Raw genomic sequence first — 57,671 nt, 5'->3', positions numbered from 1 at the left:
GTTGATGTGACGTCGCAGGAGGGCAGCACCGAACTTTTCGAGTGTCTTCCGGGCACGGTCAGAGTAAGCGATAAGGCGGCTTTGATGTTCCGCCTGAGCCAGTCCGCGGGCCCGTTCGCCGTATGCGCGATCGCGAGCGGCCATGAGCCGCTCCCGGTCACGTCCGTGCGTCTCATGCACCTCTTCAGCGGAACGCAGCTGATTCTCCAGCTCGCTCACCGTCTTGCGGGCAGCTTCCTGCTCCTTTAATAGCGTCGCAATCGCCTCCTCAGCCGGGACCCCTGCTAGGTGGCGGTCGAGCACGCCGATCTGCTCACGAAGACTTGCGGCTCCCGCGAGAAGTTCACGTGCACGGACAAGCTCGTCTTGAAGCACTTGATCAAGGGAGTACAACTGTTGAAGCCCAGCCTGTGACATCTGTAGGAACCGCGGAGTCGCAGCATCCGCTGCGCGGGTGTCCCGGTCGAGTGCCAGGAACTGCGTGAGATCCGTCAGGCCTTCCTCGGCTCCAAGCTTTCGAAGCAGGTCAAGAATCTGCTGGTCGCGATCGCTAAGGACAGCCACTACCTGCTCAGCTCGGGCTGCCTCCTCCTCTCGGTCAGCTTGCTCTCGCAGGGCATCGAGCTGCGCCTGCAACAGAAGGAGAGGCAGAGGACCCGCTGCCACTGTATTGGCCAGAACCTCGTTCGCCGCCTCCAGTTGCTTTTCCGCCTGTTTCTTCTCCGCTTCCAGCTCTGCGCGCCGGCGGAAGAGATCGCCACCTTCCTTGACGAAGGCTGTCTCGATCTTCTTCAGCTCCATCCGTGCACGCATTAGCTGAGGCCGGAGAGACGCAACCAGCTGGAGTGCCTCCGCTCGGGCTACCTCATTCTGCTCTAGCTGCTGTTCGATCGACGTGATCTGCTCCAGGGCGGCTTTATCCTCGTCTGAGATCTTCTGCCGTCGTTGGAGCACTAGGAGATCAGTACGAAGTTGTTCAACGGTGTTGACGCCGAGGAGCGACTGGATAGCCGATTCGATGACCGGAGCGGCCCGCTCGGGGTCCGCCAGTGACTCGATCTTCTCTCCATCGAAGAAAAAGAGTGACGCGACTTCGAGCGGGAGCAGGTCTTCGATGTGGTCTGCCCAACCCTCACTGATGACCTTGTCAAACTCACCGTCGATGAAGACTGCGAGTGACTCGCGAACGCTCTTACCGGCCACCTGCCACGATCTCTCGATCCGATAGTGGCGTTCGTTGCCTTCAACGGTGGTCGAGAACCAAAGCTTGAGGCCGGCCCTCTTCGGGTTCGCCTGCCGGTTAACGCTGTCGCGCAGGTAAGCGTCGTACGAACGGGTACCGCGACCGCTACAGCGTGCCCGCGGCCCGTACAGGGCCAGTTGGATCGCGTCCAGGAGGGTCGTCTTCCCGCATCCGTTGAGGCCACCGATCAAGATGATCGGCTTTCTGGGCTTTGGAGCTAGGTGTAGAACCTGCCGGTCCTTGTAGGCACCGAAGTTCTCAAGGGTTATCTCATGCAGGAGCATCTGTGCTCTCTTCGTCCAGAAGCGAGAGGGCGGGGGCAATCTTGCTGTCGCGAAGCTTGCGAGCGTGCTCTAGCGCGTCATCTTTATCCGCGTAGTACCCACGCTTGATCGTGTTCTCCAGGGCTTCGAACAGCCCAGAGCGTCGTGTCATCGTGCGGTACTTACGCTCCACGGCCAGCAGCTCTCGCATAGTCGTGAAGTGAAGGTCATCGCCGTCGCAGACCTCACGGAGCAGATCCACTTCGTCGGCTGCCACAGCCAGATGCTCGTCCAGTGGGCCGCCGGGAAAGTCCTCCCCCGTCTCCTCTTTATAGATCCTGGGAAGCGAGTCCTCGACCTCGTGCTTCTCGAACACCCAGAGACGCCGGATCTCGTGAAGCTCGTCCATTGTGATGAGCTCGATACCGCGCACATGCTCGGGGGCGTTCTGCCTGATCCAGGTCTGCGCGTTCAGCAACTTCCGCAGCCACTCCTGGCGCGATTTTTGGGTGTACGGGCCGTGGACGACGCGGTCGTTGAAAAGCTGGATGTTGCCGTTCATCTTGCGGAAATCGCGAAGGTGGGTGTCGTCCGCGACATCAAGCTCATCGCGCAGCTCAAGGAGCGGAAGCATCCACTCCTTCTCTTCATCGTTCTGGATCATCGCTGACATCGACTTGTCCTTGTCAACGAGGGTGCACGTCCAGCAGCCGAATCGGCTGTCCCCGCACGAGGGCGTCGTGTTGTCGACAACCAGTGGGCACTCGCCATCGCTGGAAGCACCCTGGTACATCGTCAGCAAGTCCTTGTTCGGGTGGCCCCACGGGTTGGACCGCTGCATGAGGAAGGTCCAGACCTCGTCATTGCTCCAGTCTTCAATGGGGCTGTAGACGAGCGAGTTGGGGAGGTTCCCATTAGGAGAGAGACGATCTCGCACGCGGCGCTTCTCGTGTCTCTCCATGACGCGCGCCCGAGCCTGGCTCTCTGCCTTGCGGATGCCGAGGACCAGAATCGCCTCTCCGTGGTCCCGGACGACATCTCGAATGAAGGAGTTGGAAGGCTTGATCTTTAACCGTTCGGTACACCAGCGGAACTTCGGCCGTGGTGCCGGGTAGCCCTTGCCGATCAGCCCTACCCAAAAGGTATCTTCGGTCTTGGGAGTGAGCCGGTTGGGCTTGATTGGCAACTGCTGCTCTTCGGCAGCCTTGCGCATCGTTTCCAACGATTGCGTCACCCAGGCCGCGACGACCGGGTTCTCGACGAGAGTGTCGGTGCTGATGACGTAGACCGGCTTCGTACGCTGCTCTCCTGGCAGGTCCTGGAGCGCCAGCCAGACGAGCTGGAGGACAGCGGTCGAATCCTTGCCTCCGCTGTAACCGACAACCCAGGGAACCTCGTCGGCTAAGTAGAGTTCGCGGATCTCGGAGGTCAGCTCGTTGACGACGGCCGCAAGACCGCCGCGGCTGTCGAACGGGACAACCCGCCGCGTGGGCGTGTTCAACGCCACGGCTGGCCGCGCAGGGATGTTCATCGCTCTCCTCGGAGGTAGGCTTCCTCAGCCTGCTGCTCTTCGGCACTCAGTTCGAGACCGAGGTGCTGACGTAGATAGTTCACGGTGAGACCGACATTTTGGTGGCTCTTAGAGACGCGCCCGCCGATGATCGCCCGGCCTTCCCAGGCGCTGTTACTCCGTGCCCAATCGATTTGTCCTAAAGGGTCAAGTTTTGGGCGCCACGCTTCGGGATCAAGCGAGTCGTGGAGGAGCGTGTTCCCCAGGCGCCCGAGGGCGTGCAGGGCGACCCCGTGCGTATGCAGGTACTGCCGCCGGACCTCAGATGCCGAGAGTTTTCGTTTACGAACGAGCCCCCACTCAGGGATCAAGACGTCTATGGCCTCCCAGAAGCCTGACGCCAGCTCATAGCCCTGCCGCTCGTCATCGATGCCCAGCCCCTGTAGCAGGGCGCTGGTCGCGCTATACAGAGCGCTCAACGTGAAGAGCTTGCCTGACCTGGCGGAGAGGGTACTGGTCTCCATCTCCACAAAACCGCGCAACACGGGAGACTTCAGGGCCAGCAAGCGGGTCAGCTTGGAGAGCTCGTCACGATGATCGTAGAGCACGCCGATGGACTTGGCCGGCCGTACGGCATGCCGGTTGAGATCGGCGAACATCTGCTGGCTGCGTTCCAGGCCCGCATCGTGGAAGAAAACCACCGCGATCGTCTCATCGCCAAGCGCCGGGTTTTCGCGCAGCGCTGCTTCGATCGCCGCGCGGCGATGCTGGCCATCGTTGAGCAGCACCCGGGAGGCCATCGGGACATGCAACTGACCGACGCGCATACCAGGGCCCCGATCAGAGACTCCGACGAAGCGCATGGTGCCGTCCACCGAAGCCGTGAGGGCGCTGAAGACGTAATCGTCCGGGTTGTCGAGGATGTACCGGACCATGGCAGGGATGCGCCCCTTGTTCAAGATTCGTTGAGCCCGAACCTCTGGCGCCAGCTCCTCCTCGTCAAAGAGGAAGATCTTGGGAATCAGACTGAGCGGGCACATCGTGACGTAGTATTCACGTCCCGCCTGAACTCCCCTGATCGAAGGGAAGATGTACTCGAAGCCTGCAGCGGTCGAGTCACCAGCTAGTCGCGTTAGTCCACCTGTTCCCACGCGCACCTACGCTAGCATGCGGTACGTGAGTTGTTTAACGTACTCACGTGAAATCAGTAGGCAGAACGGTACTGCGGAGGGCTAGTGGTCGCCTATCTGGATGCTGCAGCAACCACCCGAGTGAGCCCACAGGTTGCCGAGGTGGTCCTACACTGGATGATCGAGGATTTCGGCAACTCAGGCAGCCGCACCCACGAGTACGGCGCCCGTGCCAAGAGGGCGGTCGCCCGCGCTCGCGAGAGCCTCGCCCACCACCTATCTGCGCGTCCCGACGAGCTGATCTTCACGAGCGGCGCCACCGAGAGCAACAACCTCGCGCTGCTCGGGCTTGCGCCGTACGGTGAGAAGCAGAATCGCCGGCACATCATCAGCTCTGCGATCGAACACAAAGCCGTCCTTGAACCACTTGAGCATCTTAGCTCACGCGGGTTTGAAGTTGATCTCATAGAGCCGGGCCCTTCCGGGCGCGTAAGCGTGGAAGCAGTGCTTGAGCGCCTGCGTCCAGACACCCTGATGGTGTCCTTGATGCATGTGAACAACGAGACCGGAGTCATCCAGCCGGTGGCCGAGCTGGCCGAGCAGCTCCGAACCACCTCCACCTACCTCCATGTGGACGCGGCCCAGGGATTCGGCAAGCTTCCCGATGACCTCCGGGCACCGATCGATCTGGTCAGCTTCAGCGGTCACAAAATCGGAGCTCCCAAGGGCGTCGGAGGGCTGCTAATCCGCCGCCGGGGCCGCGACACTGTTCCGTTGACCCCTCTGATGTACGGCGGGGGCCAGGAGCGGAAGCTTCGACCCGGCACTCTCCCGGTCCCGCTTATCGTCGGCTTGGCCAAGGCTGTCGAGGTGTTCGAGAGCGAGCGGACCAAGTGGCTCGCGGAGGCCGCAGAGTTCCGCAACCGGCTTCTGAAGGCGCTTGAGAAGACCCGCTTCAGGCTGAACGGCGATCAGGAGCATGTGGTCCCGCACATCCTGAACCTCTCCTTCGAAGGGGTCGACGCGGAGGCCCTGATTCTCCAGCTCAAGGACTATGCGGCGCTGGCGACCGGCTCGGCCTGCACCAGTGCGTCGTATACGCCTAGCCACGTCCTCTCAGCTATGGGAATCCCAGAGGCGGACGCGAGCAATGGCCTGCGCCTCTCATGGTTCCCAGATCAGGCGAACGAGCTGGATATCGAGGACTTCGGCAATGTGATCGCCAACTACCAGGCCGGCATTCGCACCTAGCCTCGCCTCACGAGGCGATGCCCACGTAGGTCACGACCGCATCGGCGGAGCTCAGCCTCCCACCCCTGCTCAGTGCCGATGAGGTGTGGGTTCTCGTAGAGCCCTGCACGGATCTCGCTCTCGGTCAGCCTGCGGTACTTGGGCACGTCGGGATCGTCCGGCGCGAGGAACTCGTGCTTGCGATGAAGCAGCGGCCGGTTGGTCGAGTCCTCGTACGACGTGAATGACGTTTTCAAGGTGCTGAGTTCGACCATGTACGAAGTCTTCAACCGGGGGTGTGGGTCGGAATCGAACTCCGGATAGTCGAGCCAGCTCACGCCCCTGCCCTGGTGGCGCAGTTTTACCACCGTCCAGTCCGCTGGGCGCCCGGCTGCGATGGAAGCGCAGTGCTCGTACAGTCTGAGCACCACAGGCATGAGATCCACCGCTCTCCTATGCACGTACAGAGCGGTCGGCGTCAGCTTTCCGACCTTGGAGCTACTCATCGCACCCCGGATGTACGAGTCGTCGCGCAACTTCAGTAGCAACCGGTCAGCGCGCGCACATGCTTCCTTATAGGAGCTGAAGAAAGCGCGAACATCGAGCTGCACGGATAAGGGCAGACAGCTGAAGGGTCCCCGGCCGTTGAACAACTCCACCCCCAGGAACAGCAGCGTCGCAAGAGTCGAGCGCTTGACCCCTTCAGCCACCTTCTCCGGATCGGCAGAAGTTCGGACCAGACGCTGGAGCTGCGATGCACTCAGATGCGCCAACAGCTCGGTCATCTGTCCTGGCATCTCCTCCAGACGGGGGATCCTGCCACGCTGCTCGGTCTGGTCGACAACGGCAGCGATCGCCGAACCCGCATCGTCGGACTCAAGCCAGGCGAAAGCTGGGTTGATTCGGCGGGCGAGAAAGCTCAGTCGGTGCTCATCCCGCTTGAAGGCGTAGACGATTCCCGGTGCCGCGGACACGCAACGCACCCCGGTTACGTCCTCCACATAGGCCCGCAGTTCGCTGGCTCCGAAGAGGTGCTGGAAAGTTCGCCGGCTGGTCAGCACGCCGTCACCGAACTCCGCGCCTTTGACCTTCGACCTCTCCCAGCTGAGGCGGGTAGAGGCGACCAGAACATTCTGCGCGAGGTTCCACGCCGCATCGAGTGCATGGCGACGCTCTTCAGGATCCTCGATGATGTTGAGGACATAGGTGAGCAGGACGACATCGGCCGGTTCGAGCGCTCCATCGGGGTGGAAGTGTGGATCCCAGCCGGAGGCTCTGACGTCCATCCCGGTGAGCGCGGTGACATCGCCTCCGCGCCCACACCCGTAGTCCAGGACCGAGGTCTCGAACGTGATCTGCTGATCTACGAGGGCCTGCCTGGCCGGGGCGGACAACCCGGCCCGAGCAATGGCCGTGAGGCGGCGCTCGCTCTGCCAAACGCCGCTCTGCTGCTCTTTGACGGTCACACCCCCATGATGGAGGCTCAGAACTCAGGCGGCGTGAAGAATGCGCCGAGCTCAGGGGGGAGATCGTCCGGTTTCTTCTGAGTCTCACTGGCTCGACGAACCATCTCCAGCAACACGTCCATGACGCGGGACTTGCTCGCGTTGATCTGCCCCTGAATGTAGCTGAGACCCCCGTTCGCGTATTCCTCAAAGACGGCGATCCGTTCTCCGAGCCGCTCTTCGCTCATGATGGAGGCGTCGCCGGGGTACTCAAGCACTCCCAGGGAGTCGATGAACGCTACTGCAGTAGGAGAGTGCCGAAGAAAGACCTCGTACCTGATCGGCTCCTCAGACTCGCTGAACTTTTCGCGTCGGCTTCTGACATAACCAACCGAAGCGGCAAAGAGAAGAGTCGAGGCCATATTCTTGAACGGCCCCTCTTCCTCCCTTCCCAGCTGTTGGATCAGCGTCTTGTGTGCCTTAGGACGCCGGACTCGCGGCTCGCTGAAACTGGTCATCACTCCGCCACCTCCGTGAATTCCGCGCCGTCAAAGGAAGAGCCCAACACCTGGTAGGGATAGTCGCGCCCGTTCACAGTGATCTTCTCCGTGGCGTCAGCCAGATCGCTCTTGGTCGTATGCGTTGTGATCACATACTGCCTGCCGACACGTGAGTGCAGCGAATCTTCGGCAACCCCATCAGCCTGGGCCTTGCTCGAAAGCACCACAACCTGGGAGGTCATCTCGGGAAGGAATTTGGCAACCTGACGGCGATAGTCGTCATCGAGATTTCCGAACACCGCATCCATGACGATTGGGTACTCGCCGTTGACCCCACCGAAAAAGGGGTTCGGGTTCTGCGCGGCGTCGCGGCACTCCTGGGCGACCGCTCCGACGAAGGAGAGCGAGAGCAGCATGTTCTCACCTGTCGACTTGGGCGCAGGCATGACCTCGTTGCCAACGCGCTCCCAATATTCCAGCTGGAAATCGGTGGTGAGCTCCGGCTCATAGTTCTTCAGGGACGCCTGCTTGAACAGGGTGCGGATGCGCATATCGAGACGACGGCGGATGCTATCGGACAGCAGATCAAGAATCTGACGTAGAGCGGTCTCAGTTTCTTTGATCACCGCGATTCGGCGCTGGATGCGCTGGTTGTTCTCGTCCTTGACCTGGAGCTTGTCGGCCTGTTCCTCTTTCTGCACCTTCTCGGCGTCGAGCATTTCCAGGTTCTCATCAAGCTTACCGAGGCGCTTTATGGTTTCCTCCAGCCTGGCAACCATCTTCGTCCGGCTGAGCTCGATCGAGCTTACGTCCTCCCGAGGTAGCTTCTGAATCTCCAGGGAGACTTCGTTGATCTGCTCGATCAGAGCGCGCTCTTTGTCCGACACCTCACCGATCATGCGATCCGCTTCAAGCAGGTGCTCAATCGAACCGGTCCGCCTCTCGGCGAGTCCGGAGACAGCACCGTGGAGGTGGTTCCACGACGCTTCGACCTCGGCGAGTCCGGCGCGGGCGCGCCAGTCTTCCAGAGCCGCGCGCTCGCTCGAACCTTCCGACAGGTGAGCCCCACAGATACACTCACCCTTTTCAAGCAAATCCTCAATGAAGGTCCGCTTCAGGGGTGCGGGTAGCTCGCCACGTTCCCTCAGTGCATCGCAGGCCGCTACCACCTTCCCCGGCAATTCGGGCAGAAAAGCGAGGTAGCCGGAATCCCCCAGCACTCGGGCCCGCTCCTCCTCAAGCTTGCGAAGCGATTCATGTGAGGCATCACGCTCAAGTTCCAGCCGCTCTCGTTCCATCTGGAGCTGCTTTGCTCCATCCAGCGACTTGAGACGCGCCGAAAGCAGCTCGATCTCGTCCTTGAGGTGCTGGACCTCACTGTTCAGCGAGTCCTTCTCCTGCTTCTTCTCTTCGATCTCCTTGTAGATAGCGTCGATCCGCAGAGTCAGTTGCTCGGCCAGTTCGATATTGGCGCCCTCGGACTTCAGCTGGTGACGAAGCTTGTTGGCCGCGGTGGGTAAATGTTTGAGGGCACGCTCAAGCTGTTCGAGACCGAGAAGGGTCTTGATCGCATGCTGGATCTCGGCGTAGGCCTCTTTGCGCACCAGCTGCTCGATGCGCTCGCCATTGACGAAGAAGAACTTGCTAAGCCTCTGGGGAAGAACCTTGTCAATGTATGCCTGGGCACGGTCGAGTTTCTTGCTGAAGCCCCTGTCGTCCCTCTCGTAGAGCACAAGTTGGGGCTTGGGCAGTCGCTGCTCCGCCCCCTGCTTCTCGGCCGTCAGATGCCGCCTGGCGGTGATGGTGCGTCCCTCATGCTCGAACTCGACGGACACCGACATCTCGATCACATCGCCAACGCGGGCCTCCTGCCAGACACGGTTGTTGATCAAGCGGTCCTGTTGCTCGACATCCGCGCTGAGGTGCCCATAGAGAGCCCAGGTGAAGGCATTGAGAAGGGTAGTCTTACCGCCACCGTTGGTGCCATACACGAGGGTGACGTTGTGTCCGGGCTCCTGGGCGAAGGAGATGCTGTGCCGCCCGCCGTATGGCCTGAAGTTCTCGAGCTCGATCGACAGCAGCTTCACTTGATGATGCCCTCAACCTTCCGGATGATCTGGTCGCTCGCGTTCCTGGTGAGGCCATTGGTGTCACCCAGATGTAGGTTCTCCTTCTCGAGCTTCAGCACCTCGACGACGAGCATTTTGGCTTCGTCGCTCAGGTCAGCCCAAATCCGAGAGACCGTCTCACGCTCGGTTTGGTCACTCATCTACTCTCCACCCTTCACACGTCGAGGAGCTGGTAGTAATCACGCAGGTCCCTAAGTTTGGCTAGCGCCTCGCCGTAATTCTCCGCATGTCCGGCGAATTCTACGCATCTTGCCAACTCTCTACGGAAGAGGCGACGCTCGATTTCGAACAGCGTCGGATCTTGCGGAGGCACCACCACGAAGTCGATCACTTCGGCTAGGCTCTTGCCAGGCGCACGACGCAGGATCCGGCCCCGTCGCTGGATGAACTGCCGTGGATTGGTACTGCTCGCAAGCATGTAGGCGACGCGGGCATCCGGGAGGTCAACGCCTTCATCAAGGCAGCGCATCGACACGAGAACCTGCAGGTCGCGCCCCGTTGCGAAGGCTTGGAGTAGGTCCTTGCGCTGCCTTTTGTCCTCACGTGAGGTGAAGGTATGGGCCCGGAATTCCAATTCCTTGCCTACCAACTCGAGGACCTCGTCCACCTGCCGGCGACCTGTTCCGCCTTCAGGCAACGGCACGCCTCCTTCGGCGCAGTAAACAAGCTGGAAGGCGCTGCCCTTGCGACGTTCCAGTTCTTCTCGAAGTGCCGGGATCTTCGCTCGTGCGTGGCCAAGGACCTTGGCTCGTTTGCCGAGGAGCATCCCCAGTGGCGATTTGTCGTCGTCTCCAGTGGACTCGGGCTCCGTGGACCTTATGAGCGCTCCGATCTTCACCGTTAGCTCGGTGTACTGCTCCGCCTCATCATCACTGAGGGGAACCAGGATCGGGTAATAGCGGTAACGAGTAAGCGTGCCAAGATCGATGGCTTCCTTCAGGCCAAGCTCAATGAGGACCTTACCGAAGTAGTCCTTGAGCGCGTCTGTCCCCTCAGGGTCAAACCACCGTTCTGGTGTCGCCGAGAGGGCAAGGCGGAACGCAGCCCGCTCTGGTAGTGAGGTACACAGATGCTCAGCCCCGAGATGGTGCGCCTCGTCAGCGATGATCAGCATGGGAAGATCCACCGCATCGAGAAGGCGCTGGAAGGTCGGCGCGCGGAAGGTCGCGTTGGTTACCACCAGGGTGACGCTGCCCTGGCCCCGTGCTCGAAGCCCTGCGATCGCGTTCCTCGCGGCGGGTTCCCAGCTCCTCGAAGCGTCGCGACACTTGATCGGCACGACTCCGAAATCGCGGAGCTCTCCCGTCCACTGCTCAACGAGATCCAACAAAGGCACGACCACGACGGTTACCAACGGCAGGTTCCGCGCATGAAGCTGCCTTCCGACTTGGTCAAGCGCGGCAAGCGCGGTGATGGTCTTGCCGGTTCCGGTGGCCATCTGAAACATTCCTCGGCCGCTGGCCGCCAGCCACTTCGCTACGGCGGTCTTCTGGTAGTCCCTCAGCTGGATGTCTCGAGGGGTCCGTGCCCACCCTAGGTCGGTGAGATCCGTGGACACCGAGAGTAGCTTCGGGTCCTTCGCGGTCGTCGGGAGCTCTGCTGCTCGTTTCCTCAGAGCTACGAAACGCTCCTTCGCGACCTCCGGGAAGTCCAGGATTTCAAGACGGGGGGTGCGCCCTGCCCAGAGCTCGTCAAAGTCGGCGCGGATGCTGTCAACGCGGTTCTTGTCGTGGTCCTGCCATGACTTGAAGACGTGTATGGACTCGAAGTTCTCCAGGAAGGCTGATGCAGTCTCGTTCATGGAGCCGGTGAACGCGACGGCATCTCCGTACTTGTCGGAAATCAGGCCGATCTTCTCATGGTAGAGAGCGAGCCCCTCTCGCCCGTGCACGATAGCGATCTTCACGTCGAGCATGTCTTGGGCGATGAGCCGACCCAGAAGCCCGAGGCCAATGAGCTCACGCGGCGAGCACTCGGCCTCCGGGTCGATCTCACGAAGTACCGCCTTCTCGATGACCTCGCGATATAGATATCCATCACGGATGTCCTCGATATCGCTCTCGGTCAGGTACGGACTCGCGATCAGTCGGATGCGCCCTCCGTTGCGCTCAAAGCTCTTCAGACCACGTGCAACCGCTAACAGGGACTTGCTGGTGAAGTAACCGACAGCACGGTCGTAGCGGTTTGCCACCGAGAGACACGGCACGTAGAACTCGCTGACCACATTGTTGCGGTCGCTGCGATAACTATCCTCAATCCCGAGGCTACGGAGCATCTGGGTCATTACGAACCACCCAGGGCAGCAAGGAAGTCACCGAGGTCCGGGACAGTTGCCACGGCCCGGGCGGCATCACTCAGTACGTAGCCCTCCACCGTCTCAGCCAAATCGAGATCGCCACGCGATCGGAATGCCACCACGAGGGAATTCCATGAAGTCTCCGCAGGCAGCTCCAGCGCACTCGCCAGAGCAACTCGCAGGTCGTTGCCGTGTATCCCGCGTCGGAGGCCGGCACGGAGTGCGATCTCGTCACCATCGCTCCGGCTCCACGCGCGTACTAGCCGCGCCCGGATGGACCCCTCTCCCATCGGGGAAAGCCACAGCACGTCCCCAGGCTTGGCCGCAAGTTGCGTGACGAGGTGACGGACGCTACCGAAATGCGGCTGAAGGCCTGTCCAAGAGATCCGGATGTCCTGGCCGGCTGCTCCGAAGGTACGCTCCGTACCCTCGGCAACCTGGAACAGACTCATCACGCCCAGCGGTACAGGAAAGCCTGATCCACGGAGGGTGTCCCTAGTGATGTCGACCCGCAACCACCATTGCTCTTTCAGAAAGAAGCAGCGGCGGGTCTCCCGAGGAGTAGGCAGTTTGCGAGAGGTATGTCCAGTGTTCGCATCCCCGTTCGCCAGAGTAATCCAGCCATCTCGGCGAGCGAACTCACGACGCGAAGCGTAGGCCCGGACGCTGGCGGGCGATACGGCGAACTGTTCGACGAGCTCTTCGACGACGTCGGACAGCCATGCCCGCCCGCCGCCACGCTCAATGCGCTGGACTATCTCCTCACGGATACCTTCGTATGTCTCAAGATTCCATTCCGGAAGCCCGTACGAGTTCGGCCCGACCCTCACGATACGGTCGTCGTCCTGAAGTCTGTTACGGAGGGAGCGAATCGCGTCAACCTGGATTTGCTCCGCGATCTCCTCCGCGCTCAAGGGGCGCCCGGCAGCTCCCAGAACGGCCACTGCCAGCTCGGGCTGGGATGCGCCCTTCGGGACGATCACGTCGTTCAAAGCGCGCAGTCCGCAATAACCCAGCCAATCGGCCCACTCGGACTCGGCCATCCCGAACCCGTCGCGGATCCGGTCGAGGCTTTCACCGCTCGCCCCCAGAGCGGCGCGGAAGGATCGATCACGCAGATCGGATAGCGAGGTCGTCGCCAGCCAAGGCTCATCGATGTCGAGGTCGGGCAGCAACACTCCCAGGACCGTGCGGAACTTAATCTGGAGCGAAGGGACCTTTTCGGACAGTTCCGAGAACTGCTCCGAGACGGCGTCCAAAGTGGTCAGAGGTGATCCACCGCTACGGATGAGGGCGTCAAGGTCCGCGATCCGATCGGCCGCCGGGGCAGACGTCCGCCAGCTATTGAAGTTCTCTATCAGCTTCTTCTCAAGCTGACGCACTCGCTCACGCGTGACGCTCAGCTCGTGGCCGAGATCCTCCAGGTTCCGGTCTCGGCGAACAATCCGGTGACGGAAAATGAGTCTCTGCCGGTCACTGAGCGTGTAAGCCCAGTCCTCAAAAAGATCCAGCAACGTGGCGTCAAGATCCACCCCGTCCTCTGCTTCGTCGGATGCATCGCCTTCCACCGCTGAGATCAGGAGGGCAACCAAGATATCGGCGAGGGACAGCTGACCGCAGTTTCGCAGGTCACGCAGGTCTGGAACCGTGACCTGTAGAAGCTCGTGTAGATCGCGGAGTCCGTTACTGATCAGGATGTTACGCGCCCGCACAGTGGCGCAGCGTCCGGACACGTCTACCGCTTCCGCCTGCCCTATCCGGAGGAGCTGCGCGAGCGATTCGCCTCCAGCATGCGTCGCCAGCTGACTTGCGTAGGTGGTCGCCAACGCAAAACGCGTCTCAGGGGAGGCAGCATTCAGTGCTTCCACCATGCCTCTGAAGGCCATAACCTACCTCCTCATACGGACGACCGGCATGACGGCAGGTCTAACAGAGCGCACCGACAGGTGGGGGCTGAGGCGTCCTCCGGAGCGGGGAGCGGCTCCGCACGAAGCCGCTCCTTACCTCACCATAAGCTTACGTTGACCCTCGCGCCTATTGATCTCTCAGACCATACTATTTTCATAGACCATTCGGGTGCTCGTCGCAGCCCACCTGCCCACCGTCCCTGTCCTCACGCCCAACCTGCCAATGTCCCTGCGCCGGGCTCATTGCTGGCAGCGACCGGGAAGCAGGTCGACATCCAGAAGCAGTATTGCTGGCCCTCACCCGGTTGATCCACCCCTCAATCGCTGAGATCCGCGTGTCCGAGTAAGCCTCGATCTTTCGCGCCCATCCGGTGGCTGGCTGAGCGGTTCGGCTGGAGTGTGAAATCGCGGCCGTGGTCAGCGTGGTGGCCCGGCTGTCGCACCGGGAGGGCGGGGTTCCACGGGCCCGAAGATTGTCCTTTCCTGGTCGTAGGGGCGGCTTGGTGCTGGTCAGGTCGGTGCCGGGAACGTCTGAAGCCGGGTGATGGCGGCCACCAGTTGGCCGGCCCAGGGCCAGGATGCGGCGATGCCTAGGCGGAGACGCCGTCCGCCGCGGACCAGGCGGGCGGCGACGGCGAACAGGCGAAGCCGTAGCCGTTTCGGCTCATAACGGCAGGCCGGTCCATCGAAGGCGAGCATCTGCATCCAGGTGATGAGCTCGCAGGCCAGCGCGACGATCTCCGTCCAGATCTGGTTCTGGGCGAAGTCGTGCAGCGGCAGGTTGCGCAGCCCGGTGTCCTTGGCGGCGCGGATGCGGTCTTCGCAGCGGGCGCGGCGGCGGTGGCGTAGTTCCAGGTCGGCGAGCTGGCCCCGCGTGGTGTTGGTGACAAAGCACGTGAAGCGGTGCCCATCGATATCGGTGAAGCGCAACTGGGCGCCCGGGTGCGGGCGCTCCTTGCGCACGATCAGGCGCATCCCCTTCGGCCAGCCCTCCAGCCTGGCCAGGCCGGTCAGCTCGGCCACCCAGGCACCGGGGCGTACCTTGCCCTCGGCGTCGTAGGCGGGCGTCCACGCCTGCGCGGGCAAGACCCCGATCGCGGCCTGGACCTCCTCGGTGAGGGTGAACCCGATCGAGTACGACAGCCGCCGCCCGGGCCGGGACAGCCAGGACAGGAACTCGTGGGTGCCGCCGCCGGAGTCGGTGCGGATCAGCACCTGGCGACGGTGGTGCTTGGGGAGCTGGGCCAGCGCCAGGCGGGTCGCGGTGATGTGGTCGGCGGCGGTGTTGGACCCGGCGTTGCCGGGCCGCAGCACGATCGCCAGCGGTTCCCCGCCACCTGCGAGGCCGTGGTCGGCGAAGACCGTCATCGGGTGGAACCCGAAGGTCTTCTTCCAGGTCGGCGCGGCCTGTTGCTTGTCGGCGTGGGCGATGACGATGGTCGCGTCGATGTCGAGGGGGATCAGCTCACCGTCCGAGCCGGGGGCGTGGTTGCCGGCCGGCGTCCAGGCCCGCTGCCGGGCGGCGGCCCGGGCCACGCGGATCGCCTTCAACGCGCGGACGGGGTCGGCGGCCAGGCGGTCGATCAGCCGGGACACGGTCGGGTCGGAGGCGATCGGGCCGAACACCTCGGGCTGGGCTCGGAGCATCGCGATGTCGGCCAGGCAGTCCCCGCCCAACGCCAAAGTGAGGGCCAAATCGGCGATGACCTTGCCGGGATCGTGCACGGCCCGGGACGGACGCCACCGCTCCAACTGCGCCGATAGTTCCCTGCCCAGGCCGGTGACTCGCAACGTCTCCAGCAACAGCAGCCCACCGGTCTGCGAGACGAGTCCCGGACCGTCTGCAGACACCACGATCTTGCGCTGCGACGCGATAGGCTTCACTCGGAAAGTGCCTTCTGAACTGGTGCGAACAGGACCTTAGACAAGCCCCATCCTCCCAGCTCAAAGGCACTTTTCTCATGTAAACGATCAAGCCCGCTCAAATTCGCCGCGAAAGCCCGAGGTAAGTGTTGCTTCCCGCCGCCAGCCTTCACCGGCCTGTCCCAGTTCCACAGGGACCTCCGGCCCTGGCGCTGTCAGGTACTTCCTGCGATGCGAGGCACCCACCGATCTACAGAGTGGGACCGAGAACCGGGATAAATGATCTTCAAGCCCCGGCGATTGGTTAAGAAACCATAAAAAAACCATAAGAGTCGGGTGAAGGCCTTCATGGTTGTTCCCTTGCCACTTGTATCCCTCAAGCCTCGCCTCCGCCGCCAGCACTTGGCCAGGCAGTGCGCTACGAGGCTGTGGACAAGCCACAGGTAGCACGTGGCGAGTTGTCTGATTCTCGTGTATGCCTCATGTATCACGTTGGAACATTGCGATTCAGGAGTGTCCGTGGCACATGGAGTGGAGATTCGACAGCGAGTGACGCGGCTGTACGACTATCTCAGCTCGTTGGCCCAGGAGGTCCACGCCAAGCCCGTCCGCCACGTGGCCGATCACGACATCGTCGCCGCTCCTCAGGACGTCCCCATCCATCCGGCAGTCCGCGTGGGCCTTGCCGCTGGCGACGCCTGGCTGCGCGTTCCAAAGATCTCCAAGCCGATCGCGCCGGCGCTCCCCCCATACATAAGCTGGGCTGAAGAGCTGGAAAACCGCGACAACCCTCTCCGGCGGCCCGTCCTCACCACAGAGCACCCGGGCAAGGCTGCCTTTGAGGATTGGGTCACCCGCGTCTGGGAGCCATGGGCCGAGAAGGCCACGCCCACCGCCCGGGCACGGAACCTTTACGAGACGCTGTTCCGCCTCAGGCAACGGCTGCGGTCCGACGAAGCCACACATGAGCTCATCTGGGGTCACGCCGTTCTGGGCTGGAAGCAGGATGTTCACCGTATCTGCCATCCATTGCTAATCACACGTGTGCGGATCAACTTCGATGAGGACAGCGGTGAACTCACTGTCGTCCCCGAAGGTCTACCCGCCCTGGAACTCGAGTGCCTGCAAGGCATAGGCACTCCTAACATGGCGGAGCTCATCAAGATCAGCGAAGAACTCCGTCAGGAGGGCCTTGAGATCTGGTCAGACGGAGCTCTCCACGCGGTCAGTAGGAAGCTGCTCGCGCCGTTGGGCCTGGATGCCCAGCTCGCCAGTGGTGGTGATCTCCCCGACACGAATCGTATACCGGTCATCACGCCCACGTGGCGGCTCTTCGTCCGCAAGCGCCGCGTGATGTTCATACAGTTCTTCGACCGACTTAAGCAGATGGCCGTAGCTGGCCAGCAGTTGCCTGCCCCGGTGGTCGCCCTGGCCGCCGGTGAAAGCGAAGCACAGCGAGTTCTTCAGGAGACCGCCCAGGATTGGTCGCGGGTCGCCGAGCGGCTGCTTCTCCCGCTAGCAGCCAACGAACAACAGGAACAGATCGCCAGGAAACTCGCCACCCACAGCGGCGTCACGGTTCAGGGGCCGCCCGGCACTGGTAAGAGCCACACCATCGCCAATCTGATCGCACATCTGGTCGCCCATGGCAAGCGCGTCCTGGTCACCGCGTATAAGGATCAGGCACTCGCTGTGCTGCGAGACAAGATCCCGGCCGAGCTCCGCGACCTGTCCCTGGCCGTCCTTGGCTCCTCGGCAGCGGACATGACGGCTCTCCAGCGCTCGGTGAACGCAATCACCGAGGCAGCCGACCTCGTCGACGAACGGCGGGAAGCAGCTCTCATCGCCTCGCTCCAAGGCAAGCTCCAGGCAACCGAGACCGACGTGCTTCAGCTCCGCAAGCGGCTGACAGACTCACTTGCGCAGGAACAAGCGGAGCTAACACTTACCGGTCAGCGTCGCCGTGCCGCTGAACTTGCCGAGTGGCTCGCCCTTCACCAGACCGCACTGGGTCTTATTCCCGATGCAATCGAGGTGGACACGCTCAGCCCACTCAGCCCTCAAGAAGCCGGGGAGCTGTTTGCGTTGGCCCGCCATATCAGGGCCGAAGACGCTATCGCCTCTACCCAGAGTCTGCCGACGCCGGAGAAGTTCCCTAGTGGGGAGGAACTTGCCCGTCGCGACCAGGCACTGGCGGATGTAGGCAAGGAGCTCTCTGATCACGAAAGGCACATCACCACGTGGTCGGCGGTTGACCGCCTGAGCGAGAGCCAGCTGTCGGCATTCATCGACGAGGCCAGCCAAGCTCGCGACCACCTGGCTTCCCTGGAGTCCGATTGGCTAACCCAGCTCCGGATCCAGGTCAGTCAGTCTCAGCAGTGGCGTGATCTGTGGGCTCGTCACGCCCAATCTCTTCAGGACGACGCTGCTAAGTGCGCGCAATTGCGGAGTACGGCGTCGGGCGCCCGGGTGGTCATGCCTGAAGGCTACTCCCCCAGGGAGACGTTCGAGTTGCTCGGCCAGGTCCGGCAGCGCTTCCAGGAGGGCAAGCGCATTTCTTCCCTATTGCAGCGACGGTTAGCGCAGTTCGTAAAGGGTCTCTCGATCGACGGCCGCGAACCGGAAACAGTTCAGGATATCGATCGCACCCTGGCCTGGATAGAGCTGCAGCGCGTCCGTGAGTCTGCGGCTCAGCTGTGGATGGGTGAAATCGTTCCTGCGATCGGGGCGCCAGCCGTACACTCAGGGCTCTCTGCGCTGGAAACATGGCTCGAGGCCCGTGCTCAGGAGATCTTGAACGCGATCGAATGGGAGTCGCAGGGCTGGCCGGGCTTGCGGGTCAAGCTCCGCGAGACTCTCGCGCCAAACTTGCTGCCGTTCCGACCCACCTCTGCCGACCTGAACAAGGTCGTCGACGTGCTGTCCGGACTGCGCACCCGCGCTCGCCAGAGGGCCCTGCTGGCTGAGACGGAGCAATTGACGGCCACCTTGACCGCGGGCAGGCAGGTGCCCAACGCCTCACCGCTATGGACAGAGCTCGCCACGGCACTGGCTGGCGGCGACTGGCAACGATGGGACGCAGCTCTGGCGAATGCCGTACGACTGCGCGCGCTCTGCCCTGAGGCGGTTCGGCTGAACGAGCTCAGCCAGCGTGTAGCTGCAGTTGCTCCTCAGTGGGCACAGCTGGTCAGGGAGACCGGCGGCGATACCGACAAGTGCGGCGATCCGTCTGAGATCGCCGAGATGTGGCAGTGGCGGCAGGCGGATACTTGGCTGTCGCAGCTACTCAAGGCCAACGACACCGAGGAGATACAGCGGCGACTCGCCCTCGCTCAGGAGGAACTCCGCAAGATCACTCTGGAACTGACTCGCCGATCGGCCTGGCTGGCGACCAAGCGCAACCTCGGCGACACCGAGCGACAGGCCCTGGTGGGCTGGCTGCAGACACTGCGCCGGATCGGCCGTGGCACCACCGCACGGGCTAACAAGTGGCGCGCTGAGGCGCAGCGGCTCATGCCTCAGGCCATGAGCGCCGTCCCGGTCTGGATCATGCCGTACTACCGGGTCGCGGAGTCTTTCGACCCGTCCGGCGCGCCGCCTTTCGACGTGGTCATCATCGATGAAAGCAGCCAGTGCGATGTGTTCGCGCTCGGTCTGCTCGGACTCGGCCATAAGGTGGTCGTGGTTGGCGACGACAAGCAGATCAGCCCCTCCGCCGTCGGTATCAACCGAGCCCGCGTGGATGAACTGGTCCATGCACATCTGAAGGACTTCCCCAACGCCCTTCTGCTGGACATGGAATCCAGCCTCTACGACGCCTCAACCCGTCTCTTCCCGGGCGTAGTTCGGCTTCGCGAGCACTTCCGTTGCCTCCCGAGCATTATCGAGTTCTCCTCTCAGTTGTACTACGGCGGGGAGATCCAGCCGCTGCGTGAGGAGTCCTCGCAGCCGCTTCCCGGTCCCGCCGTACGAGCGGTCTACATCCCTGATGGCGTACGGTGCAGCACCAACTTCGGTGAGATCAATCAGATCGAGGCCGACTCCATCGTCAATCAGATCGTGGGCTGCTGTGACGATCCCGCCTATGCCGACCGTACTTTCGGTGTCATTTCCCTGCTTGGCAGCAGCCGGCAGGCGCAGTACATCGACCAGCGACTGCTGCACAAGCTCGGTCCGGAAAAGTACGAAAAGCGGCAGTTGCGCTGCGGTGACTCCTATAGCTTTCAGGGTGATGAGCGTGACGTCATCTTCGTCAGTGTCGTCGCCGACGACAACAACAGGGCTGCATTCACGACGAAGACGTATGAGCAGCGACTCAATGTGGCCGCCAGCCGCGCCAAGGATCAGATGTGGGTCTTTCACAGTGTCCGGCCCGAACAGCTCCATCCCGATGACCAGCGTGCCGCGTTGATCCGGTACTGCTCTGATCAGCATCTGTCACGAAACATCGTCGAAAGCGTTGAGGAGCGCTGCGACTCCGACTTCGAGCGGCGCGTACTGCGTACGCTCGTGGCACGGGGTTATCGTGTTACACCGCAGTACCCCGTAGGGAGCCTGCGCATCGATCTCGTCGTCCACGGTGATGGCCGGAAGCTCGCCATCGAGTGTGATGGCGACAAGTACCACGGCCCTGATCAGTGGGAGAGCGACCTTCGCCGTCAGACCATCCTCGAACGGCTGGGATGGCGATTCTGGCGTGTCCGAGGTAGCGCCTTCTACCGCAACCCTGAGGCCGCGATGGCCTCTCTCTGGCCCCTTCTGGCTGAGCTTGGGATTGAGCCAGGCGATGATCAGAATTCAAGGATTGTGGAATCAGTCACTAGCAGGTCAGAGCACGTAGCTGCACCATCGCCAATGGCGGGTGACTTCGGCGAGGTCGATGAAGATCCTCAGCCGGATGTTGTCCTCAGCTCCGGCTCTGAATCGCTGCCGGTGCTTGAAGTAGTTGATTCTGAGGAAGAACGGCGGGCTGATGGTCAGCCCTCCAAAGTTCAGAGGCAGTTTGCCGATGAACTCGACCGGACGCCCGCTGCGCAAGCTGTCGAAGGTGTCATCGGCGCACGAACTGACATCAGCGTGCTCGAACCGAACGCCGGAGGAAGCAGCTGTCCGAAAGAACCCGACGACACTGCCGTCAAGGATGCCGTTCCTTCGGGCATCCCTTCTCCAAGCCAGACCCTCGCCCATGTCGATGAGGAGGAGACCCAGGCGCGGCCAGGCGAGTCCCTTCCACACCTGGAGACGTCTCGTAATCTCAGCCGAGCTCCCGAGGCCGGCAGAGACCAGTCCGGGCTCGCACCGTCGCTCGACGATCTCTTCAGAGCTCTATCACGCTCGAACGAGGTCGGTACGAATGACCTTCCGAGCGAAGACAGTGACCTTGATCCGTCCGAAATACGCCAGTGGGCTCGCGCCAACGGCTACGGCGTGGCGTCGCGTGGGCGTCTCCCGGAACACGTGGTGCATGCCTACCTGCGCGCTGTTTCTGGACAAGTCCGCCACACCCCTCTGACCAAGCCGAAAGACCACGCGGGCACTGATGCCACGCTCCTCGCTCAAGCTCACGATGGGTTTCCAGTTCCGCGGAAACACATGATCGCCGCTTTCAGCGACGAGCAACTGGAGCAGGTTGTGCGGTGGGTTATCCGCGAGGGTACTGAGCCGATCCCTCGAAAAATCGTTCAGCGAATCCTCGACGAACTTGCTCCTCCCCGCAAAACGCCGGTATCGGATCTCCAGCGGATCTATGCCGCCGTACGGACGGTACAAGCCCCCATGGAGGGCACTCGTAGTTCGGTAAGTAAGGATCAACGTCCCGTACGGCAGAGTACCGACATGTCGATGAAAGATTCACAGACCGGAACTGTTGCTCCCGATACGCGCGCGCGCCGATCACGAGGCGGGGAGGATCGTGACTGCCTCCATGAGCTCCGCGATGCCCTGTCCCTGCTTGGCGTCGAGAGCGAACTGTCCATACACGAGCCTGTGCTGATTATCCGATCGCCCAAACATGCCGTGCTACGAACGGGCGGACGGATCGAGATCTCATTGGCCAACCTCAGATTCGTGTGGGGTGAACCTCCGAATCAAACCACCCATCTGCTCAAGGACGCTGAAGGAGCCGCGCGCGAGATCGCACAGCGTGCTCCGCTGGCAGATGCAGCTGGCCGGGTCTCAACGTCACAAGTTCGGCGTCCACAGATCGGCAACCGGCCGATTACTGACTATTGCCAAGAGGAGTTGGTTGGGCTCATCCAGCGGCTGGTCGGCGAAGGTCGTGCGCAGACATACGACGCGCTCCTCGACGACGTCCTCACCGAACTTCACTTGCCCGGAAGGACACCAAGGCGGGTGGAGATTATCGAGAAGGCTGCCCTTCAAGCAGCCTGGAAGGCCTCGCATGCCGAAAAACAGCAACTCCATGATAACGACCCACACTATCTGGACGTGGTTCGTTGGGCGCGCGTACATCGGTACGAGTTCGAGACGGATAAGGAAATCCCTGCTCACATCGTCTACCATTACAACCGCGCACACCCTGGCCATCCCTACACCCCCCGTTCGAGCAGATAACCGATAGGAGCGCACCCCTCTCGGTTTCTATATACTGTGAAACGGGGCTCGCTTTGACCAGCGAGGCCGAAGTTGCCTATAAGGCTTGACAATATTTGATGTGTTTGCAGTTATCAATGCTCGAATGTTTGAGGACGATTGAATATTACGACTGGCAAGGAGCGCTGAGGGTATGCCGCAGATCCCCCTGTGGGAGGATCCTCCGACTCGGCAAGATCAAGCAACCGTCGTACCGAGCGTGGAGGAGTTCCTCAACCTGCTAATGGCTCCGAACGCCAGTACGAACCTCCAGCCGGACCTCGCAGCAGTCCGCCAGTGGGCACTTGCCCATGGAATCCAGTTAGCCCCCGATGAACCGGTTCCCGATTTTGTCATGGCCGCATACGAGCACACCTCTCCCCCCTGAGCCTCCGTTGACCGCTGACCCTCAGTTTCCGAGTCGGGCATGACCCGTTTCGCTGAACGTCGGGGTAGATTCCGTGACGTCGCTCATCTACACGATCACAGCACCGGCGGGCCTCAGCTCAGACTCGTCCCAATGCTGGGAAGCTCGACGGGTGGACAAGGCGTCAGGCGAGGTCGTCGAACTCGCCGTCTTTGACGCCGCCGATGAAGGCGTCCCATTCACCGGGAGTGAAGGCCAGGACCGCGCCGTTGGGGTCCTTGGAGTCGCGTAGCAGGTACAGCCGCTCTGCGTCCGCCTTGTGCTCGACTCCGGCCTGGCCGGCGTCGCTGATCGCTACCTCAACGCAATTCGATCCATCGGCGCTGCGACTGCTCTTGCACCAGACACCTACCTCCACACAATTCGGGCCATCACCGCTACGTCGGCTCTTCCGCCATGCAATGCGGGAGAAGTCCACTTCGGGGCCTCCTGTGCTTTCTGCCAGGCACGATTACTCAGAGGAACTGCTCGGTCAGCCGCATGATCAGCTTCTTTGACTCGTCAGGGCCCAGAGCCATCGCTCGCAGATGGTCAAAGGCAAGCGTATATCGATACAGCTCGGCATCGCTCTCCACATACAAGATACTTGTCATGGTCTCGACGTAAGCGACATCCGGCTCGTAAGACTCGCGAAACTCCAGGACAGCAAAGGTTCCGGCGGTGGCCGGGTGAGTGGCGTTCGCGGAGGGCAGCACCTGGATCGTCACGTTGTCCCGATCTGCGAACTCACGCAGCTTGGCGTACTGTCCGCGCATTACGGCAGCGGAGCCGACCCTGCGGGTGAGCGCCGCCTCGTCGATCACATTCCAGAACCGTAGCGGACTCTCCTCCCTCAGTAGGAGGTTCTGGCGGGTCATCCGGACTTCGACACGACGCTCAACCTCGCCTGGAGACGACAGGCCCATCAATGCCGAGCGGATGATCTCACCCGCATAGTCTTCCGTCTGGAGCAGACCATGCACGATCATCGCATCGTAGCTCCGGATGAAGGCCGCGTCCGCTTCGAGCTGGATGTACGTCGCGTAGTCGCTCGGCAGCGACTCGGCGTAGGCGTCCCACCAGCCCTTGGTCCGCGCCGTCCTGGCGAGCGCGTGCAGGCCAGGCCGCTTGCCCGGGTCCAACTCGTAGAGGTCGAGCATCTTCGTGAGGTCCGGCGACGTGATCCCGACGCGCGCCGTCTCGATCCGCGAAACCTTCGCCGCGGACCAGCCCAGCCGTTCGGCGACCTCTTCGAGCGTCATCTCCTTGCGCTCGCGCAGCCTGCGTAGCTCACCGGCCAGCCTTCTACGTCGAACAGTAGGGCCGCGCCCAGTCGCCACTCCAACCTCCCCGAAATCAACCCCCACAGTGTGCCGTGAGGAGCAGCTCCGCACTGCCGAAACCAGAGAAGAAAGCTGCTGAGCAAATTTGCAGAACCGCTTGCTACGTGCACCCGCATCGTCGAACATCAAGGTTCATCACGAAGGGTGACGACCAAGACACTCTTCGCGCTAAATCGGGCCACGAGCGACAAAAGGGCAGGTGGGGAGATGCGAGGGCGGGATGTTGGGGTGGAGGCGGGCCATCTGATCCGGCTGGCCGGGGAACTGCACGATCTCGGGGTGGACTCGGTCGTACGGCTCCCGCCGCACCACGAGCCGACCATGGAGATCCCTCTCCCCGATGCCAGGTCACGACTGCGGGTCACCGCCGTACGGCGGGGCCGTACCTGGATGTTCACCTGGGGCCCGGGCCGCCGCAGACGCGTCGCGACCGAGACGCCCGAGGCCGCCGGGCGGATCGCCACCGCCGCCCACGCCGCCCGAGCCGCGCAAGCCGCCTGCCTCGCCGCGACCACGAAGTCCGTGCAGGTGGCACGAGCAGCGGAGGCCCCGTCAAGAGACGACTCGCAGGCCGCACCGGGTGTTCGAGTCTTCTGGAGGGCGCGATGAAGGCCCTCCATCTGCTCGGGCAGGTCGAGTTGCCCGGCGAGCCCGCATCCGTGCCGAGGGCCCGCCGCTATCTGCGGGTCCTGCTGGCCGCCACCGGCCACCGCCGCGTCGACGACGCCCTGTTGCTCGCCTCCGAACTGGTCGCGAATGCCGTACGGCACTCCGACTCCGCCCGCCCCGGCGGCCAGGTCACCCTCGCCGCCGCCCTCCGTGATGGAACGCTCCACGTCGATGTCATCGACGCCGGCTCAGCCGCGAGCAAACCCCAGGTCCTCCCCGATGACCTCGTGGATCAACCGAGCGACGGAGGTCGCGGCCTCTGGTTGGTACGGCAACTGGCCACCGCCTGGGGCTGGCACGACACCGGGACCGGCCGCGTGGTCTGGTTCCAGCTCAGCGACGCGGACACCTGAAGTCAGGCGCTCGCACGAGCCGGTCCGAGTCGAACTTCTGCGCGATCTCCCTCGCGATGCGCATACGCAAGCCGCCAGGGGCCGGTGGAGGTTGGGTCTTGCGCGGGGCACCCCGCCCCTTTAGCCTGCGAAAGATCAGGAAACTTTGTTAACTGTTCCGGAGGCGTTCGTGCAGTGGCGCACCGCCGCAGGGCTCTTCGCAGCGTTGATCACGTTAGTGGCGCCGTCGGCGGGAGCGAACGCACGGCCACCGGCGTCGACGGTCGATGCCGCGGCCGTCACCACCGCCCTCACCTTGGCCGTTCAACACTCCCCGAGCGAAAGCGGCGTCGTCGACGTGTCGACGGCGACCGAACTGCGGAGCGCGCTGGCCGCCGCCCGGCCCGGGCAGACGATCAGGCTGGCCCCCGGGGAGTACCACGGCTCATTCGTCACCCAGCGCGCGGGGACGGCCTCGTTGCCCATCACGCTGGTCGGTCCGGCCGATGCCGTCCTGGTCAACGACGGCCCCTCGGGTTCCGGCCCCTCCTGCCCCGCTCCAACGAGCGGGTGGGACTCCGGATACGGGCTCTGGCTGTACGCCGCGCCGTACTGGAACCTGTTCGGGTTCACGGTCAAGGACTCCAAGAAGGGGATCATTCTGGACGACTCCCCGCATGTGACCATCGACCGGGTCCACGTGCATCACATCGATGAGGAGGCCGTCCACTTCCGGAGGTCCTCGGCGGACGGCGTGATCCGGAACTCGCGGATCTCGCACACCGGCCAGGTGCAGGCAGGATACGGGGAGGGCGTCTACATCGGTTCGGCGAACTCCAACTGGGCGTGCCACGGCAACAGCGGCGGCGTCGACCGCTCAGATCGCGTCGAGGTCCTGGACAACCGGTTCGGCCCGAACATCGCCGCCGAGCACATCGACGTCAAGGAGGGCACCTTCGACGGCGTCATCTCGGGTAACACCTTCGACGGCACCGGCATCTCCGGCCAGAACTCGGCCGACTCCTGGGTCGACGTCAAGGGCATCGGCTATGTGATCGAACGCAACACGGGGTCCTTCGCCTCCCCCGGCACCTTCGCCAACGGCTACGAGACGCACAACCCCGCGACCACCCCGTCGTACGCCAACGGCTGCGGCAACGTGTGGCGCGACAACGCCTCCGACCTCGGCGGTGTCGGCATGTACGCCATCCGCATCACCTCGACCTCCAAGTGCGCGGGCGATCCGAACGTCGTGCACTCCTCGAACACCGTCCGCAACGCGCTGTCCGGTCTGACCAACATCAAGGTCACACCATAGGTACGCCCCCTCCTGACCGGCAGAGACTGCCGGGTCGGGACACCGGCCCCTCAGTTCTCCGGCGCGGCCGCCCGTCGTTCCTCCGCCGCGTCGAGGGCGGGGGTGAGCGGGGCGAGCGCGGCGCGGAGCAGGTCGGGTAGCGAGCCGGACGGCACGACGAGCCCACCGGCGGCAGGGGACGCGGCGGCCGTCCACCGCGTCCACCGTTCGAGGGCGACCCGGACGGCGGCGGCCACGCTCGCCGCGAGCACGCGGGCGGTGTCCCGGCCGGAACCACCGAGGCGGTCGGCGATCGCATCGGTCAGGGGATGTTCGATCGCGGCGGCGGCATCGACGAACGCGTCGCGCAGCACGGGACGAGTAGTGATCAACAGCAGCGCGTCGCGATCGTGTTCACCGGGATCGGTGTACTGCTCCACGATCGCGTCGATGACGGCGTCGGCCAGCCGGACGCCGGCGGGGCGGGCGGCCACCGCCGCCGCCACCCGGGATTCGCGTTCGGCGGTGACAGCGGCGACGATGGCCTGTTCCCGGCTGGAGAAGTAGTTGTTGTAGGTCCTCGGCGAGACTCCGGCCGCCTCGGCTATGTCGTCGACGCGCACGTTGTCCGGCCCGCGTTCGAGAGCCAGCCGCAATGCCGCCTCGCGCAACGCCTGCCGGGTGGCCTGTTTCTTCTGCTCGCGTAGCCCCGTCCGTCTTGCCGTCACCACCCCACTGTCCCAAATTCCCTGCGTGCACGCAAACTTGCGTACACGCACTTTTTGTATAGTCTGAGGCCCTCGTACCCGGCAGGAAGGGCCAGATCGATGCGCGCCAAGGGCATCAGCTACGACACCGGCTTCGTCCGCAACGGAGCCATCTCCCGTGAGCGTTTCGACCCGGACGTGGTCAGGCGCGAGCTGACGATCATCCGTGACGACCTGCACTGCACCGCCGTCCGCGTCATCGGCGGTGATCCCGAACGGCTGGAGCTGGCCGCGACGTACGCCGCCGACCTCGGCCTGGAGGTCTGGTTCTCGCCCTACCCGCTCGAACTGACCCCCGAGGAGACGCTGTCGCTGTTCGCCGACTGCGCCGAGCGGGCCGAGCGAGTCCGGCTGCGCGGAGCCGAGGTCGTGTTCGTCGCCGGCGCCGAGCTGAGCCTGATGAACAAGGGGTTCCTGCCCGGCGACTCCGAGAACGACCGTCTCGGGCCGCTGCTGCACGAGCCGGACCCGGCCCGCCTGCGCGAGCTGATCGGTGACCTGTCCGCACGTGTCAACGACTTCCTCGGCGACGCTGTGGCGCTCCTGCGCGAACGGTTCGGCGGCCGGATCACCTACGCCTCCATCCAGCTCGAGCGCGTCGACTGGGCGCCCTTCGACATCATCGGCGTCGATCTCTACCGATCGGCCGAGATCGCGGGTCAGTTCGGTGCGGGCGTCCGCGCCCTCGTCGCGCAGGGAAAACCGGTCGCGATCACCGAGTTCGGCACCTCCGCCTACCATGGCGCGGCTGAACGGGGCGCCCGCTGTCTGGAGATCGTCGAGTACGACGAGGACGGCACGCCGGTCCGGCTGGACGGCGAGTACGCCCGCGACGAGGCCGGCCAGGCCGCCTATCTCCGTGAGCTGCTGGAGACCTTCGACGCCGCGGGCGTCGACAGCGCCTTCGTCTTCCTCTTCGCGCTCTACAACTTCCCGCACCGCCCCGGCGGTGATCCCGCCATCGACCTCGATCTGGCGAGCCCCGGGATCGTCAAGATCCTCGACAGTGGCCACGGGCTCGCCTACCCCGGCATGCCGTGGGAACCCAAGGCCGCCTTCGCCGCGCTGGCCGATCACTACCGCGGCTGACCACATCACCTGGACTTCGACCCGCACCCGCATACGTCCACGAACAGGAGCAGGAACATGGACACCACCACCACGGCCGCCGCCGCAGGACAGTTCCCTCTGGGCGGTGACCTGCCGGTCAACCGGCTCGGCTTCGGCGCGATGAGGCTCGCCCTCGGCGGCTCCGTCCGCACCTTCGAGGCCGGCATCGCCGTGCTGCGCCGGGCCGCGGAGCTCGGCGTGAACCACATCGACACCGCGGGCTTCTACGGGTTCGGTGACCTTTCCGCGCACGAGTTGATCCGCGAAGCGCTGTCGCCGTACCCGGAGGACCTGGTGGTCGCCACCAAGGTCGGTCCGCTCCTCGAGGGCGGCGTGGTGCCCACCGGCCAGGCCGCCGCCGGTCAACTACGCGGTCTGGTCGAGGAGGATCTGCGCCGCCTCGGGCGGGACCATCTCGATCTGGTCTACCTGCGAGTGGGCGGCATGGGCCCGGCAGGCGGCGAATCGATCGGTGAACGCTTCGCCGCGCTCGCGGAGCTTCGCGGCGAAGGGCTGATCCGGCACCTCGGCATCAGCAATGTCGACGCCGTCCAACTCGCCGAGGCACGGTCCATCGCCCCGGTCGCCGCGGTGCAGAACCATTTCCACATCCACTTCACCGGCGATTCCGGCGTACTCGCCCAGTGCGAGCAGGAGGGCATCGCCTATGTCCCGTATTTCCCGCTCGGAGGCGGCGGGGCACGGATCGACCACGCACGTCTCAGGGATGTCGCCGGCCGCCACGGGGCCACCACCGCGCAGGTCGCCCTGGCCTGGCTGCTGGCCAGGTCACCCGTGACACTGCCCATCCCCGGAACCGGTTCGCTCGACCACCTGACCGAGAACATCGCGGCGGCCGGACTTCGCCTCACCGGCCACGACCTGGCCGAGTTGGGCGGACGAGACGGTGAGGCCGACCCGGCGGACGCCGAGAAGCCGACGAGCTGACCCGCCAGCGGGCGGTCTGCCGTACCGTCGCCGTTTTCAGCTCTTTTCACGCGGCCGACCCGGCCGATCACGGCTGACCTGGCCGGGCGCACGCGGGAGAGGGACGCCGACGGCGACGGTCTTGACCGATGCCGTTCAGCGATCGGACTCTGTTCGTCAGATCCGTTCCCGACAGGGTGGAGAGGACACAGATGAGACGCCGCAGATCGCTCCTCCGTCTCGTCGCGGCGATCGCGGTCGCCGGTCCGGCGATGGCGGCCCTCACCCCGGCGAGCGCAGCGGCCTCCTGGGAGACGGTCATCGCCCCGTCCTCGTTCAACGACTACAACGCGCTCGCCGCCGAATGGGCGTACCTGTATCCCTGGGGCTCGGACCACAACGGCTCCGCCCGGATGTACGGCTCGGCCACCGACCACAACCACGTCTCGCTGTCCGGCGGGGTGCTGACGCTGCGGGCCGCCCGCATCAACTGGAATGAGGGCACCAGCGGTTCCAGCCCGCACCTGCCGATCCGCTACCACTCCGGCGCGGTGCACGCCCGCGATCAGGTCGTGGTCAACGACCAGTTCCCGAACTGGGAGGTCAAAGGCGATTTCCAGGCTCCCTCGGCCCGGGGCACCTGGCCGGCGTTCTGGCTGACCGGCGTGAACAGTTGGCCGCCGGAGAGCGACATCCTGGAGTTCAAGGGCGACAACCGCAACTGGTTCAACACGTTCCGTACGTCCTCGGACGTGGACAGCACGATCGTGGGCGTGTCGTCGCCGGGATCGTGGCACAACTACCGCGCCTGGATCACCAAGGTCAGCGCCACCGACGTGGACATCCACTACTACATCGACGGCCAGTGGAAGGCGGTGCACCATGCCCGCGGGTTCGTGGGCAAGCCGATGTGGCTGATCATCAACCTGCAGATGGAGGGATCTTCCGGCTCACCGGGCCCGAGCGCGGACACCTACTATCGGGCCCGCGACGTCTACGTCGGGCGCAGCCGGAACTACTGACCACCCTTTCCGGAGGCGTACGGCGGGGCGGGCCGGGCCGGCGCATGACAGGCCCGCCCCGCCGGCGCGGGGGTGAGGCTCAGAGTGTGGTGGAACCCGGCGGGTTCACCACTCCTCTTCCTCTTCCTCCTCGCCCTCGATGAGGTCGCCGATCTCGTCGATCGCCTCGGCCGCGACGAGACCGCCGACCACTCCGGCGGCTCCGGCCGCGGCGACCATGCCCCATCCGGGTCCGCCGCCGTGGTGGTCTCCCCCGTACGGCCGATGCACCTGGTGCCCGTACTGCTCGTACTGCTCGTGGTGTCCGTACGGCTCGTGGCCGTCGTGGACACCGGCCGTGCCGTACCGCGACAGCGCGGCCAGCCAGCCGCCGATCTCCGCGGCCCAGTCCCGATGCAGGGCCTCGTCGTGGCCGACGCTCCAGCGACCGAAGGAGTCCCCACCGTAGTCGTGGCGACCACCGCGCCTGTCGGCCTCCAGGATGACGTCCATCCCGCCGGGCGTGGTCGCGAAGGTCAGCTCGACCTCGCCGACCTGCCCCGCGTGGTCGGACGGCGGATAGAACTCGATCTCCTGGTAGAACGGCAGGTGCTGATCGACCCCGCGGAGGTGGCCCATCTCCAGGTCGGCGCTCTTGAAGTGGAACCCGAGTTGGGCGAAGGCCCGCAGCACGGCCTCCTGCGCGGGCAGCGGCGTGATCTCGAAGGCGTCCAGGTCGCCCTTGTCGACGGCCTTGGCGATGGCCAGCTCGGTGCGCACGCCCATCACCATGCCGTGCAGCGGCCGGCCCATCACCTCGGTGATCGGGCTCTCCCACGGGACGGGGAGCTCAAAGGCGATGGCGCGATGCTCGCCGGCGCGCAGCGTGAACGGCCCGGCGACCTCGGTGCGGAGGAACTCGACGAGACCGGTCTGCTCGTCCTCGCCGTGCTCGGCCTCGATCCGGGTGACCAGACCGAGGGCGACGTGCTCGATGTCGGCGTCGAAGTCGCCGCCCGCCAGGCGGACCTCGCCGCGCAGCGGGTCGCCCGGCCGTACCCGCGGGGTGGCCAGAACGGTGTCCACCGAGGGGGCGCCGACGCCGAAGGCTCCCAGCATCCGTTTGAAGACCACGGTTTCCTCTCTCCAGTCAGACCGATGTGATCTTCCCTCAAACGATCACCATCGGGCCGGGGTTCCCGACACGCCGAAGCGGATCGGGAACCCCGTCTGACCGGCCGGGCCCGGGTCAGCGGAGCAGGCCGACCCCCGCGTAGCCATCGACACCGGGGAGAGGGGGAAGCTGGGGCTCCCCCCCCTCGGGACGCCAGTTCTCCGTGGGCACAAGTCCCGGCTCGACCAGCTCGAACCCGTCGAAGAAGCGCAGGATCTCGGCGTGCGAGCGAGGCGTCACCGCGCCGGCCGAGGTCTTCTTGTAGAGCTCGCGGCCCTCGCGGATCTTCTCCGGGTCGAGGTCGCCGTACGACAGGTGGCTGATCGCCATGCCGCTTCCGACGGCCAGGCGGTCGCGCAGCGTCTTCACGATCCGCTCGGCGTCCTCGTCCTCGGGGACGAAGTGCAGCACGGCGAGCATGAGCAGGCCGACCGGCTTGTCGAAGTCGAGGTGCTCGGTGACCCTGGGGTTGTCCAGAATGGTCTCCGGATTCCGCATGTCGCCGTCCACGACGATGGTCTGCGGGTTGTCCTCAAGCAGGGCGCGCCCGTGGCTGAGCACGATGGGGTCGTTGTCGACGTACACGATCCGGGACTCGGGCGCCACCCGCAGCGCCACCTGGTGCACGTTCTCCTGGGTCGGCAGGCCGGTGCCGATGTCGAGGAACTGACGGATCCCGCTCTCACACATGAGCCGTACGGCTCGGCTCAGGAAGCGCCGGTTGGCCTGCACCCCCTCTCGGACGTTCGGCGTGAGCTCGATCAGCTTCTCCGCCGCAGCCCGGTCGGAGGCGAAGTTGTCCTTGCCGCCGAGCAGGTAGTCATAGATTCGGGCCACACTCGGAACAGTCGGATCGACTCCCGCCGGCACTCTTTCCATCAGCCATCACCGCCTGAGACGCGTCTTTTGTGGATCTTAACCGAGCAATCGAGCGGTGTGCGCCGTCAGCGGCGGTGTGTACACGTTTGAGACCTTGAACCCTGGATAGCTGGGCTTCCGATCGTCGCTTACGGAGGAGCCGAATGTCCGGGTCGAAGCCCTCATCCCCCATCATGCCGTCCGACATCGGTTCACGGCTTTCGCCGTTCGACCGCTTCGCCACCGCCGCCGCGGCGTTCGTGTCCCGGGCCTGGTTCTTCGTCATGTGCGTGCCGCTGGTGCTGGTGTGGGCGCCGTCGTTCTTCGTCCTGCGCGACATGGACACCTGGCAGCTGATCATCAACACCGTCACCACGATCGTGACCTTCCTGCTGGTCGCGTTGCTGCAGAACACCCAGACCCGGGCCAACGACGCCGTGCAGCACAAGCTCAACGCCATCGCCGAGGGCCTGGCCCAGGTGCTCACCCACCTCAACGCGGAGTACGACGACGAGGAGCAGCGGCGCGAGGTCGGCGAGCTGCGGTCGGCCGTCGGCCTGGAGGACAAGGAAAGCGCCTGACCTCCGCTGCACGGTTTCCGCCCGCGCCATCACCCGTCCGGCGGGACGCCGCCATGGGCATGAGGCGGCATCTCTGCTGCGCGCCGTTTTGGACGGCAGCCGGACGGCAGCCGGATTCACACCATGAAATAATCCCCCTTTCAGCCTAAAACAGACTGATATCACACTATAGGCTAATTATCCCACAGCAAGGGGGACAGACCACAACTCGAATTATGAACCGGGCATACTCAGTAACGAGGTCACCCGGACTGGATAGGACGACAGATGTGTGCGGTCTACTTGCCATGGCACCACCTACCCGGGATCTGCTGCCTATGCAAGAGAGACCAGCAGATCCTGCTACTCAAGCCGGACGCAACTATCTGGCCGATTCGAAAACTGCATACCCCAGAACCCACACCGCCTCCATTTACATCGACCCCGAGACCTCCGATGACAAACACCGTCCTCTGGAAACTGCATCGTCCCTGCAAACACGGTCTCACTGACCTCCAAACTGTAGTGAACGCGTTCGGCGGAGATATCAAGAAGCGAAAGATCGGCTAATGGCGAGGCCCTATGCGTCAGCTCCCGTCCCGAGGATTGCCGCTTCATGCCTGCTGTTCGTCAGCCAGATCGCGTTACTGGCAGGCTGCGGCAGGCAATCGTACTGGGATCAGGTTTTCAGGGTGACGGTCTCGGGTGACGAGCGGACCATCGTCGCGATAATGACCATAGGGCCTCCTAAAGCCGACGGCACCTCCTGTTACGAGGTGACGGACAAGGAGTCCGAGGAATCTGCCACCCAGGTCAGCATCGCGGTCCAGTTGCGTAACAACTGCGCACCGGTCTTCCCCTGGCCGGAGGAATTCACTTCGCTCGAAGGCTACCCGCTGAAGGTGGAATTCCGGCTGAAAGAACCGCTGGCAGCGCGAAAGATCATCGATAAGTTCAGCGGCGAGCCGATCATGGTCATCGACGGATGACCGCTCGTAGGTCGGATCGTTTCAGTGGTGTTTCTCTTTCCGTTAGTGGCTGGCGCCAGAAGCCTAGAGAGGAGGCCAGCTACGCATGCGGGCCGAATTTCAGAGTCCGGCGTTGCGCACTCGCCGGCCCGGGTCACGGGAAAGGCTCGTGACCCAGCCGAGAGGGAGGCCGGTTCTCCGAGGGATCTCGTCGATCAGTGTCTGGGTAAAATCGGTCCTGGTGCCGGCTCCATGACCGGCGACGATATTTTCACGGCTGTGGGAAGAGATGTCCGAACACGACTGGCCGAGATCTCTCCGGCCAGGCTGCACAATCACCCCTGCTGCTCGATCGGTCTCGCCGTCCTTCATGACGACACCGTCGAGCTGGGACGCATCGGCGACACCACTCTTGTCGCCTATCGCGAATCACAAGTCGTCCGAGAGGTCGGTACCGATTTCTTCGAGGAACGTGAGGCGCGTGCCGTCGAACAGGCCAAGTCAGGGCGGCAGACGAGACAAGAAATCATAGACGCGATGTTCGTCCGACGGCTGGAGTACATCACAGGCGGGTACGACGAATCAGTTTTCTCCCGGCCATCCTGACGCGGTGTTCAAAGTCCATGCGGAGACTTTTCCAGTGGAGAGCGTGGACACTCTCACGCCCCCGCCTCCAGCAGCGCCCACACGCGATCGGCCTGCGCGGCGAGCGCGTCCTGGACGAAGCGGTACGGATGACCGGCGAGCGCGGAGAACACCGTGTGCACGCGGGCGACCCCCGATGCCTCCCATTCCCGCAGTTCGGCGTGGTAGAGCCAGTCGTGCTCGGGATGGCGGCAGCCGCAGAACACCTACGCCGGACCGGCGGCCCCCGTCAGCGCCCGCTCCTCGAGGAAGGCACGCAGCGGGGCGAATCCGGTGCCCGGCCCCACCAGGATCACCGGGGTCGCCGGATCGTCGGGAAGGCGGAACGGCGGCGCCGCGACCCTGATGTAGCCGTAGAAGACGTCGCCGGGCTCGAGCCCGGCGAGGTAGGCCGAGCACATGCCGCGGTAGCGACCGGCGCCCGACCAGGCCGGCCCCTCCACCAGGCCGACCGTGATGCGGACCCGGCGCGGATCGGCCAGCGGCGAGGAGGAGATCGAGTAGTAGCGTGGCCGGATCGGCCCGGCCATCTCCAGGAACAGCGGCAGCGTGATCGCGGGGAAGCGCTCCAGCAGCGTGAGCACGGTGACCCGCTTGGCGAGGATCTCGTCGGCGTAGTCGTTCTCCAGCTCGGCGAGCTGCCGCCGGGTCCACGGACACTCGGTCGCCCCGGCCGGCATCGCCAGGTCGGAACACGTGGCCGCCTCCTGCAACTCGGCGAACTCCGACAGCAGCAGCCCGGCCGTCACCGGCGTGTCCACCGGCAGGCGGGTCGCGCCGCGGGCGCGCAGCCGTACGACCTGGTCGCGCGGCACGCGTAGGCAGCGCAGCGCCCACTCGACCAGCTCCGGATCGTTCTTGGCGAACGACGGTGAGACCGACACCGGTGGTGAGCACCTCCGTCGGCGCTTCTTCGACGGTCTCGGCCGGCGCCGCCGTGCCCCGTTCGTACGGACTGCGCTCTCTGACGTCCATCGTGAAGCCGTCGGGCTTGAGAGTGAGCATCTGCTTGATCCGCATCCGGTAGGCCTCGGGGTCGGAGATCGCGAACCGCTGCAGGACGACGGCCAGGGCGAGCCGTGCCCCGGTCGACGCGAACTGACGCCCGATGCAGGTCCGTTCACCGTTGCCGACGGCTTGTACGCGGCCGGGTGATGCCCCGCCCTGTTCTCGGGGAGCCAGTGTCGATGTCGAACTCCTCCGGCCGGTCCCACGCCTTGGGGTGCCGGTGCAGCGCTGGCAGCAGGACGACGGTGTTCTGCCCCACCCGGATCGGGAAGCCGCCGATCACGGTGTCCCGGAACGTCGGAGCCCGGCCGTCCGAGACCCGTCCACGTTGACGATTTGAAGAAATCTTCAATTCGTCACATAATGGATTCGTGAGTTTCGGACATGTCATGCCGTTTCGGTACACGCTGCCAGAAGCACCGTCCGGCGCGCCGCCGCTGATCGGCCGCGTCGCGCTCCGCCGGTCGTTAAGGGGCTGACCGTGTCCGTACCCCTCCATCAGGTCAAGGCGGAGTTCTTCCGTACGCTCGGTCACCCGGTGCGTGTGCGGGTGCTCGAACTGCTCCAGGACGGCCCGCTGCCGGTGCGTGATCTGCTCGCGGACATCGAGGTCGAGCCGTCGAACCTGTCGCAGCAGCTCGCCGTGCTGCGCCGGGCCGGCCTCGTGACGGCCACCCGTGAGGGATCCACCGTGGTGTATGCACTGAGCTGCGGCGACGTGGCCGACCTGCTGCGCGCGGCCCGGCGGATCCTCACCGACGTGCTCGCCGGTCAGGGGAGGGTGCTGGCCGAGCTGCGGCAGGAGGAGCAGCCGCCGTCCCGATGAGCCGACCGCCGTGCGTGTCACCGCAGAGTTTCACCACAGGATTTCACCGCAGAGTTTCACCGCAGAGTTTCATCGCAGAGTGTCATCACGGAGTGTCGCCTCGGAGTGTCACCGCGCGAGAAAGCAGGAGTCGCCGCGTGAGTCTATGGCGCAAGATCAGGAAGACCGGCCGGGTCGCCGAGCCCGCGCCGGAACGTCCCACAGGTGAGGCCCCGCCGGAGGCGGCCGAACTGGGCGGATCCGTACAGTTCCGGCACGTCGACGCCGGCTCGTGCAACGGCTGCGAGGTGGAGATCGGCTCGGTGTTCGGCCCCGTGTACGACGCCGAGCGGTACGGGGCCCGGCTCGTGGCCTCTCCCCGGCACGCCGACGCGCTGCTCGTGACCGGCCCGGTCACCCGCAACATGGAGGTGCCGCTGCGCCGCACCTACGAGGCGGTGCCCGAGCCCCGCTTCGTGGTCGCCGTCGGCGACTGCGCCCGCGACTGCGGCGTGTTCGCCGGTGCGTACGGTGTGGCCGGCGCGGTCGGCGACGTGGTCCCGGTCGACGCCGAGGTGCCCGGCTGCCCGCCCGAGCCCGAGGCGATCATCGCGGCGCTGCGGCGGCTGACCGGCCGATGAACCTCCCCGGGGCTCTCCTCACGGTCGCGCTCGGCCTGTGCCTGGCGACGGCCCTGCTCGCGCTGGCCGTACCCGCCCGGATCCGGCCGGCCCTTTCGGGCGTCGGCACGGCCGCCGCGGGCGCGGCCGGGGCGGCGGCGGGCGGGGCCGCCATGGCCGGGCAGACCTGGTCGGCCTGGCTGCCCGACCTGCTGCCGCTGGCCGGGGTGCGGCTGACGCTCGACCCGCTGGGCGGGCTGTTCATCGCGGTCACCGGAGGCGTGGCCGTCTGCGCCGGCGTCTACGGGATCGGCTATGCACGGCACGGCCTGTCCGGCCGGATCGTCCAGGCGACGCTCCCGCTGTTCGTCGCTTCGATGCTGCTGGTGCCGGCGGCGGCCGCCGTGAGCACGCTGCTGGTGGCCTGGGAGCTGATGGCGATCACCTCGCTGCTGCTGGTGCTGGCCGAGCACGGCCGCCGCCCGGCCGTCGGCGGCGCCGGCCTCTGGTACGCCGTGATGACCCACCTCGGGCTGATCGCGATCCTCGGCGGGCTCGCCGGATTCGCGGCCGGGGCCCATGGCGAGGCCTTCGAGCAGCTCCGCGCGGCGCGGCTTTCTCCGCTCGCCCGCGACGCGGTGTTCCTGGCGACGTTCGCCGGGTTCGCCTCCAAGGCGGGCATCGTTCCGCTGCACGCGTGGCTGCCGCGGGCGCACCCGGAGGCGCCGAGCCACGTGTCCGCGCTGATGAGCGCCGCCATGGTCAACATGGGCGTGTACGGCATCGCCCGGGTCGGCCTCGACCTGCTGCCCGGCTCGACCGGCGGCGCCTCGGGGGGCGGAACGCCGGCCTGGTGGTGGCTGCTGGTGCTGGCCGCCGGCGGGGCCTCCGCGATGTACGGCATCCTGCAGGCCGCGGTCTCCTCCGACCTGAAGCGGCTGCTCGGCTACTCCACCACGGAGAACATGGGGCTGGTGCTGATGGGCCTCGGCGCGGCGGGGTTCTTCGCCACCCGCGGCGCGCCGCAGCTGGCCGCCCTCGCGCTGGTGGCCGCGCTGCTGCACGTGGTCAACCACGCGGCGTTCAAGACGCTGCTGTTCCAGGCCGCCGGGTCGGTGCTGCACGCCACCGGCACGAGGAATCTGGACGTGCTGGGCGGGCTGCGCGCCCGCATGCCGTACACGACCGCGCTGTTCGCGGTCGGGGCGCTGGCGGCCTCCGCGCTGCCGCCGGGCAACGGGTTCGTCAGCGAGTGGCTGCTGCTGCAGAGTCTCGTCCACGCGATCCCCGCCTCCGGCGTGGCCGGTGCCGTGGCGATGCCGCTGGCCGTCGGCGTGGTGGCGATGTCGGCCGGGCTGGCGGTCGCCACGTTCGTCAAGGCCTTCGGCGTCGGGTTCCTCGCCCGGCCGCGCGGTCCGGAGGCGGAGCGTGCGGTGGAGAGCCCGCCGTCGATGCTGGGCGGGATGGGCCTGGCCGCGCTCTGCTGTGCCGTCCTGGCCGTCGGCCCCACCGTGATCGTGCCCGGTCTGGCCCGCGCCGTCGGCACGCTGCTCCCGGGTCCCGCACCGGTGACCGGCCCGGCCATGCGGACCGTGACGCTGCACCTGTCCGGGATCGCGGGCACGATGTCCCCGCTGCTGATCGCCGTGGCGCTGGCGGCGGCGATCGCCCTGGCCGCCGGTGCCGTACGGATGTTCTCGGCGCGCAGGCGGCGGGCCGCGCGGCTGTGGGACTGCGGCGCCGGACCCATGTCGCCGCGCATGCAGTACACGGCGACCTCGTTCGCCGAGCCGCTGCAGCGCGTCTTCGACGACGTGCTGCGACCGGAGATGGACATCGATGTGACCCCCAAGAAGGAGTCTGCCTATCTGGTGGAGCGGATCCGCTTCCACGCGATGGTCCCCGACCGGATCGAGCGGCGGTTGTACGGCCCGCTGCTGGCCGCAGCCGAGGCGCTCGGCCGCAGGGCGCGGGCGCTGGCCAACGGCAGCGTGCACCGCTACCTGGCCTACGGCTTCTGGACGCTCACCGGGCTGCTCATCCTGCTGGCGGTGATCCCATGACCGGATTGAGCAGTGCCGGATTGAGCAGTGCCGGATTGAGCACTGCCGGATTGAGCACTGCCGGATTGAACGCTGCCGGACCGGATGCGGTGGGCCTGATCGCGACCGTGCTGCAGGTGGTGCTGGTGGTCGTCGGCGCACCGCTGCTGACCGGGCTGATGCGCCAGGTGCGCGCCCGGATGGAGGGCCGGGCCGGGGCCGGTGTGCTGCAGCCGTGGCGTGACCTGCGCAAGCTGCTGCGCAAGGAGCCGATCGATCCGCGCGGCACCGGATGGCCGTTCCGCCTGGCCCCGCTGGTGCTCGCCGGCACGGCGCTGGTCGTGGCGGCCGTCGTCCCGCTCGTCACCACGGCGTCGCCGCTGGACTCGGCCGCCGACCTGTTCGCGGTGACCGCGCTGCTCGCGCTGGGATCGGTGGCGCTGGCGCTGGGCGGCCTGGACACCGGGACCGCGTTCGGCGGCATGGGGGCCAGCCGGGAGGTCACCGTGCTGGCGCTGGTGGAGCCGACGATCCTGGTGTCGGTGTTCGCCCTGTCGGTGCGGGCCGGCTCGACCAACCTGGGGACGATCGTCGGCCTGACCGAGGCGGACCCGATGCGGGTGCTGTCCCCGGCCAGCCTGCTGGCCGCCGTCGCCCTGGCGCTGGTGACGATCGCCGAGACCGGCCGGATCCCGGTGGACAACCCGTCCACCCACCTGGAACTGACGATGATCCATGAGGCGATGGTGCTGGAGTACTCCGGACCCGATCTCGCGCTGATCGAGTGGGCCTCCGCGGCCCGGCTGACCGTACTGCTCGGCCTGCTGGGCAGCCTGTTCCTGCCGTGGGGCGTCGCCACGGGCGGGGCGGCGGACATGGGCGCGCTGGTCGCCGTACTGGTCGGGGTGGCCGCGTTCGCGGCGAAGACGGCCGTCCTCGGGATGCTGCTGGCGGCGGGTGAGGTCTTCATGGCCAAGCTGCGGCTGTTCCGCATCCCCGAGCTGCTCGCCGGGTCCTTCCTGCTGGCCCTGCTCGCGGTGGCCGCCTCCTACTTCCTGGCGGGCGGTGCCTGATGAGCGACTCGCTGTACGCCCAGTGGCTCGCCCTGGCCTGCGGGGCGTTCCTGCTCGCCGGGGTGCTGGTGCTGTGGCGGCGCGACCTGGCGGCCATCGTCAGGTTGTTCGCCCTGCAGGGTGTCGCGCTCGGCGCGATGGTCGTGGTGCTCGGCCTGCGGCAGGGGTCGGTCCACCTGGTCGCCGTCGCGGTGGGAGTCGGGGCGCTGCGCGCGGGGCTGCTGCCGTACCTGATGCGCCGCGCGCTGGACACCCCCCGGCCCGGCGGCGAGACGGCGGCCGACGAGGCCCGTGAGACGCGGCCGCTGGTCAACGTGGCGACCTCGCTGCTGGCCGCTGCGGTGCTCGCGCTGGTGGCCTACGCCGTGTCCCAGCCGATCGTACGGCTGTCGCCCGACCCCGCCACCCGGGCGGTGCCGGTGGCGCTGACCGTGCTGCTGGTCGGCTTCTTCGTGCTGGTCACCCGGCGACGGGCGCTGTCGCAGGTGGTCGGCTTCCTGCTGATCGACAACGCGATCACCGCGACCGCGTTCCTCACCACCAGCGGGGTGCCGCTGGTGGTCGAGCTCGGCGTGTCGCTGGACGTGCTGCTCGCCGTACTGGTGCTGCAGGTCCTGACCACGCGGATGCGCGCAGCCTTCGGCGGCACCGACCTCGACGAGCTGCGCGAGCTGCACGACTGATGGACGAGCGAGTGAAGAAGCCGCGAAACGACCTGCGCACGGCCCGGGGCGTACGGCCCGGCACGTGTGCGGCGGAGGAGGACCTGTCGTGACCCTGCTGGTGGGCGCACCCGTGCTGCTGCCGCTGCTGGCCGGCTGCCTGTACGCGGTCCTCGGCTGGCGGCCCGCCACGGCCTGGCTGGGCGCGGTGGCCGCCGCCGGATCGCTGGCCGCGTCGATCGCGCTGGCCGCCGTCACCGCCGAGGGGCCGCGGCAGGCCCTCGGCGGGCTGCTGCGCGCCGACTCGCTGAGCGCGTTCATGCTGATCGTGATCGGGGCCGTCTCGCTGCTCGCGATGCTGGCCAGCCCGGCCCACCTGGCCACCGAGTCGGCCATCGGGCACGCCGGGCCGCGGGCGGCCCGCCGCTACGGCGTGTTCACGCAGGGGTTCATCGCCGCGATGGCGCTCGCCGTGCTGGCGGCCAGCCTGGGCGTGCTGTGGGTGGCGGTCGAGGCCACCACGATCCTGACCGCGTTCCTCGTCGGGCACCGCCGCACCCGCGAGGCGACCGAGGCCGCGTGGAAGTACGTGGTGATCTGCTCGGTCGGCATCGCGCTCGCGCTGCTGGGCGTGGTGCTGCTGCACTATGCGGGTCTGAACACGAGGGCCGGACTACACGCGGAGGCGGGGGTGGCCGCCGGCGCCGGCCTCGATTGGGCGGTGCTGGCCGGGAACGCCGCCGCGCTCGACCCCGGTGTGACGCGGATGGCGGTCGCCCTGCTCGTGCTCGGCTTCGGCGCCAAGGCCGGGCTCGCCCCGATGAACGCCTGGCTGCCCGACGCCCACGGCCAGGCGCCCGCGCCGGTGTCCGCGCTGATGTCCGGCGTGCTGCTGTCGGTGGCGTTCTACGCGATCCTGCGGGTGAAGGTGATCTCCGATGCGGCGCTCGGCGTGGGTTTCGCTCGGACGCTGCTGCTGGTCGCCGCGCTCGGCTCGCTCGCGGTGGCGGCCGCGCTGCTGATCGCCCAGCGGGACTACAAGCGCATGCTGGCCTACTCCAGCATCGAGCACATGGGCCTGCTGGCACTCGGAGCCGCCATCGGCGGCCGGTTGGCGCTCATGGCCGTCCTGCTGCACATCCTCGGGCACGGCCTGGCCAAGTCGGTGCTGTTCCTGTCGGCCGGCCACATCAACCTGGCGGCGGGCAGCAGCCGGATCGCCGCGGTCCGCGGTCTGGCCCGGCGGGCGCCGCTGCTGGCCGGCGCCTTCGGCCTCGGGCTGGCCGCCGTGCTCGGGCTGCCGCCGTTCAGCCTGTTCGCCAGCATGATCGGCATCGTGCGTGCCGGGTTCGGATCGGGGGCCGGCGCCGCGGTCGGCTGGGCGACCGCCATCGCCCTGGTGCCGCTGCTGGTGGTGTTCGCCGCCGTCGCCCGGCACGCCGGACGCATGCTGCTCGGCTCGCCACAGGCCGCCGAGGCGGCCGAGGTCTCAGAGGTTCCCGAGGTTCTCGGGGTGCCCGGGGTGCCCGGGGTGCCCGGGGTGCCCGAGGTTCCCGGGGTGCCGGAGCCGGGTGACCGGGCCGGTGCCGTACGGCTGCCGCGCACGGCCGCCGTCCCGCTGGTCGCCGGGCTGGCCGCGGCCGCCGTGCTCGGCGTCTGGACCGGACCGCTGCGGCCGCTGCTCGAAACCGCCGCGACCATCGCCGGAGTCACCCCATGACCGAACGCCTCGTCCTCGACATCGGCCCCGGCGAGCTGCGCGGCCAGGCGGCGAGACTCCTCGACGGCGGCCACCGGCTGGCACTGGTGTCCGCCTGCGAGGAGGCCGGCGGATTCCGCGTCGTCTACCTGTTCACCGCGGCGGGCTTCGATCTGGGCCCGGAACGACGTACCGAGCTGCGGGTTCGGCTGCCGGGCGACGACCCGGTCCTGCCCAGCCTCACCGCGCTGTCGTTCCCCGCCGGGCGGTTCGAACGCGAGATGCGCGACCTGTACGGCATCGTGCCGGCCGATCACCCACTGCCGCGCCGTCTGGTGCGCCACCACCATTGGCCGCGCGGGTGGTATCCGATGCGCTCCGACGCCGGGCCACCGCCGTCGTTCGGCGACCCGGAGGGACCCTATCCGTTCGTGACCGTGGCCGGGCCCGGCATCTACGAGATCCCCGTGGGGCCGGTGCACGCCGGGCTCATCGAGCCGGGACACTTCCGCTTCTCGGTCGTGGGCGAGACGATCCTGAAGCTGAAGGCCCGGCTGTGGTTCGTGCACAAGGGCATCGAGAAGCTCTTCGAGGGCCGCACCCCCGCCGACGGCATCGAGCTCGCCGAGCGGATCAGCGGCGACACCTCGGTGGGACACGCCCTGGCGTACTGCCTGGCCGTCGAGGAGGCCACGGGGTGCGCCGTCCCGCCGCCCGCCCAGCTCATGCGGGCCGTTCTGCTGGAGCTCGAGCGGTTGTACAACCACGTCACCGACCTCGGGGCGCTGTGCAACGACGTGGCCCACGGCATCTTGAACGCCCACGCCCAGCGGGTGCGCGAACGCCTGCTGCGGCTCAACGCCGAGGTGACCGGCCACCGGCTGCTGCGCGGCGGGGTCACCCTGGGCGGCGTCGAGTTGCGCGCCCTGCCCGACCCCGGCGTCATCTCGGCCGTCGCCGCCGACGTCGCGGAGATCGTCGATCTCGCGCTCGGGCACACCGTCGTCCTCGACCGGTTCGCCGGCACGGCCGAGCTGTCGGCCGAGGCGGCGCGTGACCTCGGCGTCCTCGGCTACGTCGCGCGGGCCAGCGGACTCGACGCCGACGCCCGCCGCGACCACCCGTTCGCCGACCTCGGGCCGTTCAGCGTGGTCACCCGTACCGGCGGGGACGTGCTCGCCCGGTTCCAGGTGCGCGCGGCGGAGATCGCGGTCTCGGCCGAGCTGATCGGCCGCCTGGTGCACGGCCTGGCCGCCGGCGTCCGGTGCGCGGAACTCGTGACGGCGGCGGGACCGGCGTCGGGAGTCGGGATCACGGAGGGCTGGCGGGGGACGATCGTCCATCGCGTCGAGCTCGCCGAGGACGGGACGCTGTCCCGGGTGAAGATCGTGGACCCGTCGTTCTTCAACTGGCCGGCCCTGCCCGTCGCCCTCAGCGGGACGATCGTCCCCGACTTCCCGCTCGTCAACAAGAGCTTCAACCTGTCCTACGCCGGCAACGACCTCTGACCGTCTCCGATCGGTCGGCGACGCCCGGGTGTGGAGCGCAGTACGGCGCGGCGGCCGAGGGCCGCCGCGCCATGGGTGCGGTGTCAGAGGCGTTCGAGGATCAGTTCGCCCGGCAGGAGACCGTCGGCCAGGTCCAGTTGCCGTTGTGCTGGATGGTCACGCCGAAGTTGTTGCCGTTGCCGTTCGGCCTGGCGGTCATCACCTGGCCGCTCGAGTCCCAGCTGGCGCTGATGTTCCACGTTGCGATGATCTTGGCCGGGGACGGGACGTTCATCGTCACCGTCCAGTTGTTGGAGCCGGACACCGCGACGTTGAGGTTGTACCGGTCGTTCCACTGGCTGCCCGCGGACAGCGAGGCGGTGCAGCTGCCGCCGCCGTTGGTCGGAGGCGGCGTGGAACCGCCGCCGCCACCGCCGGAGGATCCGCCTACGGTGATGTTGGAGTTTCCGCTGCTCTGGTAGCCCTCGGTCGCGAGGATCATGTAGTCGTGGCTGCCCAGGTTCATGCCGTACCGGGCCCACGCGTCGAAGTGGTTGCCCGTGGTGATGGTCCCGCCCGTCTTCTTCTGCTGCCGGACGCTCCAGTACTGGTTGAAGGTCTTGTTGCCCTCGATGGAGGGGGCGTTGTAGCGGGTGGTCTGGTAGATGTCATAGGTGCCACCGTCGCTGGTGACGGTGCCCTTGTAGGTGCCCGTGGGCCGGTAGGTGCCCCAGTTGTCGACGATGTAGTACTCCACGAGCGGGTTCCGCGTCCACCCGTAGAGGGCCAGATAGGCGTTGCCGGACGGGTTGAAGCTGCCCGAGTAGTTCACGGACCTGCGGCCGCCGGTGCTCCAGCCCTTGCCGGCGACGAAGTTCCCGGTGTTACGCCATGAGGTGCTGTAGTTGCCGCCGGACCCCAGTTCCATGGAGACCGTGCCCTGGCTGTCGGTCCAGAACGAATAGAAATAGCCGTTGTTGCTGCCGGTCTGGTTGGTGGTGACGGCCGCGTTGGCGACGCCGGGCACCATCGCGATGGCCAGGGCCAGCGCCGCGGCGCCGGCCCGGCCGATGGCCGGCCTGCCGCGGCCACGTCTGCGGCTCCTCGGGTAAGCGGGGGCGTCGGTCATGTGCATGCTTCCTCCTCGTGAGGGCTGGCGGGGCCAGGCAGCGTGATACGACCCGGAGGTTGCCGGCGGCCCAGGTGTCGGCCACCGCTGCCTCGGCGTCGTACGACGCGGGGGGTTGGCCGGCCGTCGTAGGGTCGACGACGGGAGGGCCAGGTCGCGGGGGTGACAGGGAATGACAGGGACTGACAGTGGTCGGTGTCGGCGGTTGGGTGTCCGCTGTTTTTGAAACTTTCGGTGCAGTGACGAAAGTATCGGACCATCCCTGTCGAATTGTCAACGCCCTCCGTCAAACTGCACAGATCTCCTTGAGCGCGAGCACACCGAGAGCGCGCCGAGACTTGCCCAGCGGCCATTTCCGCCCAACCAAGGTCAAGGTCGGGTTGGTGAAATTTTCAAACACCTTCCGAAAACATGGCGTGTGCCGATCCCCTGTCCGGGCCGCCCCCGTCAGCTCGGCGGGCCCCTTCCCCGCCCGGTAGAGCCGTCAGCGCCGGCGACGGTCACGTCATGGATCGGAGGCAGCCCCATCGAACTCGCACTCCCCAACCGGAGTGCGCCTGTCGTCCCGGGCCACATCGCGCTCGAGGCGGGTCGAGCCAGGACGCCCTGATACCGGGCCCTGATATCGGACCCTGGCACCGGGCTTGATATCGGCCTTGCCACCGGGCCCTGATATCGGCCGTTGGTAGCGGGCGCTGGCACGGATGTCGGCACAGGCGCGCAGCCCGTCCCGGTCACCGGGCGAGGGCGCCGCCCTGAAAGTTACATGGCCGAGCCCTTGCTCCAGCGCGATCAGACGAAAATTTCAGGAGGCCGGCGGGCGTTCGAGCACGTACGCGGCAGGTAGGCGAATGGAGCGACCGAAACTTTTCTGATCGTCCTTGACACATTTCGGATGGGTTTCCACACTGAATCCCCAGAGCGGTCCCCCTGCCGATTTGGAGGTGCATGGCAGGGGCCGGCTCCGGCGCCCTCGTGGTGTGCGTCCCCGGCCATGGGACGTGGCGTCTATCCGCGGGGAGTCCCCGCCGAATTTCTGTTTTCGTGACTCAGTGGAGGCCCAAGCATGGTCACAAGTTCCACCCCCTCAGATCGACCCCGGCGACCATTCAGCGGTCTGCACCGGACCCTCGCCGCGGCCGCGGTGGGCCTGCTCGGCGCTGCCACGGCTCTGGTGGCGGTGACGGCTCCCGCCGACGCCGCGGCGAGCACGCTGGGCGCTGCGGCCGCGCAGAGCGGGCGGTATTTCGGCACCGCGATCAGCGCGAACAAGCTGAGCGACTCGACCTACACCACGATCGCGAACCGTGAGTTCAACATGGTGACGGCCGAGAACGAGATGAAGATCGACGCCACCGAGCCCCAGCAGGGCCAGTTCAACTTCACCCAGGCCGACCGCGTCTACAACTGGGCCGTGCAGAACGGCAAGCAGGTCCGCGGCCACACCCTGGCCTGGCACTCCCAGCAGCCCGGCTGGATGCAGTCCCTGTCCGGCAGCGCGCTGCGCCAGGCCATGATCAACCACATCAACGGCGTCATGGCCCACTACAAGGGCAAGATCTACCAGTGGGACGTCGTCAACGAGGCCTTCGACGACGGCACCGGCGGCCGCCGCGACTCCAACCTCCAGCGCACCGGCAACGACTGGATCGAGGTCGCCTTCCGCACCGCGCGGGCCGCCGACCCGGCCGCCAAGCTCTGCTACAACGACTACAACATCGACAACTGGACCTGGGCCAAGACCCAGGGCGTCTACAACATGGTCAAGGACTTCAAGCAGCGCGGCGTGCCGATCGACTGCGTGGGTCTGCAGGGCCACTTCAACAGCGGCAGCGCCTACAACCCCAACTTCCGCACCACGCTGCAGAGCTTCGCCGCCCTCGGCGTCGACGTGGCCATCACCGAGCTGGACGTGGAGGGCGCCTCGCCCACCACCTACGCCAACATCGTCAACGACTGCCTGGCCGTCTCCCGCTGTGTCGGCATCACCGTGTGGGGCGTCCGCGACAGCGACTCCTGGCGCTCCAGCCAGACCCCGCTGCTGTTCGACGGCAACGGCAACAAGAAACCCGCCTACACCTCGGTCCTGAACGCACTCAACGGCGGCACGACGAACCCCTCGCCCACACCGACTCCGACCCCGACACCCACCCCGACCCCGACGCCCACCCCGACTCCGACACCGGGTGGCGGAGGATGTTCGGCGACGCTCCAGACGGTCAACAGCTGGCCGGGCGGCTTCCAGACGGAGGTGACGGTCCGCGCGGGCGGCTCCGCGGTCAACGGGTGGACCGTGAAGTGGACCTGGCCGAGCGGGCAGAGCATCAGCAGCCTGTGGAACGGCACACAGAGCGTGTCCGGTTCCAGCGTGACCGTGCGTAACGCCCCCTACAACGGCTCCATCGCGGCAGGATCCTCCACCACCTTCGGCTTCACCGGCAACGGCAGCGCGGCCACCCCGACCGCTACCTGCACCAGCCCCTGATTCGAAGATCTTGCATCCGAAGATCCCTTGATTGAAGCGGGCCGGGCGGCGGATTTCGCCGCCCGGCCCCTTCGCGTGGGCCCGGCCCGGTCGGCGTCGGAGGCCGATGCCGGGCGGCTCGCACTTGCCACCGTTACGCGAGGGTCGCCTTCATCACCGCGTTCGCCCGCGCAGAGGTCGGAGCCTCCGCTCGCGACATCGAGCGGGCGTCTCGGGAAACGACGGGAATCTCGGCGTGACCGGCCGTCACGGCGGGATCACCTCGATCACCCGCCGCAGGCGGCGCAGGACGGGCCCGAGCTCGTCCAGTGACGGCGTGCCCAGCGCCAGCCGCAGCGCGGGCGGACGGCAGACGCCGGTGGCGAACGCATCGCCGGTGGACACGAGGATCCCCTCCTGCGCGAGCGCGGCCGCGACCTGGTCGGGACGCTGGTGCGGTTCCAGGCCGAGCCACACGATGTACGACGTCGGGTGCCCGGTGACGTTCATTCCGGCCAGCGCGTCACGGGCGATGTCCTGTCGCGCGGCGGCGTCCCGGCGGCGGGCCTTCTCCAACCTGGCGACGGTGCCGTCGGCGATCCAGGAGGTGGCGAGCGCGGTGATGAGACCCGGCGCACCCCAGCTCGCCGCGCGCAGGCTCCTGGTGACGGCCTCGACGCACCGGCCGGGCACGACGGCGAAGCCGAACCGAAGCCCGGTCGCCACGTTCTTGGACAGACCTGCGACGTAGCAGGTGCGCTCGGGAGCCAGGGCCCGCAGTGGCGGGGGCGGTACGTCCTCCAGAAAGGCGTACGTGCCGTCCTCGATCAGCATGCAGTCGGCGGCGCGGGCGATGGCGACCAGGCGGGCGCGCCGGTCACGGCCGAGCACCCAGCCGAGCGGATTGTGCACGGTGGGCATCGAGTAGATCGCGCGCACCGGCCGGGTACGGCACAGCCGGTCGAGCGCGAGAAGGTCCGGGCCCGTCGCGGTCACGGGGATCGGAGCGAGGTCCAGGCCGTGCGCGGAGGCGAGCAGCTTGATTCCGGGGTAGCTGAGCGCGTCGACGGCCAGGACGTCGCCGGGCCGGGTGAGCGCGCGCAGCACGATGTCGAGTGCCTGCTGGGTCCCGCCGGTCAGCAGGACGTTCGCCGGCGCGGTGTCGATCCCGCGGTCGAGCAGGTAGGTGGCCACGATCGCGCGGTCGCGGTGCCGTCCGCCCGGAGGGTGCTGGCGCAGCAGCGACTCGATGTCCCCCGAGGTGGACAGCGTCCGCAACGCCTGGCGGAGCCGGTCTGCCTGGCCGTCGGCCAGTGGCTGGTTGAACGACAGGTCGGCCACGCGCGGCACCGGCAGGACGCGTGCGGGTTCCGGCCCGTCGTAGCCGGCCTGGTGCCGTACGAACGTCCCGCGTCCCGGCTCGCCCACGACCAGTCCCATGGCGGCCAGCTCGGCGTAGACCCGGCTGGCCGTGGCCAGTGCGATGCGCCGCTCACGCGCGAGGGTACGGTGCGTGGGCAGCCGCGTGCCCGCCGCCGGCGTGCCGGAGCGGATCGCCGCGGCGAACTCGTCGACGATCCGTTTGTAGGACGGTGGGCGCATGCCGGACCTGTATCTAGGACAATTATTGGATCGTCCCAGATTATGGCTCTTAGGCTCGGTGCGTCCACGCCCCCAGTGAAGGGAAGCCGGGCATGACCGTCCGCATCGACCGAGAAGAACAACTCGCCACGATCACCGTCGACCGGGAACACAAGCTCAACGCGCTCGACTACCCGACCATCGACGCGCTGCTCGCCGCGCTCGACCGCATCGACGCCGACGACTCGGTACGCGCCGTGATCGTCACCGGCGCCGGCCGCAGGGCGTTCAGCGCGGGCGCGGACATCCCCTGTCTCGCCGACAGCATCGCGGGCGGGACGGAACGCGCCCTGCGCGAGATCGTCCGGCGTGGTCACGGCCTGACCCGGCGGATCGAGGAGTTCCCCAAACCGGTGATCGTCGCGGTCAACGGCCTGGCCTACGGCGCCGGATGCGAGATCACCGAGGCCGCGCCACTCGCGATCGCCGCCGAGCACGCGACGTTCGCCAAACCCGAGATCACCCTCGGCTTCCCGCCACCGTTCGGCGGCTCCCAGCGGCTGCCCCGCCAGGTCGGACGCAAGCGCGCCCTGGAGTTGATCCTGACCGGCGACGCGATCACGGCCACACGTGCCGTCGAGATCGGCCTGGTCAACGCCGTCGTCCCGGCCGACGAGCTGCTCGACGCCGCTCGTGACCTGGCCGCCAGGATCGTACGGCACGCGCCGACGGCCGTGGCGGCCTGCCTCCGCTCGGTCACCCGCGGGATCAACCTGCCCATCGACGAGGGACTGGCCGTCGAAGCGGCCTGCTTCGCCACCACCGTGCCCACCGACGGTGTACGGAACGGACTGCGCCGGTTCCTCGACCGCTCCGCCGCATCCGCCCGATCCGCCTGATCCGCCTGATCCGCCAGACCTCTCGAACCTGTCTGGTAGATCTCACCGAAGGTGCCGGCGGGCATGCGGGACCTAGGGCCGAGCGACTCCGTCATAGAGGTGGGGGCGACGGTCGGCGAGCACGTCGTTGCGCGGGGAGATCCGCTTGTCGGCCGCCTCGGCGAGGGCGCAGTCGGCCAGCAGGATCTGCTCGCCGCCGTCCGGCTCGGCCTCGCTCAGCGGGAAGCCGGCGGGGCCGATGATCGCCGACCCCGCCACCCACTCCACCCCGCGCTCGGCGCCGGTGCGGTCGGCGACCGCCAGGAAGATCCGGTTCACCGACGCGCTCGCCTGGGCGCGCACCACCTCGATCGGCCGCTCCCCCGGCGGTCGCGGCTCGGCCGGCCAGTTGGTCGGCGCGCACACGATCTGGGCGCCCCGCAGGGCGGCCAGCCGCAGCCATTCCGGGAACTCCAGGTCGTAGCAGATGACCAGGCCGACCCGCCCGAACTCGGTGTCGACCACCGGAGGCGGGTCGTCCCCCGGGATGAAGATCTCCTTCTCCCGGTCCCACAGGTGGGCCTTGCGATAGACCGCGCGCAGGCCGTCGGCGTCGACCAGCGCGGCGCTGTTGCGCAGCAGCCCTCCGGCGTCCAGCTCGGCGAAGCCGAAGCACACCACCAGACCGCGGTCGCGGGCGGCCCGCGTGAGAGCGGTCACCGCCGGCCCGTCCTGCGCCTGCGCGGCCCGGCGCGCCTCCGCCTCGTCGGCGAACACATAACCGCTGGTCACCAGCTCGGGCAGCACGACCAGCCGGGCTCCCCTGTCGGCCGCGGCCGTCACCGCGCGCAGCGCCAGGTCGAGATTGCGCGTGGAATCGCCCACCGTGGGAGCCAGCTGGCAGACGGCGACCCGTACGGTCATGACTCCACCACCGTTCTGGGCTCGGTCTCGTCCTCCGGATCGAGCTCGCTCAGGCGCAGCTCGGGCGGGCGCCGGGTGAACATCCGGGTCAGCCCGATCAGGTAGACGAACCCGGCGCCGACCCAGGACAGCCCGACGATGAACGTCAGCCCGGACAGGCTGGTCCACAGCCACAGGCTGAGCAGCACACCGATCGCGGGCAGCACGCCGTACCTGACCAGGTCGGCGGTGGTCCGCCGGCCCTCGTCCAGGACGTAGTGTTTGATCACCGAGAGGTTCACGAACGAGAACGCCACCAGCGCCCCGAAGCTGATCATCGCCGAGGCCAGCTCCAGACTGATGATCAGCGCCACCAGCGACATCGCGGCGACCGCGAGGGTGGCCCGCACCGGGTTGCGGAACCGGGGGTGCAGGTAGCCGAAGAACCGCCGCGGCAGCACGCCGTCGCGGCCCATGGCGTACAGGATGCGCGACACGCTCGCCTGCGATGCCATCGCCGAGGCGAAACACCCGGAAATGTAGGCGGCGGTGAAGAACGCGGCCAGCAGCGCGCCGCCGATGTGCTTCATGACGTCCAGGGCCGCCGAGTCCACGTCGGTGAACGACCGCCAGTCCGGGAACGCGAGATGGCCGACGTAGGAGATGACGATGAACATGACCCCGCCGGTCAGCGTCGTCAGCATGATCGCCCGGGGCACCCGCCGCCGCGGGTCGTGGGTCTCCTCCGACAGTGTGGAGACCGCGTCGAACCCGAGGAAGGACAGGCACAGGATCGCGGCGCCGCCGAAGATCTTCGAGGTGTCCGCGCCGTCGCCGAAGAACGGTGCGGTCAGCGACGGCAGCGGATCTCCGGCGACGGCGCGCAGGGCCGCCACCAGGAACACCGCGATGAACACGACCTGGATCGCGATCAGGATGAAGTTCATCCGGCTCACCATGCGGATGCCCAGCACGTTGAGCCCGGTTACCAGGGCGATCGCGGCGAGGATCCACACCCAGATCGGGATCACGTCGAAGGCCGCGTTCAGGTAGATGCCGATGACCAGATAGTTGATCATCGGGAGGAACACGTAGTCCAGCATCAGGGCCCAGCCGGTCATGAACCCCAGGTGCGGGCCGAACGATTTCTGGGTGTAGGTGTAGGCCGAGCCCGCGTACGGATGCGCCCGGACCATCCGCCCGTAGCTGTAGGCGGTGAACAGCATCGCGGTGAGCGTGACGACGTACGCACCGGGCAGGTGTCCCTCGGTCAGGTCGGTGACGATTCCGTACGTCGTGAACACGGTCAGCGGCACCATGTAGGCCAGGCCGAACAGCACCAGCGAGGGCATGCCGAGCACCCGCTGCAGATGGGTCGTACCGGAGTGGGGGGTGGGCGGGTTGGACATCGAACCCTCCTCGGGGCTCTTCGCGAACTTACGCGCGCTCGTACACGACGGAGCCCGCGGCGATGGTGTAGTCGACGTGCGCGTCGCCGACGGGACCGGCGGCGCGGCTGAACAGGTTGCGGTCGAGCACGGCGAGGTCGGCGCGGTTGCCGACGGCGATGGTGCCGGCGTCGTCGTCGTGGTTGACATGGGCGGAGCCGGCGGTGAACGCGGCCAGCGCGACCGGCAGCGGCAGCGCCTGCTCGGGCAGGAACGGCGCGTTGTCGCGGTTCTCCGGGTCGATCCGGGTGACCGCGACCTCGATCTCCTCCAGCGGGTCGGCGGTGGTCACCGACCAGTCGCTGCCCATCGCCAGGGTCGCGCCGCTGCGGAGCAGGTCCCCGAACGGATACTGCAGGTCGGCGCGGTCCCGGCCGAGGAACGGCAGCGTCAGCTCCTCCATCTGCGGTTCCATCTGCGCCCAGTACGCCTGGCAGTTGGCCGTGACGCCCAGCTCACGGAAGCGGGGCACGTCGTCGGGGTGCACCAGCTGCAGGTGCGCGATGTGGTGCCGCCGGTCGCCCCCGCCTCCGTTGGCCGCCCTGGCGGCCTGTACGGCGTCGAGCGCGTTGCGTACCGCCCGGTCGCCGATGGCGTGCATGTGCACCTGGAAGCCGAGCCGGTCCAGCTCGGTCACCGCCGCGGCCAGCAGATCGCGTTCGACGTACGACAGGCCGTGGTTGTCGGTGTGTCCGCCACAGCCGTCGCAGTACGGCTCCAGCAGCGCGCCGGTGTAGTTCTCCATCACCCCGTCGGTCATGATCTTCACGGTGGTGGGGCGGAACCGGCCCGGCGTGTCTCCACGCCCCAGTGGAGCGGCGCCGGCCTCCCGCTGGCCGAGGAGCTCCGGGATCTGGTCCAGCTCACGGTGCCGGTCCCACCACAGCGCGCCCACCACGCGTGCGGTGAGCCTGCCGGAGGCGTCGAGCGAGCGGTAGGCGTCCAGTGTGGCCGGGGTGACCCAGGCGTCCTGCCAGCCGGTGATGCCGAGGGAGTGCAGGTGCTCCTGCGCGTTGAGGATCGCCGCCTCCCAGTCCGCCCGGCCGGGGAGCGGGACGTGACGGTCGTTGAAGGTGTAGGCGGCGCCCTCGTGCAGGGTGCCGGTGGGCTCACCGGTCACCGGATCGCGTTCGATGCGGCCGTCGGCCGGGTCCGGGGTGTCCCTGTCGATTCCGGCCACCGCGAGCGCGGCGGAGTTCACCCAGGCGCCGTGCACGTCCCGGTTGAACAGGAACACCGGGCGGTCCGGCACGATCGCGTCGAGGTCCTCCTTCCGTGGCGTGCCGCCGGGGAAGTACTCCATCGCCCAGCCGCCGCCGACGATCCAGGGCGCGCCGGGATGGGCCGCCGCGTAGGCGGCGATCCGGTCGAGGTAGGCCTGCCGGCCCACCAGGCCGCTCAGGTCCACGTGCAGCCGGTTCCGCCCGGCGAACGGCGCGTGGACGTGCGCGTCCTGGAAACCCGGCAGCACCATCTTGCCGCGGGCCTCGATCACCCGGGTGCGCGGGCCGATGAGCTCGGCGACGGCCGGCGCGCCCAGCGCGACGATCCGGTCTCCGCGCACGGCCACCGCGTCGGACCAGCTCCGGGCCGCGTCCACGGTGTAGACGTCGGCGCCGGTGATGACGAGATCAGCGTACGGAGTCACTCGGTGCGCACCTCCTGGTCGGGGTTCCGGCGGGAATCTCAAGGGGTTTCAAGGGGTTTCAAGGAGTTCTCGGGGGGTTCTCGGGGGGTTCTCGGGGGATCCCGGGGGTCTCAGGGGATCTCGAGGGGTCTCATAGGAAATACAGGCGGGACAGGGACACCCGCTCGGCCGGCCCGGACGTGAGCGGCTCCCCGTCCAGGTCGACCAGACCGGTGCCGGAATCGACGTGGACCCGTCCGGTGCGGGTGTTGCGCACCATGTCGGGCAGGCCGATGCCGCGCGTGCCGCGTACGGCCACCCGGCGGCGGCGGGTGGGCAGGCGGTCCGCACCGGCGTCGCGGGCGGACCGGCTGACGAAGGCGACGGCGAGTTCGGCCGGGGCCGCGCCGTACCCGCCGAACTGCGGGCCGAGGACGAGCGGCTGCGCCTGGTCCACCGCCGCGTTGGGGTCGCCGGTCACGCCCCAGGCGGGGAACCCCGCCTTGAGCACGAGGTGGGGGGTGGCCGCGAACCGTGCCGGCTCCCACAGCACGATGTCGGCGAGCCTGCCCACCTCGATCGAGCCGATCTCGTGGGCGAGGCCGTGCGCCAGCGCCGGGTTGACCGTGAGCTTGGCCAGGTAACGCAGCACCCGGGCGTTGTCGTGCCGGTCGTGTTCCGCCCCCCGCTCGGCCTTCATCTTCGCGGCCAGGGCGAAGGTCCGCCGGACCGTCTCCCCGGCCCGGCCCATCCCCTGGGCGTCGGAGGAGGTGATCGGGATGACCCCGAGATCGTGCAGCACGTCCTCGGCGCCCATGGTCTGCGCGCGGATCCGGTCGCGGGCCATCGCCTCGTCGCTCGGCAGGTCAGGGGACAGCCCATGACAGGAGACGATCATGTCGTAGTGCTCGGCGACGGCGTCCCGGCCAAAGGGCAGCGTCGGGTTGGTGGAGGAGCCGATGACGTGCGCCTGCCCGGCCAGGCTGAGCACGTCGGGCACGTGTCCGCCGCCGCAGCCCTCGATATGGAAGGCGTGGATCGTGCGCCCGTCCAGCACGGCGAGGGTGTCACGCACTGACAGACTCTCGTTCAGGCCGTCGGTGTGCAGCGCGACCTGCACGTCGTGGTCCTCGGCGACCCGCAGCGCGGTGTCGAGGGCCCGGGCGTGCGCGCCCATGTCCTCGTGCACCTTGAAGCCGCAGGCTCCCCCCTCGACCAGCGCCTCGACCAGCGGCTCGGGCCGGGAGGAGGAGCCTCGCGCAAGGAAGCCGATGTTGACCGGCCAGGCGTCGAACGCGGCGAACGAGGTGCGCAGCGCCCACGGCGAGTTCACCCCGACCCCCCACACCGGGCCGAACTCCTGGCCGAGGATCGTGGTCACGCCGGAGGCCAGCGACGCCTCCATCACCCGGGGAGACATCAGATGGACGTGGGTGTCGATCGCCCCGGCCGTGGCGATCAGACCCTCCCCGCTGACGATCGCCGTCCCGGTGCCGACCACCACGTCGACTCCGGCGAGGGTGTCGGGGTTGCCGGCCCGCCCGATCGCGGCGATCCGGCCGGCGCGGATCCCGATCGAGGCCTTGCGCACCCCCAGCACCGGGTCGAGGATCAGCACGTTGGACACGACCAGGTCGCAGGTGTCGCGCACCGAGGTCGCCCTCAGGTGCAGGCCGTCGCGGGCGGTCTTGCCGAACCCGGCCAGGAACTCCTCCCCGGGCCGCTGCGCGTCGGCCTCGACCTCCACCACCAGCCCGGTGTCGCCTAGCACCATCCGGTCCCCGGTCGTCGGCCCGTACACCGCCGCGTAGTCGCCGCCGTTCACCCGGTCTCCCCCGTCTCCCTCTGCTCCCCCGGCCTGCCTGGCCCGCCCGTTCTCCTCGGCTCCCCCGGCTCCTCCGGCTCCCCCGGTTCCTCCGGTTCCTCCGGTTCCGCCGTTTCCTGGGTCTCGTCCGCTCCCAGGTAACCGCAGGCGCGGGCCCGGTCCAGCGCCGCCTCGAGAGCGCCGGGCGCATCCAGCGGGCCGTCGACCAGGCCGGCGAAGCCGACCACCACCCGCGCGCCGCCGATCGGCACCAGGCGCACCTCGCTGGTCGCGCCGGGGTCGAACCGTACGGCCGTTCCGGCCGGCACGGCCAGACGCCGCCCGTAGGCGGCGGCCCGGTCGAAACGCAGCCGCGGGTTCACCTCGAAGAAGTGGAAGTGCGAGGTGACGCTGATCGGCACGGTCGCGGTGTTGGTGACCCTCACCGTCACCACGTCGTCGCCGTACGGCTCGGGCCGTACGGTCAGCGCGGGCAGTACGGCACCCGGCCCCGTCGGGTCGAACCCCGCCGGACCGAACGGCTCGGTGACCACCGCCAGCCGGGTGCCGTCGTCGAAGACCGCCTCGACCTGCACCTCGGTGACCACGTTGGCCACCCCGGGCAGCACGTCGTCGAGGGTCAGCACCGAGCGTCCCGCCGCGATCGCCTCGCTCAGCCGCCGGCCGTCCCGCGCCGCCTCACAGACCGTGTCGGCGATCAGTGCGGTGGCCTCGGGCACGTTCAGCCGCAGACCGCGCGCCAGCCGGACCCTGGCCAGCTCGGCCGCGGTGAAGAGCAGCAGCCGGTCGCGTTCCGCAGGGGTGAGTTGCACGACGATCACCTCCGTGCCCCGGATGGGCGCAGGGAATCGGAGAAGGTGAGCGAGATTAGACCACGTACAGGAACGTTCCTGCAATGGTCTGAAGGAACGTTCCGGCAAACGTGATCGGGATCGTTACCTCAGGCGATGTCTCCGGCGACGCCTCACGCGACACCTCAGGCCGTGGCGGCCGATCTCTGCGAGTACGGTTGACCTCGATGAACGAATCTCGACCGATCACCCTGCAGGACGTGGCCCGCGCCGCGGGGGTGTCGAAGACGACCGTCTCGGACGCGCTGAGCGGCCGCGGCCGGCTGCCCGCCACCACCCGCGAGCGGGTGACCGCGGTCGCACGCGAGCTGGGCTACGTCGCCAACCGGAGTGCCCGGAACCTGCGCGGCGGTCGCACCGGAGCCATCGGCCTGTACTTCCCGGCGCGCACGATCGGTCTCGAGTACTACATGGATCTCGCCATCGGCGCGGCCGAGGAGGCCCTCGCACACGACCTGGCGCTCACCCTCGTCCCGACCACGCGGGATCCCGGACGCACGCCGCCGCTGCACATCGACGGCGCGGTGGTCTCCGACCCCGTGCTCGGCGATCCGATGCTGGAGACCCTGGCCGCACTCCGCATCCCGGTCGTCACCTGCGAGCGTGACCTGACGCCGGGTGCCCGGCACGCGGGCCGGGTCGAGTCCGACCATCGATCGGGGATCCGCGTTCTGCTCGATCACCTGTCCGGTCGCGGCGACCACATCGCGCTGCTCTGCCCGGGCGAGGAGACCTCCTTCGGCCTGGACATCCGCACCGCCTACCGGGACTGGTGCACCGCGACCGGCCGAGAGGCGCTGGTCTTCGACGTGCCCTTCGTCTGCGATCCGGAGCATGTGAGCCACGCCGTGGCCGAGGCCCTGCGCGCGCCCGGCGGGATCGACGCCATCGTCTCCGTGCCCGACGGCGGCGCGACCAGCGCCGTGCACGCCGCCCTCCAGCAGGGCCGGCACGTGCCCGCCGACCTGCTCGTGGCCTCCTATGTGGACAGCCCCTCCCTGCGGGGCCTGGCCACCCCCATCACCGCGGTCGACATCGCCCCGCGCGAGATGGGCCGCCGGGCGGCGCGACTGCTCGCCGGGATCCTCTCCGGCGGCATCGCGCCCGGCACGGTGGAGGTCCTCCCCACCGAGCTGATGGTCCGGGCCAGCACCTCGCCGACCGGCTGAGTCCTGCCGGGACCACGCATCGGCTCCCGGTCTGCGGTGGAAGGGCGACAGGAAAGTCCCCCGTCGGCGTACGCGCCGGGCCGCTCCGGCTCTCCGGCGGGCCACTCCGGCTCCGTACCAGGCTGGCGGACCCGACCAGCTGACCCGACCAGCTGACCTGACTCGCCACCCTGGCTCAGCGGCTCACTGGGCGGCGACGTGCGACCGTCCGGCGAAAGCACCGCGCCTGATACCGC

The 57,671-nt window shown here is 67.1% G+C and carries 46 protein-coding genes and 1 pseudogene (1 of these 47 running past the window's edge); 21 read left to right on the top strand and 26 right to left on the bottom strand.

Features of this window, described 5'->3' with window-relative positions; genetic code table 11:
* The 3 genes in view from dndD to dndB are tightly spaced (each overlapping or abutting the next) and all read right to left on the bottom strand, a layout consistent with a single transcriptional unit that may run on beyond the window.
* Positions 1 to 1,527: the 5' portion of a DNA sulfur modification protein DndD gene (dndD, locus tag AP234_RS04595; protein ID WP_055478299.1), read on the bottom strand. Its footprint begins 462 nt before the window's first position; only the first 1,527 of its 1,989 coding nucleotides appear in the window; it begins with the start codon at positions 1,525 to 1,527; its stop codon lies beyond the left edge, outside the window.
* Positions 1,514 to 3,037, bottom strand: coding sequence for a DNA phosphorothioation system sulfurtransferase DndC (dndC, locus tag AP234_RS04590; protein ID WP_152990249.1), 1,524 nt, complete (start codon positions 3,035 to 3,037; stop codon positions 1,514 to 1,516). The genes dndD and dndC overlap by 14 nt, the downstream gene beginning before the upstream one ends.
* Entirely contained in the window at positions 3,034 to 4,173 is a 1,140-nt protein-coding gene (gene dndB, locus AP234_RS04585) for a DNA sulfur modification protein DndB (RefSeq protein WP_235557961.1), read from the bottom strand. Before dndB ends, dndC begins: the two co-directional genes overlap by 4 nt.
* A gap of 78 nt (positions 4,174 to 4,251) precedes the next feature.
* On the opposite strand from dndB, the gene dndA reads away from it, so the two are divergent.
* Entirely contained in the window at positions 4,252 to 5,397 is a 1,146-nt protein-coding gene (dndA, locus tag AP234_RS04580; RefSeq protein WP_055478297.1) for a cysteine desulfurase DndA, read from the top strand.
* On the opposite strand, the gene AP234_RS04575 is transcribed toward dndA, so the two are convergent.
* The 7 genes from AP234_RS04575 to AP234_RS04550 form a co-directional block, all read right to left on the bottom strand.
* Positions 5,394 to 6,842, bottom strand: a complete 1,449-nt coding sequence (locus AP234_RS04575; protein WP_055478296.1) for a DNA phosphorothioation-associated putative methyltransferase — start codon at positions 6,840 to 6,842, stop codon at positions 5,394 to 5,396. The genes dndA and AP234_RS04575 overlap by 4 nt on opposite strands.
* A gap of 17 nt (positions 6,843 to 6,859) precedes the next feature.
* A complete protein-coding gene (locus AP234_RS04570) occupies positions 6,860 to 7,339 on the bottom strand; it encodes a DNA phosphorothioation-associated protein 4 (protein ID WP_152990248.1) in 480 nt (159 codons plus the stop codon).
* Positions 7,339 to 9,408, bottom strand: coding sequence for an AAA family ATPase (locus AP234_RS04565; protein ID WP_055478294.1), 2,070 nt, complete (start codon positions 9,406 to 9,408; stop codon positions 7,339 to 7,341). The genes AP234_RS04570 and AP234_RS04565 overlap by 1 nt, the downstream gene beginning before the upstream one ends.
* The gene (locus tag AP234_RS35900) at positions 9,405 to 9,590 is read right to left on the bottom strand and encodes a hypothetical protein (RefSeq protein ID WP_152990247.1); all 186 of its coding nucleotides are present in this window, start codon (positions 9,588 to 9,590) and stop codon (positions 9,405 to 9,407) included. The genes AP234_RS04565 and AP234_RS35900 overlap by 4 nt, the downstream gene beginning before the upstream one ends.
* A gap of 14 nt (positions 9,591 to 9,604) precedes the next feature.
* Positions 9,605 to 11,734 carry a DEAD/DEAH box helicase family protein gene (locus tag AP234_RS04560; RefSeq protein WP_055478293.1) on the bottom strand — a complete coding sequence of 710 codons (2,130 nt, stop codon included), beginning with the start codon at positions 11,732 to 11,734 and terminating at the stop codon, positions 9,605 to 9,607.
* Entirely contained in the window at positions 11,734 to 13,632 is a 1,899-nt protein-coding gene (locus AP234_RS04555) for a sigma factor-like helix-turn-helix DNA-binding protein (protein WP_055478292.1), read from the bottom strand. The genes AP234_RS04560 and AP234_RS04555 overlap by 1 nt, the downstream gene beginning before the upstream one ends.
* A 531-nt stretch (positions 13,633 to 14,163) precedes the next feature.
* Positions 14,164 to 15,537: an IS1380 family transposase gene (locus tag AP234_RS04550; RefSeq protein ID WP_055478291.1), complete on the bottom strand. Its 1,374-nt coding sequence runs from the start codon at positions 15,535 to 15,537 to the stop codon at positions 14,164 to 14,166.
* 528 nt (positions 15,538 to 16,065) lie between these two features.
* On the opposite strand from AP234_RS04550, the gene AP234_RS04545 reads away from it, so the two are divergent.
* Positions 16,066 to 22,089 carry an AAA domain-containing protein gene (locus tag AP234_RS04545; protein WP_055478290.1) on the top strand — a complete coding sequence of 2,008 codons (6,024 nt, stop codon included), beginning with the start codon at positions 16,066 to 16,068 and terminating at the stop codon, positions 22,087 to 22,089.
* Between the two features lie 569 nt (positions 22,090 to 22,658).
* On the opposite strand, the gene AP234_RS04540 is transcribed toward AP234_RS04545, so the two are convergent.
* A complete protein-coding gene (locus AP234_RS04540) occupies positions 22,659 to 22,892 on the bottom strand; it encodes a DUF397 domain-containing protein (protein ID WP_055478289.1) in 234 nt (77 codons plus the stop codon).
* Between the two features lie 97 nt (positions 22,893 to 22,989).
* Positions 22,990 to 23,853 carry a helix-turn-helix domain-containing protein gene (locus AP234_RS04535; protein WP_055478288.1) on the bottom strand — a complete coding sequence of 288 codons (864 nt, stop codon included), beginning with the start codon at positions 23,851 to 23,853 and terminating at the stop codon, positions 22,990 to 22,992.
* 210 nt (positions 23,854 to 24,063) lie between these two features.
* On the opposite strand from AP234_RS04535, the gene AP234_RS04530 reads away from it, so the two are divergent.
* The 3 genes from AP234_RS04530 (at position 24,064) to AP234_RS04520 (ending at position 26,175) form a co-directional block, all read left to right on the top strand.
* The gene (locus AP234_RS04530) at positions 24,064 to 24,465 is read left to right on the top strand and encodes a hypothetical protein (RefSeq protein ID WP_152990246.1); all 402 of its coding nucleotides are present in this window, start codon (positions 24,064 to 24,066) and stop codon (positions 24,463 to 24,465) included.
* Positions 24,462 to 24,878 (top strand): ATP-binding protein, encoded by a 417-nt coding sequence (locus tag AP234_RS04525; protein WP_055478286.1) that lies wholly within the window; start codon positions 24,462 to 24,464, stop codon positions 24,876 to 24,878. The genes AP234_RS04530 and AP234_RS04525 overlap by 4 nt, the downstream gene beginning before the upstream one ends.
* A gap of 295 nt (positions 24,879 to 25,173) precedes the next feature.
* Positions 25,174 to 26,175, top strand: a complete 1,002-nt coding sequence (locus tag AP234_RS04520) for a right-handed parallel beta-helix repeat-containing protein (RefSeq protein ID WP_235557959.1) — start codon at positions 25,174 to 25,176, stop codon at positions 26,173 to 26,175.
* A 50-nt stretch (positions 26,176 to 26,225) separates the two neighbouring features.
* Here AP234_RS04520 and AP234_RS04515 read toward each other — a convergent pair whose 3' ends face one another.
* Positions 26,226 to 26,882: a TetR/AcrR family transcriptional regulator gene (locus tag AP234_RS04515; RefSeq protein WP_055478797.1), complete on the bottom strand. Its 657-nt coding sequence runs from the start codon at positions 26,880 to 26,882 to the stop codon at positions 26,226 to 26,228.
* A gap of 114 nt (positions 26,883 to 26,996) precedes the next feature.
* Here AP234_RS04515 and AP234_RS04510 point away from each other — a divergent pair, with 114 nt between their 5' ends.
* The 3 genes from AP234_RS04510 (at position 26,997) to AP234_RS04500 (ending at position 29,980) form a co-directional block, all read left to right on the top strand.
* Positions 26,997 to 28,010, top strand: a complete 1,014-nt coding sequence (locus AP234_RS04510) for a hypothetical protein (RefSeq protein WP_200926265.1) — start codon at positions 26,997 to 26,999, stop codon at positions 28,008 to 28,010.
* Positions 28,011 to 28,067: 57 nt separating this feature from the next.
* Complete coding sequence (locus AP234_RS04505; protein WP_055478284.1) at positions 28,068 to 28,979, top strand: aldo/keto reductase; 912 nt, start codon at positions 28,068 to 28,070, stop codon at positions 28,977 to 28,979.
* 191 nt (positions 28,980 to 29,170) lie between these two features.
* Entirely contained in the window at positions 29,171 to 29,980 is an 810-nt protein-coding gene (locus tag AP234_RS04500) for a family 16 glycosylhydrolase (RefSeq protein ID WP_055478796.1), read from the top strand.
* Positions 29,981 to 30,085: 105 nt separating this feature from the next.
* Here the strand turns inward: AP234_RS04500 and AP234_RS04495 are convergent, their stop codons facing one another.
* Together AP234_RS04495 and AP234_RS04490 are read right to left on the bottom strand one after the other, a co-directional pair.
* Positions 30,086 to 31,093, bottom strand: a complete 1,008-nt coding sequence (locus AP234_RS04495) for a sporulation protein (protein WP_055478283.1) — start codon at positions 31,091 to 31,093, stop codon at positions 30,086 to 30,088.
* A 115-nt stretch (positions 31,094 to 31,208) separates the two neighbouring features.
* Entirely contained in the window at positions 31,209 to 32,012 is an 804-nt protein-coding gene (locus AP234_RS04490; RefSeq protein WP_055478282.1) for an SAM-dependent methyltransferase, read from the bottom strand.
* Positions 32,013 to 32,155: 143 nt separating this feature from the next.
* Between AP234_RS04490 and AP234_RS04485 the strand changes: the two genes are divergently transcribed.
* The 3 genes from AP234_RS04485 to AP234_RS04475 all read left to right on the top strand — a co-directional run bounded on the left by AP234_RS04485 (position 32,156) and on the right by AP234_RS04475 (position 34,125).
* Complete coding sequence (locus AP234_RS04485; RefSeq protein ID WP_055478281.1) at positions 32,156 to 32,572, top strand: low affinity iron permease family protein; 417 nt, start codon at positions 32,156 to 32,158, stop codon at positions 32,570 to 32,572.
* A 548-nt stretch (positions 32,573 to 33,120) separates the two neighbouring features.
* Positions 33,121 to 33,540: a hypothetical protein gene (locus AP234_RS35895; RefSeq protein WP_152990244.1), complete on the top strand. Its 420-nt coding sequence runs from the start codon at positions 33,121 to 33,123 to the stop codon at positions 33,538 to 33,540.
* Positions 33,541 to 33,771: 231 nt separating this feature from the next.
* Complete coding sequence (locus tag AP234_RS04475; protein WP_152990243.1) at positions 33,772 to 34,125, top strand: hypothetical protein; 354 nt, start codon at positions 33,772 to 33,774, stop codon at positions 34,123 to 34,125.
* A gap of 53 nt (positions 34,126 to 34,178) precedes the next feature.
* Here the strand turns inward: AP234_RS04475 and AP234_RS38375 are convergent, their stop codons facing one another.
* The 4 genes and pseudogenes from AP234_RS38375 to AP234_RS37775 all read right to left on the bottom strand — a co-directional run bounded on the left by AP234_RS38375 (position 34,179) and on the right by AP234_RS37775 (position 35,524).
* On the bottom strand, positions 34,179 to 34,370 hold the full coding sequence (locus AP234_RS38375; protein ID WP_055478278.1) for a hypothetical protein: 192 nt from the start codon (positions 34,368 to 34,370) through the stop codon (positions 34,179 to 34,181).
* Positions 34,371 to 35,048 carry a hypothetical protein gene (locus tag AP234_RS38370; protein ID WP_055478277.1) on the bottom strand — a complete coding sequence of 226 codons (678 nt, stop codon included), beginning with the start codon at positions 35,046 to 35,048 and terminating at the stop codon, positions 34,371 to 34,373.
* A gap of 160 nt (positions 35,049 to 35,208) precedes the next feature.
* Positions 35,209 to 35,274, bottom strand: a pseudogene (locus AP234_RS39380) (hypothetical protein); the annotation flags it as partial.
* A gap of 10 nt (positions 35,275 to 35,284) precedes the next feature.
* Positions 35,285 to 35,524 carry a cytochrome P450 gene (locus AP234_RS37775; protein ID WP_200926228.1) on the bottom strand — a complete coding sequence of 80 codons (240 nt, stop codon included), beginning with the start codon at positions 35,522 to 35,524 and terminating at the stop codon, positions 35,285 to 35,287.
* 129 nt (positions 35,525 to 35,653) lie between these two features.
* On the opposite strand from AP234_RS37775, the gene AP234_RS04460 reads away from it, so the two are divergent.
* From AP234_RS04460 to AP234_RS04430, 7 genes are all read left to right on the top strand, one after another.
* Positions 35,654 to 35,998 carry an ArsR/SmtB family transcription factor gene (locus tag AP234_RS04460; RefSeq protein WP_055478276.1) on the top strand — a complete coding sequence of 115 codons (345 nt, stop codon included), beginning with the start codon at positions 35,654 to 35,656 and terminating at the stop codon, positions 35,996 to 35,998.
* Between the two features lie 137 nt (positions 35,999 to 36,135).
* The gene (locus tag AP234_RS04455; protein WP_055478275.1) at positions 36,136 to 36,618 is read left to right on the top strand and encodes an NADH-quinone oxidoreductase subunit B family protein; all 483 of its coding nucleotides are present in this window, start codon (positions 36,136 to 36,138) and stop codon (positions 36,616 to 36,618) included.
* A complete protein-coding gene (locus AP234_RS04450) occupies positions 36,615 to 38,660 on the top strand; it encodes a proton-conducting transporter membrane subunit (RefSeq protein ID WP_055478274.1) in 2,046 nt (681 codons plus the stop codon). The genes AP234_RS04455 and AP234_RS04450 overlap by 4 nt, the downstream gene beginning before the upstream one ends.
* Before the next feature lie 65 nt (positions 38,661 to 38,725).
* Entirely contained in the window at positions 38,726 to 39,712 is a 987-nt protein-coding gene (locus AP234_RS04445; protein WP_055478273.1) for an NADH-quinone oxidoreductase subunit H, read from the top strand.
* Positions 39,712 to 40,395, top strand: coding sequence for a hypothetical protein (locus AP234_RS04440; RefSeq protein ID WP_055478272.1), 684 nt, complete (start codon positions 39,712 to 39,714; stop codon positions 40,393 to 40,395). Before AP234_RS04445 ends, AP234_RS04440 begins: the two co-directional genes overlap by 1 nt.
* An 88-nt stretch (positions 40,396 to 40,483) precedes the next feature.
* A complete protein-coding gene (locus AP234_RS04435; RefSeq protein WP_055478271.1) occupies positions 40,484 to 42,094 on the top strand; it encodes a proton-conducting transporter membrane subunit in 1,611 nt (536 codons plus the stop codon).
* A complete protein-coding gene (locus tag AP234_RS04430; RefSeq protein WP_055478270.1) occupies positions 42,091 to 43,581 on the top strand; it encodes an NADH-quinone oxidoreductase subunit C in 1,491 nt (496 codons plus the stop codon). Before AP234_RS04435 ends, AP234_RS04430 begins: the two co-directional genes overlap by 4 nt.
* Positions 43,582 to 43,681: 100 nt before the next feature.
* Here AP234_RS04430 and AP234_RS04425 read toward each other — a convergent pair whose 3' ends face one another.
* Complete coding sequence (locus AP234_RS04425) at positions 43,682 to 44,689, bottom strand: glycoside hydrolase family 11 protein (RefSeq protein WP_055478269.1); 1,008 nt, start codon at positions 44,687 to 44,689, stop codon at positions 43,682 to 43,684.
* 1,066 nt (positions 44,690 to 45,755) lie between these two features.
* Between AP234_RS04425 and AP234_RS04420 the strand changes: the two genes are divergently transcribed.
* A complete protein-coding gene (locus AP234_RS04420; RefSeq protein WP_083501786.1) occupies positions 45,756 to 47,174 on the top strand; it encodes an endo-1,4-beta-xylanase in 1,419 nt (472 codons plus the stop codon).
* A 246-nt stretch (positions 47,175 to 47,420) separates the two neighbouring features.
* On the opposite strand, the gene AP234_RS04415 is transcribed toward AP234_RS04420, so the two are convergent.
* Positions 47,421 to 48,755 carry a PLP-dependent aminotransferase family protein gene (locus AP234_RS04415; RefSeq protein WP_055478268.1) on the bottom strand — a complete coding sequence of 445 codons (1,335 nt, stop codon included), beginning with the start codon at positions 48,753 to 48,755 and terminating at the stop codon, positions 47,421 to 47,423.
* A 92-nt stretch (positions 48,756 to 48,847) separates the two neighbouring features.
* On the opposite strand from AP234_RS04415, the gene AP234_RS04410 reads away from it, so the two are divergent.
* Positions 48,848 to 49,633 (top strand): enoyl-CoA hydratase-related protein, encoded by a 786-nt coding sequence (locus AP234_RS04410; protein ID WP_055478267.1) that lies wholly within the window; start codon positions 48,848 to 48,850, stop codon positions 49,631 to 49,633.
* A 72-nt stretch (positions 49,634 to 49,705) separates the two neighbouring features.
* Here AP234_RS04410 and AP234_RS04405 read toward each other — a convergent pair whose 3' ends face one another.
* From AP234_RS04405 to ureA, 5 genes are all read right to left on the bottom strand, one after another.
* Complete coding sequence (locus tag AP234_RS04405) at positions 49,706 to 50,536, bottom strand: nitrilase-related carbon-nitrogen hydrolase (protein ID WP_055478266.1); 831 nt, start codon at positions 50,534 to 50,536, stop codon at positions 49,706 to 49,708.
* Positions 50,533 to 51,924, bottom strand: a complete 1,392-nt coding sequence (locus AP234_RS04400) for an APC family permease (protein ID WP_055478265.1) — start codon at positions 51,922 to 51,924, stop codon at positions 50,533 to 50,535. The genes AP234_RS04405 and AP234_RS04400 overlap by 4 nt, the downstream gene beginning before the upstream one ends.
* Positions 51,925 to 51,952: 28 nt before the next feature.
* Positions 51,953 to 53,611, bottom strand: coding sequence for an amidohydrolase (locus AP234_RS04395; protein ID WP_055478264.1), 1,659 nt, complete (start codon positions 53,609 to 53,611; stop codon positions 51,953 to 51,955).
* Between the two features lie 130 nt (positions 53,612 to 53,741).
* The gene (locus tag AP234_RS04390; protein ID WP_055478263.1) at positions 53,742 to 55,415 is read right to left on the bottom strand and encodes an urease subunit alpha; all 1,674 of its coding nucleotides are present in this window, start codon (positions 55,413 to 55,415) and stop codon (positions 53,742 to 53,744) included.
* The gene (gene ureA, locus AP234_RS04385; RefSeq protein ID WP_055478794.1) at positions 55,412 to 56,227 is read right to left on the bottom strand and encodes an urease subunit gamma; all 816 of its coding nucleotides are present in this window, start codon (positions 56,225 to 56,227) and stop codon (positions 55,412 to 55,414) included. Before ureA ends, AP234_RS04390 begins: the two co-directional genes overlap by 4 nt.
* Positions 56,228 to 56,433: 206 nt before the next feature.
* Between ureA and AP234_RS04380 the strand changes: the two genes are divergently transcribed.
* Positions 56,434 to 57,435 (top strand): LacI family DNA-binding transcriptional regulator, encoded by a 1,002-nt coding sequence (locus AP234_RS04380; RefSeq protein WP_055478262.1) that lies wholly within the window; start codon positions 56,434 to 56,436, stop codon positions 57,433 to 57,435.
* Positions 57,436 to 57,671 lie beyond the last annotated feature (236 nt).

Source organism: Sphaerimonospora mesophila (assembly GCF_001417795.1).
Lineage (GTDB): Bacteria > Actinomycetota > Actinomycetes > Streptosporangiales > Streptosporangiaceae > Sphaerimonospora > Sphaerimonospora mesophila.
Note: the sequence above shows the minus strand (reverse complement) of the source record. Positions and strands in the feature narration are given on the sequence as shown.

What these genes read in the sequence shown, in the direction of transcription:
- dndC (WP_152990249.1), bottom strand. Translation starts at nt 3,037, where the DNA reads ATGAACATCCCTGCGCGGCCAGCCGTGGCGTTGAACACGCCCACGCGG.
- AP234_RS04570 (WP_152990248.1), bottom strand. Translation starts at nt 7,339, where the DNA reads ATGACCAGTTTCAGCGAGCCGCGAGTCCGGCGTCCTAAGGCACACAAG.
- AP234_RS35900 (WP_152990247.1), bottom strand. Translation starts at nt 9,590, where the DNA reads ATGAGTGACCAAACCGAGCGTGAGACGGTCTCTCGGATTTGGGCTGAC.
- AP234_RS04560 (WP_055478293.1), bottom strand. Translation starts at nt 11,734, where the DNA reads ATGACCCAGATGCTCCGTAGCCTCGGGATTGAGGATAGTTATCGCAGC.
- AP234_RS04555 (WP_055478292.1), bottom strand. Translation starts at nt 13,632, where the DNA reads ATGGCCTTCAGAGGCATGGTGGAAGCACTGAATGCTGCCTCCCCTGAG.
- AP234_RS04530 (WP_152990246.1), top strand. Translation starts at nt 24,064, where the DNA reads ATGCGAGGGCGGGATGTTGGGGTGGAGGCGGGCCATCTGATCCGGCTG.
- AP234_RS04525 (WP_055478286.1), top strand. Translation starts at nt 24,462, where the DNA reads ATGAAGGCCCTCCATCTGCTCGGGCAGGTCGAGTTGCCCGGCGAGCCC.
- AP234_RS04505 (WP_055478284.1), top strand. Translation starts at nt 28,068, where the DNA reads ATGGACACCACCACCACGGCCGCCGCCGCAGGACAGTTCCCTCTGGGC.
- AP234_RS04500 (WP_055478796.1), top strand. Translation starts at nt 29,171, where the DNA reads ATGAGACGCCGCAGATCGCTCCTCCGTCTCGTCGCGGCGATCGCGGTC.
- AP234_RS04490 (WP_055478282.1), bottom strand. Translation starts at nt 32,012, where the DNA reads ATGGAAAGAGTGCCGGCGGGAGTCGATCCGACTGTTCCGAGTGTGGCC.
- AP234_RS04485 (WP_055478281.1), top strand. Translation starts at nt 32,156, where the DNA reads ATGTCCGGGTCGAAGCCCTCATCCCCCATCATGCCGTCCGACATCGGT.
- AP234_RS35895 (WP_152990244.1), top strand. Translation starts at nt 33,121, where the DNA reads ATGGCGAGGCCCTATGCGTCAGCTCCCGTCCCGAGGATTGCCGCTTCA.
- AP234_RS04475 (WP_152990243.1), top strand. Translation starts at nt 33,772, where the DNA reads ATGACCGGCGACGATATTTTCACGGCTGTGGGAAGAGATGTCCGAACA.
- AP234_RS04450 (WP_055478274.1), top strand. Translation starts at nt 36,615, where the DNA reads ATGAACCTCCCCGGGGCTCTCCTCACGGTCGCGCTCGGCCTGTGCCTG.
- AP234_RS04440 (WP_055478272.1), top strand. Translation starts at nt 39,712, where the DNA reads ATGAGCGACTCGCTGTACGCCCAGTGGCTCGCCCTGGCCTGCGGGGCG.
- AP234_RS04430 (WP_055478270.1), top strand. Translation starts at nt 42,091, where the DNA reads ATGACCGAACGCCTCGTCCTCGACATCGGCCCCGGCGAGCTGCGCGGC.
- AP234_RS04425 (WP_055478269.1), bottom strand. Translation starts at nt 44,689, where the DNA reads ATGACCGACGCCCCCGCTTACCCGAGGAGCCGCAGACGTGGCCGCGGC.
- AP234_RS04420 (WP_083501786.1), top strand. Translation starts at nt 45,756, where the DNA reads ATGGTCACAAGTTCCACCCCCTCAGATCGACCCCGGCGACCATTCAGC.
- AP234_RS04415 (WP_055478268.1), bottom strand. Translation starts at nt 48,755, where the DNA reads ATGCGCCCACCGTCCTACAAACGGATCGTCGACGAGTTCGCCGCGGCG.
- AP234_RS04410 (WP_055478267.1), top strand. Translation starts at nt 48,848, where the DNA reads ATGACCGTCCGCATCGACCGAGAAGAACAACTCGCCACGATCACCGTC.
- AP234_RS04405 (WP_055478266.1), bottom strand. Translation starts at nt 50,536, where the DNA reads ATGACCGTACGGGTCGCCGTCTGCCAGCTGGCTCCCACGGTGGGCGAT.
- AP234_RS04400 (WP_055478265.1), bottom strand. Translation starts at nt 51,924, where the DNA reads ATGTCCAACCCGCCCACCCCCCACTCCGGTACGACCCATCTGCAGCGG.
- AP234_RS04380 (WP_055478262.1), top strand. Translation starts at nt 56,434, where the DNA reads ATGAACGAATCTCGACCGATCACCCTGCAGGACGTGGCCCGCGCCGCG.